General features: G+C 68.6%; 46 protein-coding genes and 2 pseudogenes (2 of these 48 cut by a window edge). 17 read left to right on the top strand and 31 right to left on the bottom strand.

What is annotated here, in order from left to right; genetic code table 11:
• On the top strand, positions 1-131 hold the 3' portion of the coding sequence (locus ACYVBS_RS04900) for an AmpG family muropeptide MFS transporter (RefSeq protein ID WP_460822155.1). Its footprint begins 1,192 nt before the window's first position; only the last 131 of its 1,323 coding nucleotides appear in the window; the start codon falls outside the window, past its left edge; its stop codon occupies positions 129-131.
• 69 nt (positions 132-200) lie between these two features.
• Here ACYVBS_RS04900 and ACYVBS_RS04895 read toward each other — a convergent pair whose 3' ends face one another.
• Positions 201-1,001, bottom strand: coding sequence for an exodeoxyribonuclease III (locus ACYVBS_RS04895; RefSeq protein WP_460822187.1), 801 nt, complete (start codon positions 999-1,001; stop codon positions 201-203).
• 85 nt (positions 1,002-1,086) lie between these two features.
• On the opposite strand from ACYVBS_RS04895, the gene pyrE reads away from it, so the two are divergent.
• Both pyrE and ACYVBS_RS04885 read left to right on the top strand, forming a co-directional pair.
• Complete coding sequence (gene pyrE, locus ACYVBS_RS04890) at positions 1,087-1,758, top strand: orotate phosphoribosyltransferase (protein WP_460822153.1); 672 nt, start codon at positions 1,087-1,089, stop codon at positions 1,756-1,758.
• Between the two features lie 105 nt (positions 1,759-1,863).
• Positions 1,864-2,517, top strand: coding sequence for a hypothetical protein (locus ACYVBS_RS04885; protein ID WP_460822152.1), 654 nt, complete (start codon positions 1,864-1,866; stop codon positions 2,515-2,517).
• A gap of 110 nt (positions 2,518-2,627) precedes the next feature.
• On the opposite strand, the gene ACYVBS_RS04880 is transcribed toward ACYVBS_RS04885, so the two are convergent.
• The 3 genes and pseudogenes from ACYVBS_RS04880 to coaBC form a co-directional block, all read right to left on the bottom strand.
• On the bottom strand, positions 2,628-4,961 hold the full coding sequence (locus tag ACYVBS_RS04880; RefSeq protein ID WP_460822151.1) for a phosphomannomutase/phosphoglucomutase: 2,334 nt from the start codon (positions 4,959-4,961) through the stop codon (positions 2,628-2,630).
• 12 nt (positions 4,962-4,973) lie between these two features.
• Entirely contained in the window at positions 4,974-5,432 is a 459-nt protein-coding gene (gene dut, locus ACYVBS_RS04875; protein WP_460822149.1) for a dUTP diphosphatase, read from the bottom strand.
• 39 nt (positions 5,433-5,471) lie between these two features.
• Positions 5,472-6,721, bottom strand: a pseudogene (gene coaBC, locus ACYVBS_RS04870) (bifunctional phosphopantothenoylcysteine decarboxylase/phosphopantothenate--cysteine ligase CoaBC).
• 99 nt (positions 6,722-6,820) lie between these two features.
• Between coaBC and radC the strand changes: the two are divergent.
• The 3 genes from radC to ACYVBS_RS04855 all read left to right on the top strand — a co-directional run bounded on the left by radC (position 6,821) and on the right by ACYVBS_RS04855 (position 10,198).
• Complete coding sequence (gene radC / locus ACYVBS_RS04865; protein WP_460822147.1) at positions 6,821-7,495, top strand: RadC family protein; 675 nt, start codon at positions 6,821-6,823, stop codon at positions 7,493-7,495.
• Positions 7,496-7,657: 162 nt separating this feature from the next.
• Positions 7,658-9,346, top strand: coding sequence for an arginine--tRNA ligase (gene argS, locus ACYVBS_RS04860; RefSeq protein WP_460822146.1), 1,689 nt, complete (start codon positions 7,658-7,660; stop codon positions 9,344-9,346).
• Positions 9,347-10,198, top strand: coding sequence for an SPOR domain-containing protein (locus ACYVBS_RS04855; protein ID WP_460822145.1), 852 nt, complete (start codon positions 9,347-9,349; stop codon positions 10,196-10,198).
• 118 nt (positions 10,199-10,316) lie between these two features.
• Here ACYVBS_RS04855 and ACYVBS_RS04850 read toward each other — a convergent pair whose 3' ends face one another.
• Positions 10,317-11,183 carry an NAD(P)-dependent oxidoreductase gene (locus tag ACYVBS_RS04850; protein WP_460822143.1) on the bottom strand — a complete coding sequence of 289 codons (867 nt, stop codon included), beginning with the start codon at positions 11,181-11,183 and terminating at the stop codon, positions 10,317-10,319.
• Positions 11,184-11,343: 160 nt separating this feature from the next.
• Entirely contained in the window at positions 11,344-13,257 is a 1,914-nt protein-coding gene (gene speA / locus ACYVBS_RS04845) for an arginine decarboxylase (protein ID WP_460822142.1), read from the bottom strand.
• 328 nt (positions 13,258-13,585) lie between these two features.
• On the opposite strand from speA, the gene speE reads away from it, so the two are divergent.
• Positions 13,586-14,437, top strand: a complete 852-nt coding sequence (gene speE, locus ACYVBS_RS04840) for a polyamine aminopropyltransferase (RefSeq protein ID WP_460822140.1) — start codon at positions 13,586-13,588, stop codon at positions 14,435-14,437.
• 205 nt (positions 14,438-14,642) lie between these two features.
• Here speE and ACYVBS_RS04835 read toward each other — a convergent pair whose 3' ends face one another.
• Positions 14,643-14,981 carry a P-II family nitrogen regulator gene (locus ACYVBS_RS04835; protein WP_036138106.1) on the bottom strand — a complete coding sequence of 113 codons (339 nt, stop codon included), beginning with the start codon at positions 14,979-14,981 and terminating at the stop codon, positions 14,643-14,645.
• 212 nt (positions 14,982-15,193) lie between these two features.
• On the opposite strand from ACYVBS_RS04835, the gene ubiK reads away from it, so the two are divergent.
• Together ubiK and ACYVBS_RS04825 are read left to right on the top strand one after the other, a co-directional pair.
• Positions 15,194-15,463: a ubiquinone biosynthesis accessory factor UbiK gene (gene ubiK / locus ACYVBS_RS04830; RefSeq protein ID WP_460822138.1), complete on the top strand. Its 270-nt coding sequence runs from the start codon at positions 15,194-15,196 to the stop codon at positions 15,461-15,463.
• Between the two features lie 10 nt (positions 15,464-15,473).
• A pseudogene (locus ACYVBS_RS04825) lies at positions 15,474-16,992 on the top strand (YifB family Mg chelatase-like AAA ATPase).
• A 22-nt stretch (positions 16,993-17,014) separates the two neighbouring features.
• Here ACYVBS_RS04825 and ACYVBS_RS04820 read toward each other — a convergent pair.
• The 6 genes from ACYVBS_RS04820 to aceB form a co-directional block, all read right to left on the bottom strand.
• Positions 17,015-17,470, bottom strand: coding sequence for a hypothetical protein (locus ACYVBS_RS04820; RefSeq protein WP_460822137.1), 456 nt, complete (start codon positions 17,468-17,470; stop codon positions 17,015-17,017).
• 138 nt (positions 17,471-17,608) lie between these two features.
• A complete protein-coding gene (locus tag ACYVBS_RS04815) occupies positions 17,609-17,935 on the bottom strand; it encodes a hypothetical protein (RefSeq protein ID WP_460822136.1) in 327 nt (108 codons plus the stop codon).
• A 197-nt stretch (positions 17,936-18,132) separates the two neighbouring features.
• Positions 18,133-20,574 carry a putative peptide modification system cyclase gene (locus ACYVBS_RS04810; protein WP_460822134.1) on the bottom strand — a complete coding sequence of 814 codons (2,442 nt, stop codon included), beginning with the start codon at positions 20,572-20,574 and terminating at the stop codon, positions 18,133-18,135.
• Between the two features lie 59 nt (positions 20,575-20,633).
• The gene (locus ACYVBS_RS04805) at positions 20,634-21,674 is read right to left on the bottom strand and encodes a GGDEF domain-containing protein (protein WP_460822133.1); all 1,041 of its coding nucleotides are present in this window, start codon (positions 21,672-21,674) and stop codon (positions 20,634-20,636) included.
• Between the two features lie 202 nt (positions 21,675-21,876).
• Positions 21,877-23,175 (bottom strand): isocitrate lyase, encoded by a 1,299-nt coding sequence (gene aceA, locus ACYVBS_RS04800; RefSeq protein WP_460822132.1) that lies wholly within the window; start codon positions 23,173-23,175, stop codon positions 21,877-21,879.
• Between the two features lie 234 nt (positions 23,176-23,409).
• Positions 23,410-25,071 (bottom strand): malate synthase A, encoded by a 1,662-nt coding sequence (gene aceB, locus ACYVBS_RS04795; RefSeq protein WP_460822131.1) that lies wholly within the window; start codon positions 25,069-25,071, stop codon positions 23,410-23,412.
• A 140-nt stretch (positions 25,072-25,211) separates the two neighbouring features.
• Here aceB and ACYVBS_RS04790 point away from each other — a divergent pair, with 140 nt between their 5' ends.
• Complete coding sequence (locus ACYVBS_RS04790; protein WP_460822186.1) at positions 25,212-26,168, top strand: LysR family transcriptional regulator; 957 nt, start codon at positions 25,212-25,214, stop codon at positions 26,166-26,168.
• Here the strand turns inward: ACYVBS_RS04790 and ACYVBS_RS04785 are convergent.
• Genes ACYVBS_RS04785 through ACYVBS_RS04765 form a run of 5 tightly spaced genes read right to left on the bottom strand, consistent with a single transcriptional unit; the run spans position 26,165 to position 33,421 of the window.
• Positions 26,165-27,124, bottom strand: coding sequence for a hypothetical protein (locus ACYVBS_RS04785; protein ID WP_460822130.1), 960 nt, complete (start codon positions 27,122-27,124; stop codon positions 26,165-26,167). The two genes, ACYVBS_RS04790 and ACYVBS_RS04785, sit on opposite strands and share 4 nt — an antisense overlap.
• A 7-nt stretch (positions 27,125-27,131) precedes the next feature.
• Positions 27,132-29,513, bottom strand: coding sequence for an LTA synthase family protein (locus tag ACYVBS_RS04780; RefSeq protein WP_460822128.1), 2,382 nt, complete (start codon positions 29,511-29,513; stop codon positions 27,132-27,134).
• A 13-nt stretch (positions 29,514-29,526) separates the two neighbouring features.
• A complete protein-coding gene (locus tag ACYVBS_RS04775) occupies positions 29,527-30,810 on the bottom strand; it encodes a YaiO family outer membrane beta-barrel protein (protein WP_460822127.1) in 1,284 nt (427 codons plus the stop codon).
• The gene (locus tag ACYVBS_RS04770; RefSeq protein WP_460822126.1) at positions 30,807-32,321 is read right to left on the bottom strand and encodes a glycosyltransferase family 2 protein; all 1,515 of its coding nucleotides are present in this window, start codon (positions 32,319-32,321) and stop codon (positions 30,807-30,809) included. The genes ACYVBS_RS04775 and ACYVBS_RS04770 overlap by 4 nt, the downstream gene beginning before the upstream one ends.
• Positions 32,318-33,421, bottom strand: coding sequence for a HEAT repeat domain-containing protein (locus tag ACYVBS_RS04765; protein WP_460822125.1), 1,104 nt, complete (start codon positions 33,419-33,421; stop codon positions 32,318-32,320). Before ACYVBS_RS04765 ends, ACYVBS_RS04770 begins: the two co-directional genes overlap by 4 nt.
• A gap of 404 nt (positions 33,422-33,825) precedes the next feature.
• On the opposite strand from ACYVBS_RS04765, the gene ACYVBS_RS04760 reads away from it, so the two are divergent.
• A complete protein-coding gene (locus tag ACYVBS_RS04760) occupies positions 33,826-34,848 on the top strand; it encodes a tetratricopeptide repeat protein (RefSeq protein ID WP_460822123.1) in 1,023 nt (340 codons plus the stop codon).
• A 138-nt stretch (positions 34,849-34,986) separates the two neighbouring features.
• Positions 34,987-35,154, top strand: coding sequence for a hypothetical protein (locus tag ACYVBS_RS04755; protein WP_460822122.1), 168 nt, complete (start codon positions 34,987-34,989; stop codon positions 35,152-35,154).
• A 27-nt stretch (positions 35,155-35,181) separates the two neighbouring features.
• Here ACYVBS_RS04755 and ACYVBS_RS04750 read toward each other — a convergent pair whose 3' ends face one another.
• From ACYVBS_RS04750 to ACYVBS_RS04725, 6 genes are all read right to left on the bottom strand, one after another.
• Positions 35,182-36,654 carry a tetratricopeptide repeat protein gene (locus ACYVBS_RS04750; protein ID WP_460822121.1) on the bottom strand — a complete coding sequence of 491 codons (1,473 nt, stop codon included), beginning with the start codon at positions 36,652-36,654 and terminating at the stop codon, positions 35,182-35,184.
• On the bottom strand, positions 36,642-38,033 hold the full coding sequence (locus ACYVBS_RS04745) for a glycosyltransferase (protein ID WP_460822120.1): 1,392 nt from the start codon (positions 38,031-38,033) through the stop codon (positions 36,642-36,644). Before ACYVBS_RS04745 ends, ACYVBS_RS04750 begins: the two co-directional genes overlap by 13 nt.
• Positions 37,987-39,015: an NAD-dependent epimerase/dehydratase family protein gene (locus ACYVBS_RS04740; RefSeq protein WP_460822119.1), complete on the bottom strand. Its 1,029-nt coding sequence runs from the start codon at positions 39,013-39,015 to the stop codon at positions 37,987-37,989. The genes ACYVBS_RS04745 and ACYVBS_RS04740 overlap by 47 nt, the downstream gene beginning before the upstream one ends.
• Before the next feature lie 125 nt (positions 39,016-39,140).
• Entirely contained in the window at positions 39,141-39,752 is a 612-nt protein-coding gene (locus ACYVBS_RS04735; protein WP_460822118.1) for a lysophospholipid acyltransferase family protein, read from the bottom strand.
• 19 nt (positions 39,753-39,771) lie between these two features.
• Positions 39,772-40,191 (bottom strand): alternative ribosome rescue aminoacyl-tRNA hydrolase ArfB, encoded by a 420-nt coding sequence (gene arfB / locus ACYVBS_RS04730; RefSeq protein ID WP_460822117.1) that lies wholly within the window; start codon positions 40,189-40,191, stop codon positions 39,772-39,774.
• 85 nt (positions 40,192-40,276) lie between these two features.
• Positions 40,277-40,981, bottom strand: coding sequence for a pseudouridine synthase (locus tag ACYVBS_RS04725; RefSeq protein ID WP_460822115.1), 705 nt, complete (start codon positions 40,979-40,981; stop codon positions 40,277-40,279).
• Between the two features lie 67 nt (positions 40,982-41,048).
• Here ACYVBS_RS04725 and ACYVBS_RS04720 point away from each other — a divergent pair, with 67 nt between their 5' ends.
• Positions 41,049-43,862, top strand: coding sequence for a M16 family metallopeptidase (locus ACYVBS_RS04720; RefSeq protein ID WP_460822114.1), 2,814 nt, complete (start codon positions 41,049-41,051; stop codon positions 43,860-43,862).
• 121 nt (positions 43,863-43,983) lie between these two features.
• Here the strand turns inward: ACYVBS_RS04720 and ubiB are convergent, their stop codons facing one another.
• The 4 genes from ubiB to oleC all read right to left on the bottom strand — a co-directional run bounded on the left by ubiB (position 43,984) and on the right by oleC (position 49,154).
• The gene (gene ubiB, locus ACYVBS_RS04715) at positions 43,984-45,660 is read right to left on the bottom strand and encodes a ubiquinone biosynthesis regulatory protein kinase UbiB (protein WP_460822113.1); all 1,677 of its coding nucleotides are present in this window, start codon (positions 45,658-45,660) and stop codon (positions 43,984-43,986) included.
• Positions 45,657-46,325, bottom strand: a complete 669-nt coding sequence (locus tag ACYVBS_RS04710; protein ID WP_460822112.1) for a ubiquinone biosynthesis accessory factor UbiJ — start codon at positions 46,323-46,325, stop codon at positions 45,657-45,659. The genes ubiB and ACYVBS_RS04710 overlap by 4 nt, the downstream gene beginning before the upstream one ends.
• 127 nt (positions 46,326-46,452) lie before the next feature.
• On the bottom strand, positions 46,453-47,454 hold the full coding sequence (gene oleD / locus ACYVBS_RS04705; protein WP_460822111.1) for a 2-alkyl-3-oxoalkanoate reductase: 1,002 nt from the start codon (positions 47,452-47,454) through the stop codon (positions 46,453-46,455).
• The gene (gene oleC, locus ACYVBS_RS04700; RefSeq protein ID WP_460822110.1) at positions 47,451-49,154 is read right to left on the bottom strand and encodes an olefin beta-lactone synthetase; all 1,704 of its coding nucleotides are present in this window, start codon (positions 49,152-49,154) and stop codon (positions 47,451-47,453) included. The genes oleD and oleC overlap by 4 nt, the downstream gene beginning before the upstream one ends.
• Positions 49,155-49,458: 304 nt before the next feature.
• Here oleC and ACYVBS_RS04695 point away from each other — a divergent pair, with 304 nt between their 5' ends.
• Complete coding sequence (locus ACYVBS_RS04695) at positions 49,459-49,827, top strand: YkgJ family cysteine cluster protein (protein WP_460822108.1); 369 nt, start codon at positions 49,459-49,461, stop codon at positions 49,825-49,827.
• A 20-nt stretch (positions 49,828-49,847) separates the two neighbouring features.
• Here ACYVBS_RS04695 and ACYVBS_RS04690 read toward each other — a convergent pair whose 3' ends face one another.
• The 3 genes from ACYVBS_RS04690 to ACYVBS_RS04680 form a co-directional block, all read right to left on the bottom strand.
• Positions 49,848-50,759, bottom strand: coding sequence for an alpha/beta fold hydrolase (locus ACYVBS_RS04690; protein WP_460822184.1), 912 nt, complete (start codon positions 50,757-50,759; stop codon positions 49,848-49,850).
• Between the two features lie 422 nt (positions 50,760-51,181).
• The gene (locus ACYVBS_RS04685; protein ID WP_460822106.1) at positions 51,182-52,105 is read right to left on the bottom strand and encodes a hypothetical protein; all 924 of its coding nucleotides are present in this window, start codon (positions 52,103-52,105) and stop codon (positions 51,182-51,184) included.
• Positions 52,106-52,176: 71 nt separating this feature from the next.
• Positions 52,177-52,914, bottom strand: a complete 738-nt coding sequence (locus tag ACYVBS_RS04680; RefSeq protein WP_460822104.1) for a glutamine amidotransferase — start codon at positions 52,912-52,914, stop codon at positions 52,177-52,179.
• Between the two features lie 101 nt (positions 52,915-53,015).
• On the opposite strand from ACYVBS_RS04680, the gene glyQ reads away from it, so the two are divergent.
• From glyQ to ACYVBS_RS04665, 3 genes are all read left to right on the top strand, one after another.
• Positions 53,016-53,930 carry a glycine--tRNA ligase subunit alpha gene (gene glyQ, locus ACYVBS_RS04675; RefSeq protein WP_460822103.1) on the top strand — a complete coding sequence of 305 codons (915 nt, stop codon included), beginning with the start codon at positions 53,016-53,018 and terminating at the stop codon, positions 53,928-53,930.
• 62 nt (positions 53,931-53,992) lie between these two features.
• Positions 53,993-56,059, top strand: coding sequence for a glycine--tRNA ligase subunit beta (gene glyS / locus ACYVBS_RS04670; protein ID WP_460822183.1), 2,067 nt, complete (start codon positions 53,993-53,995; stop codon positions 56,057-56,059).
• A gap of 101 nt (positions 56,060-56,160) precedes the next feature.
• On the top strand, positions 56,161-57,671 hold the 5' portion of the coding sequence (locus ACYVBS_RS04665; RefSeq protein WP_460822101.1) for an autotransporter assembly complex protein TamA. 280 nt of this gene lie beyond the right edge of the window; 1,511 of the gene's 1,791 nt are visible here — the first part of the coding sequence; it begins with the start codon at positions 56,161-56,163; its stop codon lies off the right edge, out of view.

The raw sequence follows: 57,671 nt of genomic DNA, 5'->3' as shown, positions 1-57,671 counted from the left end.
TGGGCTACGTGGACTTCTACGTGATGACCACCGTGGTGGCGCTGCCGGGCGTGGCGCTATTCGCGTGGATGTCGCGACGCGGGTTGGTGGAAAGCGCGATTGCCGAGGCGGACGTGCGCGCGGCCGCCTGATCGCGGCCGCCAGCGGCAGAAAGGTGATGCGGGCCGTTCGCGCGGCAATCGGCTGATGCAGCGGGCCCGTCAGAGGTCGTAGTCGACCGTGAAGGGCGCGTGGTCGGAGAACCGGGGCTCGCGCAGGATCGAGCAGGCGCGCAGCCTGTCGCGCAGGCCGGGAGTCACGAACTGGTAGTCGATGCGCCAGCCGACGTCGTTGGCGCGCGCGGCGCCGCGGTTGCTCCACCAGGTGTAGTCCTGGCCCTCCGGGTGCAGCGCGCGGTAGGCATCGACCCAGCCGCGGCCCGCGGCCGGATCGGCCTGCTCGGCCGCATCCGCGCACAGGCCGTTGAGCCAGTCCCGTTCGGGCGGCAGGCAGCCGGAGTTCTTCTGGTTGCTGGACCAGTTCTTGATGTCGAGCCTGCTGCGCACGATGTTCCAGTCGCCGCACAGCACGTACTCGCGGCCGCTACGCAGCCAGCCATCGAGCACGGGCCTGAGCCACTCCATGACCTCGAACTTGAACCCCTGGCGCTCCTCGCCCGAGGAGCCGGACGGAATATAGAAGCTGACCACGCTGAGATTGCCGAAGCGCGCTTCGATGTAGCGTCCCTCGTCATCGAACGACGGGCGGCCCAGCGACGTGATCACTTCATCGGGTTCGCGCCGGGCGTAGATCGCGACGCCGCTGTAGCCCTTCTTGGTGATCGCGTCCTTGTAGAAGCAGTGGTGGCCGTCGGGGCGGAACTGCGGATCGGTCAATTGGGACTCCTGTGCCTTGGTTTCCTGCAGGCACAGCACGTCGGCCTCCTGCGCACGAAACCAGTCGAAGAATCCCTTGTTGGCCGCCGAGCGGATGCCGTTGGCATTGAAGCTGATGATCCGCACGCGCGAGACCCTGCCGATGAACGAGGTCGCAGGGTACCGGATGTCCCGGGTGGCGAAAACGGCCCGCGCGTCCGACACTATGCGCATGAGCGACCACCGTACCCGTTTCCTCGAACTGGCCCTGCGCGCCGATGCGCTGCGCTTTGGCGAATTCACCCTCAAGTCGGGCCGCCTGAGTCCCTACTTCTTCAACGCCGGCCTGTTCAACACCGGCGCCACCCTGGCCGAACTGGCCGGCTGCTACGCGGATGCCGTCGACGCCGCAGGGGTGGACTTCGACCTGTTGTTCGGCCCGGCCTACAAGGGCATTCCGCTGGCCACGGCGTTGGCCTGCGAGTACGCGCGACGCGGCCGCGACCTGCCGGTGGCGTTCAACCGGAAGGAAGCCAAGTCCCACGGCGAGGGCGGGACGCTGATCGGTGCACCGCTGGCCGGACGCCGGGTGCTGATCGTGGACGACGTGATCACGGCCGGCACGGCCATCCGTGAGGCGTTGGGCATCATTGCGTCGGCCGGCGGGCAGGTGGCCGGCATCGTGATTGCGCTGGACCGCCAGGAAGTGGCCGGCGGCGTGGAACTGGACCCGGCCCAGACCCGACGGTCCGCGGCACAGACCGTGGCCGCCGAACACGGCTTGCCGGTCGTGGCCGTGGCCACCTTGGGCGATCTGCTGGCGTTCACGGGCAGCACGGCGGCACTGGCTGACCAGCGCGAGCGGCTGTTGGCGTACCGCGAGGCGTACGGCAGCGTCGCGTAAGCGCGCAGCCTGCCGCATGGCCCCTGCATGTCGCGATTCTTGCTGGCAAGATGGCATGATCAAGGCCACCACGCTGGACAGTGGCGAAACGGCAGGGGGGCCGGAATGAAAACGATGAATACGGCGCTGGCCGCGGGTCTGTTGGTGATGTTCGCCAGCGCACCCGTGGTCGCGCAGCAGCAGGGCGGCAAGAAGCTCTACTGCTGGAACGAGAATGGTCGCAAGGTCTGCGGAGACGCGCTGCCCGCTAGCGCGGCCGATGCGGCCCGCACTGAAATCAGCGCCAAGAGCGGCCTGAAGACCGGCCAGGTGGCGCGTGCGCTGACCGAGACCGAGCGGGCCACGGCGGCGCAAGAGGCCGAAGCCGCCCGTGCCACGGCGCTGGCCGCGGAGGATCAGGAGCGTCGCGAACGCGCCATGGTGGAGTCCTATGCCACGGAGGAAGAGTTGCTGCGCGCCTTCGAACACCGGATTACCCTGCTGGACGAGACCGTGAAAGCCTCCACTCTGGGGGTGACCGGCCTTCGGCAGAGTCTGGTCAGCCTGTTGCAGCGCGCGGGCGAAGCGGAGCTGGCCGGCAAGCCGGTGCCGGCAACCCTGGCTACCTCGATCCAGACCCAGCACCAGCAGCTGGTGCGCCAGCAGGCCCTGCTGGTGCGTCAGCGCGAAGATCGTACGGCCATCGATGCCGAACTGGCGGCCGCGTTGAAGCGATACCGGGAACTGAAGGTGCCGGCCACGCCACCCACGGGCGGCTGAGGCGGACCCGGCCTACAGGCCACGCGGCGCCCGCGCGACGTCAGATGTAACAAGGGGCGCCCAGGCGCCCCTTGTTACGTCCAGATGGGCTGATCTACCAGCCGCGGGCGTCAGAACGGCAGCCCCAGGTCCGGCTGCAATGCGAGCAACTGCTCGCGGAACGCGTTCTGGATGCGCGCCATGGCGGCCTCGCTGTCCGCGTCGAATCGCATCACCAGCACGGGCGTGGTGTTGGACGCGCGCACCAGGCCCCAGCCGTCGGGCCAATCCACGCGCAGGCCGTCGATGGTCGACAGGCGGGCGCCTTCGAACTTCGCGCCGCTGACAAAGCGATCGACGAACGCATGCGGGTCGCCGCCCGGGGCTTCGACCTTGATCTCCGGCGTGGAAATGCCGTTGGGCAACGCGGACAGGGTCTCGCTGGGGCTCTGCGGCCTGGCGGCCAGGATCTCCAGCAGACGCGCCGCCGAATAAATGCCGTCATCGAAGCCGAACCAGCGCTCCTTGAAGAAGAAGTGCCCGCTCATCTCGCCCGCCAGTTCCGCCTCCGTCTCGCGCATCTTGGCTTTGATCAGCGAGTGGCCGGTCTTCCACATCAGCGGGCTGCCACCGTGGCGCAGCACGTGGCCCGGCAGGCGACCCGTGCACTTCACGTCGAAGATGATCTGTGCGCCCGGGTTGCGCTCCAGCACGTCGGCGGCAAACAGCATCAACAGGCGATCCGGGAAGATGTTTTCACCCTCACGCGTGACCACGCCCAAACGATCGCCATCGCCGTCGAACGCGATGCCCAGGTCGGCGCCCATTCGCGCCACGGTGGTGACGAGATCGGCGAGATTGTGTGGCTCGCTGGGGTCCGGGTGGTGGTTGGGGAAGGTGCCGTCCACCTCGCAGTACAGCGGGGTGACGTCCGCGCCAATCGCCTTCAGCACGCGCGGACCGAGGTCCCCGGCCACGCCGTTGCCGGCATCGACCACGACGTGCAGGGGACGCTCCAATTGCACGTCGGCGGCGACGCGCTGGACGTAGTCCTCGCTGATGTCGCGCACCTGCAGCATGCCGGGCGCGGGCGCCTCATTCAGGCGCCCCTCCGCGATTCGACGGTAAAGGTCGGTGATTCGCTCGCCCCACAGCGTCTCGCCACCGATCACGATCTTGAAACCGTTGTAGTCCGGCGGGTTGTGGCTACCCGTGACGGAGACACAGGAGCCGACGCGCAGTTCGTAGGCGCCGAAGTAGACCAGCGGCGTCGGGGCCATGCCGATGTCGGTGACATTGCAGCCCGCCTTGCGGAGCCCGGCAATGAGGCCCTCGGTCAACATCGGCCCCGACAGCCGGCCGTCGCGACCAACCACGATGTCGGTCAGCCCCTGCTCGTGCATGGCCGTGCCGATGGCCTGGCCGACCAAGGCTGCAACGTCGGCGTCCAGCGTCGACCCCACGATGCCGCGGATGTCATAGGCACGGAAGATGCCCGCGTCCACGCCGGGCGACGCGACGCCGGACGGCGCCTTCGCGTTGGCGACCGGCGCGGGCTCCGGCTTGGCCGCCGCAGCGTGCTGGGTGACATCGGCGAGGGTCAACTCCGCGGACTCCACGGGTTCCTCGCCCGCCGCCACGCGCCGCTTGAGCGTGGGCGCACGCCAGGCAAGGAGCGCCAGCAGCAGGAAACCACCGGCCACACCGAAACAGGCCAGCGCGCCCAAGCCAAGCGGTCCACCGGCCACGTCGGGGACGGCAGCGGCCACGCGCAGGTCGCTACCGGGCACCTTGGCAGCCAAGGCCTCGGCGCCCTGGTTCAACGCCACGTCGCCGCGCTCGATCACGCTGTGCCCGCCCTGGCGCAGGGCCAGGTAGCTGCCGTCATCGACCGCGGCCTGTTCCACCGCCCCCGCGACCCGGGCGGCGGGCAGCAACACGCTGGCCACGCCCACGGGCTTGCCGCCCAACGGCACGGGTGCGGCCACGGCAATCTGGTTCGACCCGCCTTCGCGCACGATGGCCACCACCGGCTTGCCCGCCGACAGTGCGGACTCCAGCGCGGCCAATCGGCCATAACCGCCGTTGCCCGGGGTCGCCAGCGCCGCGTACGCGGCACCCAAGTCGGTGGGCTGCACGCTGGCACCATTGGCCTCCGGCCACCCCTTGGCAAGTTCCGCCGATGCGGTGGCAAGGTCGCCAGCCGTGAGGGCGGCCAGGAAGGCCGGTTGGCCCACCTGCTCGGTCAGACGCTTGGTGTCTGTGGCAATCGCGGCGCGTACCTGCTGCACTGCCATGTCGCGTGCCTGTTGCAGCGCGTCGCGGCGCTGTCCCCCGCGGTGCTGTTCCCAGCCGCTCCAGCCGAACCACGCGGCCAGCAGCAACGAGCCCACGATCACCACGGGCAGCAGCGGCTTGAGTTGCGCCAGCGACAGCTGCGGGCGCTCGATCTTCATGTCCACCATGCGTTTCCCCTGTCAGCGCACGCCGGTGTGGCCGAAGCCACCTGCGCCGCGTGCGCTGGTTTCGAATTCCTCGACCACCTGCAGCGTCGCCCGTACGATCGGCAGTACGACGAGCTGGGCGATGCGATCCCCCGGTTGCATCGTAAAAGCCTCACGCCCGCGATTCCACACGCTGATCATCAGCGGTCCCTGGTAGTCGGCGTCGATCAGGCCGGTGCCATTGCCCAGCACGATGCCGTGTTTGTGGCCCAGCCCCGAGCGCGGCAGGATCACCGCGCACAGCGTCGGGTCGCCCACGTGGACGGCCAACCCCGACGGGACCAGCGCGGCGTCGCCCGGCTGCAATACCAGCGGGGCATCCAGCGCCGCGCGCAGGTCGAGCCCGGCGCTGGCGGGCGTGGCGTACTCGGGCAGGGCCCACTCGGTGCCAAAGCGCGCATCGAGAATCTTCAGTTCGAGGGTGTGGTGCATGCGGTCCTTAGCAGAGGGCCAGAAAGTGGTGGACGCGGCTCATGCGGTCGCCATCCGGGCGGCGACGAGATTCAGCAGTTCATCGGCCAGTTGTGCCTTGGGTGCGGGACCGAGCGCGGCCTCGTCGTCGGCGGAATAGACCATCAGTGCGTTGTCGTCGGCTTCGAACCCGCTGCCTTCCACGCCGACACGGTTCGCGGCGATCAGGTCGACTTTCTTGTTGACCAGCTTGCCGCGCGCGTAGTGCGCCACGTCATGGGTCTCGGCGGCGAAGCCTACCACCAGCCGCGGACGCTGCGGGTGCACCGCCACATCCGCCAGCACGTCGGCGGTGCGCACCAGCTCCAGCACCAGGGTGTCCTGGCCGGGCTGCTTCTTGATCTTGCCGGTGGCCATCTGGCGCGGGGTGTAGTCGGCGACGGCGGCGGCGCCGATGTAGACATCGGCTGGCAGCGCGCCCAGCACGGTGGCGTGCATCTGCGCCGCCGAGCGCACGTTGATCCGGGCCACGCCCGGGGGCGTTGGCAGGCTCACCGGGCCGGCCACCAGCACGACCTCGGCACCTCGGCGCGCGGCGGCCTCGGCGATGGCAAAGCCCATCTTGCCGCTGCTGCGGTTGCCGATGAAGCGCACCGGGTCGATGTCCTCGAAGGTGGGGCCGGCGCTCACCACGATGCGCAGGCCGGCCAGCGACGACGCCGCGCTCATGCGCGGCCCCGCAGTGGCGCGGCGGCGAGACTGGCGACGATGTCCAGGGGCTCCATCAACCGGCCTTCACCGGTCTCGCCGCAGGCCTGGCCGCCCGTGCCGGGACCCAGCAGCGTGGCGCCACGACTTTGCAGCGTCGCCATATTGGCCCGGGTGGCGGGGTGCGCCCACATGAGCCGGTTCATCGCCGGCGCCACGAAAAGCGCCGCGTCGCTGGCCAGGCACAGGGTGCTCACCAGGTCATCGGCAAAGCCGTGGGCCAGCTTGGCCAGCGTGTTGGCGGTCGCCGGTGCGACCACAATGCGGTCGGCCCAGCGCGCCAGTTCGATGTGGCCCATGGCGGCTTCGGCGGCCTCGTCCCACAAGGAGGTGCGCACCGGCTGCCCGGAGAGCGCCTGGAACGTCGCCGCGCCGACGAAACGCTGCGCGTTGTCGGTCATGGCCACCCGCACCTCGGCGCCGGCGTCGCGCAAACGGCGCACCAGCTCGGCGGCCTTGTACGCGGCGATGCCGCCGCAGACGCACAGCAGCACGCGCTGGCCCTGCAGGGCCCCGGACGGAGCGGGTGTGTCATCGGCCATGGAGGGGGCATTTTCCTACCGCGAAAGCAGCATTTAGCTTACCTGATGCCGCGCTGGCGCCCGACGGCGCCCGCAGCTCGTGGGCGGAATGCTGTGGGCATGCACATCCGAGACTGGCCGGCGACCGAGCGTCCCCGTGAAAAACTGCTGTCCCGTGGCGCCGGCGCTCTGTCGGACGCCGAGCTGCTGGCGATCTTCCTGGGTTCCGGCCTGCCGGGGCGCGATGCAGTGGGCACCGCACGCGACCTGCTGGCCACGCACGGGCCGCTGCGAGTGCTGCTGGAGCGCTCGCCCAATGCGTTGGCCAAGCTGCCCGGACTCGGGCCCGCGCGCGCCTGCGCGCTGGCCGCGGCGCTGGAACTGGGCCATCGCCAACTGTCAGCGGAGCTCGAACGCGGCGAGGCCATGACCGACCCGCAGGCCGCGGGGCGCTACTTCGCCCAACGCCTGCGGGGCCAGCCACACGAGGTGTTCGCGGCATTGTTCCTCGACACCCGCCACCGCGCGCTGGGCTTCGAGGAACTGTTCCACGGCACGCTGGACGGCGCGGAAGTGCACCCGCGGGTGGTGGTGCAGCGCGCGCTGGCACTCAACGCGGCAGCGGTGATCGTGGGCCACAACCACCCCAGCGGCAATCGCGAGCCCTCGGCTGCGGACCGAGCGGTTACCGCGCGGCTGAAACAGGCGTTGGCGCTGGTCGACCTGCGTCTGCTGGACCACTTTGTCATCGCCGACGGGCCCCCCGTGTCGCTGGCCGCGCGGGGTTGGGTCTGAACGAAACCGGGATGCGAACGAGAGGCATGGCCGGACCCAACTTACACGCGGCGCTGCCATGCGGGCCAACGGATGGGCTGAACATCGACGCCGGGGCCGGTAACGATGGGCCACAACCCGGTTAAAATGCCCGGTTCCCGCTGCAACTCCCCGGATTACGACGTGAAAGCCACCCTCCGCGACCAGGTGGCGCAGGCCATCGATGCGCTGCGCGCCGCCGGCACCCTGCCGGCCGACCTCGACACGCCCGACTTCGTGATCGAGCGCCCCAAGTCGCGCGCGCAGGGTGACTTCTCCACCAATGCCGCGATGCTGCTGGCGAAGCCCGCCAAGTCCAACCCGCGCGCCATCGCGCAGGCGCTGGTGGACGCGCTGCCGGCCAGCGATGACATCGCCAAGGTGGAGATCGCCGGCCCGGGTTTCATCAACTTCCACGTGGCCGAAAGCGCCTGGCGCCGGCAGATCGGCCAGGTGCTGGCGCAGGGCGAAGGCTACGGCCGCAACACCAGCGGCGAAGGCCGCGTCGCGGGCGTGGAATACGTGTCGGCCAACCCGACTGGTCCGCTGCACGTGGGCCACGGCCGCGCCGCGGTGATCGGTGACTGCATCGGCCGCGTGCTGGCCGCCAACGGCTGGAACCTGAAGCGCGAGTTCTACTACAACGACGCCGGCGCGCAGATCAACAACCTGGCCATCTCGGTGCAGGCGCGCGCGCAGGGCCGCGGCCCCGACGACGCGGGCTGGCCGGAGGACGGCTACCGCGGCGACTACATCGTCGACGTGGCCAACGCCTACCTGCGCGGCGACAGCGTCGAGATCGAGGGCCACGTGGTCACCGGCGCCAAGGATCCCGACGACCTGGACGCCATCCGCGCCTTCGCCGTGGCGTACCTGCGGCGCGAGCAGAACGCGGACCTGGCGGCCTACGGCGTGGGCTTCGACGTGTATTTCCTCGAGTCGTCGCTGTACACCGACGGCAAGGTCGAGGAGACCGTGCGCGAGCTCATTGCCCACGGCCATACCTACGAGGAAGGCGGCGCGCTATGGCTGCGCAGCACCGACTTCGGTGACGACAAGGACCGCGTGATGCGCAAGTCCGACGGCACCTACACCTACTTCGTGCCCGACGTGGCCTACCACCTGAGCAAGTGGCAGCGCGGCTACGTGCGCGCGATCACCGAACTGGGCGCCGACCACCACGGCTCGCTGGCGCGCGTGCGCGCGGGCCTGCAGGCGCTGGACTGCGGCATTCCGCAGGGCTGGCCGGAATACGTGCTGCATCAGATGGTCACGGTGATGCGCGGCGGCGAGGAAGTGAAGCTGTCCAAGCGCGCCGGCAGCTACGTGACGTTGCGCGACCTGATCGACGAGGTCGGCCGCGACGCCACGCGCTGGTTCCTGATCGCGCGCAAGCCCGACTCGCAGCTGACCTTCGACATCGACCTGGCGCGCAGCCAGTCGTTGGACAATCCCGTGTACTACGTGCAGGTCTCGCACGCGCGCATGTGCGGGCTGGAGCGCAAGCTGCGCGAGCAAGGCCTCGCCTTCGACGCGTCCAACGGCCTGGCGCAGCCGCTGGACGTGGAGGATGCCGCCGCGCACGAGCTGGTGCAGACCCTGCTGCGCTACCCCGACGTGGTCGCCACCGCCGGCCGCGACCTGGAGCCGCACCAGATCGCCGCCTACCTGCTGGAACTCGCACAGACGTTCCAGACGTATTACAACGATCACCAGTTCCTGGTCGACGACGCCAACGTGCGCGATGCGCGCCTGGTGTTGGCGATGGCCACGCGCCAGGTGTTGGCCAACGGGTTGGGATTGCTGGGCGTGAACGCCCCCGAGGTGATGTGAATGGCGGCACGACGCGGCAAGACCCAGGCGCGACGCAACGGCGGCAACAGCGGTGGCCTGCCCGGCTGGGCCTGGCTCGTGCTGGGCGTGGTGATCACCATCATCGTGGTGATGGTGGCGCCGAAGCTGCTCAAGGGCGAGGGTGACGGGTTCCTGCGTCCGCATGCCAACCCGGACGCGCAGCCGACCCCGGTGGCAACGGACAACGACGAGCTGCTGCCGGCCGATGAGGCCGCCGCACCGGCGAAGCCCGCCACGGCCGATGCCAAGCCGGCGGGTGGCGAAGCCAAGGACCCGGAATACGACTTCTACACCCTGCTGCCGGGCAAGGAAGTGCCGATGACCGACGCCGAGCTGGCGGCCACCGAGCGCGCCGAGGCGGAGCGTCAGGCGCGGCAGCGTCCACAGGAAGCAACGGCCGTGGAGCAGGCGGCGACCGGTTCCAGCGCGGCAGGCGCGACGGGATCGGCGACAGCGGCGGCGACGCCGGCCACCACCAACCGCACCGAACCGCTGCCCAAGCCGGTCAGCGAGGACGGTGCGGCCGCACGTGCGCCCACCGCGGCCAAGCCCGCCGACACCGCAACGACCGCCGCGAGCCAGCCCGCCCCCAGCGACGACACCCGCTACCTGTTGCAGGCCGGCGCGTTCCAGGCGTCGGGCCAAGCGGAAGAGCTGAAGGCGAAGATCGCGATGCTCGGCTTGGGCGCGCGGGTAGAGTCGGCCCAGATCAAGGGCCAGACCGTCTACCGCGTGCGTATGGGGCCGTATGGCACCGCCGGTGACCTGGCCGAGGCCAAGCGCAAGCTGTCGGCCGGTGGCCTGACCGCGATGGCGATCAAGGTGGAATAAGCGTTGCGGGGGCGGAGCGGAATATCCCGTTCACCTCGCTCCCCGATCCTCGCTCGGTGGAACGCGATATTCCGCTCGACCTGAGATCAGAAAGCCCCCTGCCCCGCCCTCCGCCCGCTCAGTCTTGAGCGGGCTTCTCGCGCTTAAGCGTGATTAGCGCCGAGGTATCCGCCTCGCCCTGCCCGCGCTCCACCAGCTCGGCGTAATCCGCGGCTGCCTGATCGATCGCGGTGGTGCGGATGCCGGCGCTCGCCGCGATGCCCTGCACGATGCGCAGATCCTTGAGCATGTGCACGCACTTGAAGCCAGGCGTGAACTCGTCGCGCATCATGGTGGCGCCGCGCTTTTCCAGGAACCAGCTGTTGGCCGCGCCGGCCATCAGCGTCGGCAGCAGCTTGTCCGGATCCAAGCCCAGCTTCTCGCCGAGGGCCAAGCCTTCGCACACGGCCTCGTTGATACCGGCCACCAGCACCTGGTTGATCGCCTTGGTGGCCTGGCCCGCGCCAATCCCGCCCATGTGGGTGATGCGTGCGGCGTACGCCTCGATCGCGGGGCGCGCCTTCTCCAGCGCCGACTCATCCGCGCCGAGCATCACCGACAGCTTGCCGTTGCGCGCGCCTTCCACGCCACCGGACACCGGCGCGTCGATGAAGGCGATGTCGTGCGCGGCGAGCATGGCGGCGGCACGGCGCGCGGTCTCCACCGACACGGTGGAGTGGTCGACGACCACGGTACCGGCGCGAAGCACGTTGGCCAGGCCTTCCACGTTGGTGAGCACGTCATGGTCCAGCGACACGCACAAAGCGACCACGTCGCAATCGGCGAAGTTGTCGGTGGAACGCGCCGCGCGCACGCCCAGCTCGGCGGCCAGTTCGTCGGCCTTGGACTGGGTGCGGTTGCCGACCGCAGTCAGCAGGCCCTTCGCGTGCAGGTGGCGGGCCATCGGCGCGCCCATCGCGCCCAGGCCAATGAATCCAACTCTCATGGTGTTGCCTCCGGTGGGAAACGAAGCGGTCGCCTGCAGTGGCGCCCTCCTCGGTGCACCGCCTGCGCTGGGCGTGGCGGTGCTTCAAGCGGTCGACGCCCAAGGGGCGCCTGGTGGGGTGGCGCCCGGCGGCGCCAAGGGTGAACTTCGGACGGCGCGCTCAGGCCAGCGGCGCGTCGTCCAGGTAGGTGTAGCCGGTCAGCCCGGTTTCCAGCGCGGCGTTGAGGCGCTCGGCCTCGTCGCTCGGCAGGTGCGCGGCGGCCACCCGGGCGCGGTAGGCCGCGCGCAGGTCGTCCAGCTTGTAGCCCACGTAGTCGAGCATCACGTCGGTGGCGTCGCCGCGGCGCTGCTGCACCAGCTTCACCGCATCGCCATCGACGCGCACTTCCACCGCGTCGGTGTCGCCGAACAGGTTGTGGATGTCGCCCAGGATCTCCTGGTACGCACCCACCATGAAGAAGCCGAGGCGGTAACTCTCGCCATGCCGGAGTGCATGCACCGGCATTGAGGTGTTGAGCGTCTCGTTCTCCACGTAGGTGTCGATTCGGCCGTCGGAGTCGCAGGTCAGGTCGGCAATGACACCGCGGCGGGTCGGCGCCTCGTCCAGGCGCTCGATCGGCGCGATCGGGAACACCTGCTGGATCGCCCAGACGTCGGGCATCGACTCGAACACGCTGAAGTTGACGAACAACTTGTCGACCAGGCGCTGGTTGAGCTCATCGAGCACCGCCTGGTGGCTCTTCTCGCCCGGGTGCAGGCGCTCGCGCACACCGTTGGCGATGGCGTAGAACAGGTCGTCGATGCGCGCGCGGTGCACGAGGTCGATCTGACCCAGCGCGTAGAGCGACAGGCCCTCGCCGTGGTGGTGCACGGCCTCGTGGAACAACTCCACCGCCGGGCGCGCACCCAGTTCGGCATGGATCTCGCGCAGGTGGCGGATCACGGCCGGCTCGTCGTCATGCGCCTCGGGCACGCGGCCTTCGGGCGCCTTCTCCACTTCCGAGACATTGGCGACCAGCACGGCGTGGTGCGCGGTCATCGCGCGGCCGCACTCGGTGACGAGGCGCGGCGGGGTCAGGCCGTACTCCTCGCAGGCCTCGGCCAGCGGCTGCACGATGGTGCTGGCGTACTGGGCGACGCCGTAGTTGATCGAGCAGTAGCTGCGCGAGCGGGTGCCTTCGTAGTCCACGCCCAGGCCGCCGCCGACGTCCATGAACTGCACTTTGGCGCCCAGCACCGAGAGCTCGACGAAGTAGCGCACGGCCTCGCGCATGCCGTTGGCGATGTCGCGCACGTTGGAGATCTGGCTGCCCATGTGGAAGTGCAGCAGGCCGAGGCAATCGCCCATGCCGGCGTCGCGCAGCTGCTTCCACAGGTCGAGCACCTGGCGCGGGGACAGGCCGAACTTGGCCTTGTCGCCGCCGCTGTTCTGCCACTTGCCGGCACCCAGGCTGGCCAGGCGCATGCGCACGCCCAGGCCGGGCTTCACACCCAGCGCCGCGGCCTCTTCCAGCACGAGCGCCAGCTCGGACGGCTTCTCCACCACGATCCAGGTGTTGAGGCCGAGCTTGCGCCCGATCAGCGCCAGGCGGATGTACTCGCGGTCCTTGTAGCCATTGCACACGATCAGCCCGCCCGGCTGGCTCAGCGCCAGCACCGCCATCAGCTCGGGCTTGCTACCGGCTTCCAGGCCGAAGCCGGTGTTGGCCGGGGCGTCGGCGGCATTGGCCCCGATCTGCGCCAGCGTGCCGGCCACGCCCTGGTGCTGGTTCACCTTGATCGGGTACACGGCGGTGTAGCCGCCCGGGTAATTCCACTCGGCCATGGCTCCGGCGAAGGCGCCCTGCAGCTTGCGCAGGCGCGCGCCCAGGATGTCCGGGAAACGCACCAGCAGCGGCAGCTTGGCACCGTTGGCGCGCGCCTGGTCGACGATCTCGGGCAGCGCGACGGCGGGGCCGGCCTCGCCACGCGGGCGCACCGTGATCCGACCGGCCGCGTCCACGTCATAAAAGCCCTCGCTCCAGTACGGAATCGAGTAGGTCTGGCGGGCCTGATCAATCGACCAGTCGGACATCGGCGTGGCACCAAGGGGTGTGGGGACGCGCATTCTACCCCCCGGGGGCCCGGGGGGTCTGTGAGGCCATGGTCGTGCCGGTTGGGGCGATGCCGTCGACCTCCCCGCGCGGCGTATCGCCGCGTCCATCGGCCGGAGTCTGGCAGACAGCTCCCAGTCGGACGTTGCCGGGGCTTCATCGCGGCGCCGGCATGCGTCCGCTACAATCCGCGGCCTCGCACGGCCCGTCCGCAAGGCGCCCCGTGACCCCTGCGTCTTTGACGCCCCACCCGGCCCGGCCGCAAGCTGCCCTGTGCAGCCCGCCCCACACCCACAAGGACCGACTGGCATGAGCGACAACACCACTTGGCACTACGAGAACTTCGAGCCCTCCGGCTCGGCCATCGGCTACCGGATCACGAAGAAGCTGGACGAGGTGCAGTCGCCGTTCCAGAAGATCGAGATCTACGAGAGCACCGACTGGGGCAACCTGATGCTCATCGACGGCGCGATGATGCTGACCACCCGCGACAACTTCCTCTACCACGAGATGATGTCGCACCCGGCGCTGTTCACCCATGCCAACCCGAAGAACGTGGTGATCATCGGCGGCGGTGACTGCGGCACGCTGCGCGAGGTGCTCAAGCACCCGGGCGTGGAGAAGGCCGTGCAGTGCGACATCGACGAGCAGGTCACGCGCATGGCCGAGAAGTGGTTCCCGGAGCTGTGCGACAGCAACAACGACCCGCGCGCCGAGCTGCTGTTCGACGACGGCATCGCGTACATGGCCAACTGCGCGCCGAATTTGCTGGACATCGTGATCGTCGATTCGACCGACCCGGTCGGCCCGGCGGAAGGCCTGTTCAACAAGGCGTTCTTCGAGTCGTGCTTCCGCGCGCTCAAGGACGACGGCATCCTGGTGCAGCAGAGCGAGTCGCCGCTGGTGCTGCTGGAGCTGATCAAGGCGATGCGCGCCGAGATGGGCAAGGCCGGTTTCAGCACGTTCCAGACCCTGCCGTTCCCGCAGCCGTGCTACCCGACCGGCTGGTGGAGCTGCACGATGGCGCGCAAGGGCCAGGGCTTCGACTTCCGCGAGGCCGATGCGCGCGCGAAGGCGTTCGCGACCAAGTACTACACCGCCGACATCCACAAGGGCGCGGCCAGCCTGCCGCCGTTCGTGGCGGAGGCGCTGGGGGAATAACCCCGCGTCGCCGAGGCAGGGTCTGAACGGGACCCGCGCTGCAGGAAAAAGCCCCGCTCCGGCGGGGCTTTGCCTTTGGTGGGCGCGAGTCGGGCTTCGCCCGGGGTAGGTCTGACCGATGCCAGCACGGGAGGGGTCGACCCCTCTGCCGCGTTTGAACGATCGCGGTGGTGAAAGGCTGACGGAAGCAGGCCGTCAACCGGGGTCAGAGCGCGTCGCCGTCCAGCTCGCCGGTGCGGATGCGCACAACCTGGTTGAGGTCCCAGACGAAGATCTTGCCGTCGCCAATCTTGCCGGTGCCGGCGGCTTTCATGATCGCTTCGACCACGCCGTCGACCTGGTCGTCGGTGACGGCGACTTCCAGCTTGATCTTGGGCAGGAAGTCGACCACGTACTCGGCGCCCCGATATAGCTCGGTGTGGCCCTTCTGGCGGCCGAAGCCCTTGACCTCGGTGGCGGTGATGCCGGCCACGCCGGCATCGGCCAGCGCCTCGCGCACGTCATCGAGCTTGAACGGCTTGATCACCGCCATGACCATTTTCATCGAGCTGTCTCCTTCGGGCCTTGCCCCGCGATTCCGGGGCCGGCGCCCCATGCATCAGGATATCGCGAAGGCCCGCCACGCCGTCGTCCGTGGCCGGTGGGATAAAATCCCGGCGCAAGGGTAGGAATTTTCCTACGCCACGCCGAGGCATCCGCCGACGGCGCCCAACCGGCCGGTCCGCCACGCTGGACGTATCGCCGGAGGAACCCCACATGATCGACCTCAGCCAGATTGATGACCTCGCCCGCCGCCTCAGCAGCCTGGTGCCGCCCGGCCTGCGCGAAGGACGTGAAGAGCTGCAGCAGAACTTCAAGGCCGTGCTGCAGACCGGGCTGACCAAGCTCGACCTGGTGACGCGTGAGGAATTCGAGGTCCAGCGGGCGGTGCTCCTGCGCACCCGCGAGAAGCTGGAGGCGCTGCAGCGCACCGTCGAGGACCTTGAGGCCCGCCTGGGGTCTGACGCCACGACGCCGCGCCACTGAGGCCCGCGCCATGAACCTGGCCATCGTGCACAGCCGTGCGCGATCGGGCGTTCGTGCGCCCGAAGTACGGGTCGAAGTGCACCTGGGCGGCGGACTGCCGTCGATGTCCATTGTCGGCCTGCCTGCCGCCGCGGTGCGCGAGGCCAAGGACCGGGTCCGCGCGGCACTGCAATCCTCGCAATTGGAGTTTCCCGCGCGGCGGATCACGGTCAACCTGGCGCCGGCGGACCTGCCCAAGGATGGCCGCTTCGACTTGCCGATCGCGCTGGGCATCCTCGCGGCGAGCGGACAGATCCCCCAACAGGCGCTTGCCGATACGGAGTTCCTGGGCGAACTGGGCCTGACCGGTGAGTTGCGGGCGGTGGATGGCGCCTTGCCCGCGACCTTGGCCAGCACGCTCTCGGGACGCGCCTTGGTCCTACCGCAGCCCAACGGTGCCGAGGCGGCGCTGGCCACGCATGCGCGGGTGCAGACCGCCCGAACGCTGCTTGAGGTCTGCGCGGCGCTGAAGGGGCACAAGACCCTGCCCTCGGCCTTGGCCGCCGCCGCGCCCAGGGCGGACTGCATGCCCGACATGGCCGACGTGCGCGGCCAGACGCATGCCCGTCGCGCCCTCGAAATCGCGGCTGCCGGCGCACACCACTTGTTGTTTGTCGGCCCGCCGGGGTGCGGGAAGTCGATGCTGGCGGCGCGCCTGCCCGGTGCTGCCCGCGCCCACCCACGACGAGGCGCTCGAAAGCGCGGCCATTGCGTCGGCGGCCGGACGGGGCGACGGTTCCGCACTGGAGGCCTCCCGCACCTGGGGCATCAGGCCGTTCCGCGCGCCCCATCATTCGGCCAGCGCGATCGCCCTGGTGGGCGGCGGCGGCGTGCCCCGGCCGGGTGAGGTGTCCCTGGCGCACAACGGGGTGCTCTTTCTGGACGAACTTCCGGAATGGAGCCGCGTCGCGCTGGAGGTGCTGCGCGAGCCCCTCGAAAGTGGAACGGTGACGGTTTCCCGCGCGGCCAGGAGCGTCGAGTTTCCTGCGCGATTCCAGCTGGTCGCCGCCATGAACCCGTGCCCCTGCGGCTGGGCCGGCGACGCCAGCGGCCGTTGCCGATGCAGTGAGGAATCGATCGAGCGTTACCGATCCCGGGTGTCAGGCCCCTTGATGGATCGGATCGACATGCACGTAGAGGTCCCGCGCCTGCCGTCGAGCGAACTGCGCACCTCCGCCGCTCCGGGCGAGTCCAGTGCCACCGTGGCGGCCCGCGTGGCGCAGGCACGGCACGTCCAGCTGGGGCGCGCAGGGCAGCCCAATGCGCGGCTGACGCAGGCCGAATTGCGGCAGGCGTGCGTCTTGTCGGCGAGTGACCAGAGCTTGCTGGATGCCGCGGCGGACCGGCTCCAGCTCAGTGCCCGCTCCGTGCATCGGGTGCTTCGGGTGGCCCGCACGATTGCCAACCTGGATGCGAGCGACGCCATCCAGACGCACCACCTGACCGAGGCGATCGGGTACCGGCGCGTCGACCGCGGTGCGGCCCGCTAGGCGCGCCGCACCGAGCCCCTACTCAGCCGCCGCAACCCGGGGGGACGCAGATCTTGGGCTTTTCCATCCAGGCGCGCGCGCCGCGACGGGCCTCGTCACGCTCTTCCTGGGTTCCGCACCGCGTGACCTTCATCTTGGAGCCGGTTTTGGCCTCGCTCCAGCAGGTGTCCTGGGTTTCCTGGGCCACGCGCGTGCCCACGACGTTGGCGTTGATGCGCTCGAGGGCGTTCTCCAGGCGGATCTGTTCCTGGATGTTGAGCTGGTCGATGCTCGCGCTTTTGCCGGCAATCGCGAAGACCTCCCCTTGCTCCTTGCGAATGACGCGGACCTGACGCGGGGACAGCCCGGACGTGCCGGCGTCGATGCTGGCCTTCAAGGCGTGCTGCTGCTCAAGTATGAGGGCCAGCCTGTCGCCCTGCTCCACCGCCCAGGCAGGCATTGCGACCACCGCCAGGACGAACGCCAACCCGACTGCCATACCGTTCCTTACCACGGCACACCTCCTTGAAAAAAGCCGAGCCACAATGGCTTGGATGAGGCTACCGCGGCAGGCCTTCAAGGGTAAATGCTTCGGCCTGCCGCCGGTCAGAAAGACGCTCGGTCCCCACGCGGGGGATCAACCGTCCCCACCACACGTGCTGCATACCCCACGCTTCTCCATGGCTTCGCGCGCGGCCTCACGCTCACGGCGGATCTGCTCGGACGAGCGACAAACGCGCTGCGTGCGGTTGCTGCCAATGGTGCGTTCGACTTTGCAGACCGTTCGCTCGTCTTGGGCGACTTCGCGCTTGGCCGGCTCGGCGGCTGGGGCGGGTGCCGGCGCGTCCTGAACGGACGCAGGCGCCCAAGCGGGAGACGACCCGCTGGCCGACGGTTCGGCCCACGCCAGGGAAGACGCGACACTGGCCGCAAGGACTGCAATGAGCAACACGGAAGAACGCATGAAGGCCACCGGCGCGACGAGGGAGATGAACGTCTGACGATACGCAGGTTCCGAGTCGCCTGTCGAATGCCAAAAGTCTCGGTAGGGCCCTGCGCCTCCATGCGCATCCCGCCCGTCCGATATGGCTGCCGTAGCGGGATGCATTCCCGCTGTGAACACGGCACCAGCACGCCCGCGCACGCGCGCCGCGCGGGGGCTCATTTCCCGTTCGACGTCAGCAACAGGACCTCCAGGACCGGCGGGCGCTCAGCGGCCCATTCACCATAGGCGCGCATGCGCACAGGAGTCGATGCCGAGTCCGATCGCGGCGACGCAGCAGGGCCACCCTGGGCCTGCACCCGCCAGTGGTGGGTCAACACGAGCGCGTCGTCACCTTGATGGGGGCGGAGCAACCCGCGCGCCCGTTCAGATTTTCCCTGCGCCAGCGCCAGTCGCGCTTGCGCCAAGGCGTCAAGGTTGGCCAGAACGCGGAACGGCGAGTGGCTCACCACCGGGGCGGCCAGCGCACGGGCACGCGCCACGCGCGGGGCATCGCCCCATCCGGCGGCCACGTAACCGGCATACAGCACGGCCGCGGCCACGGATTCACGTGTGCGGCCCACCGTTTGCGGCAACGCGACTTCCGCTTCGCGGAGGAGTGCGTCGACCTCGCCACGCAACCGGGTGGTCGGCGCCTCACGCTGCCGCACGGCCAGGATGGCCGCGCGCGCCGCCCATTCGAATGCCTGGCGCGGCGATTGCGTGTTCGCCGCCAACGCGTCCGCCAGCCGCCGGGCCTCGGGCCAGCGCCCGGCATCGGCTGCGACCGTCATCCGCGCGATGCGCTGCTCCAGGGCCAACGGGGGCGGCAGCGGCGAGGTGGGCTGCAGCAGGGCCAAGGCCTTGTCGTGGCGATGCTGCGCCGCTTCCAGCAAGGCAGGCTCGACAAACACGGGCGGGAACCCGGACTGGCGCGCGGCGTTGAAGTCTCGGTGCGCCGCTGCGGCATCCCCCAGCGCCGCATCGGCGACGCCCAGGAAATGCCAGGCCGCCGGGCGGGTCACGGCCTGGCGCGCCGTCGCCTTGCGGGCGAACTCACGCATCTCCGCGTAGTCATTCGCCCATCGCAACAGGTTGGCGGCATTGAATGCGGCCACGTGGAAATCGGGGTAGAGCCTCGCCAAGGCACGCCATTGGCCGAGCGCATCCCGATCCATCCGCAGTTGCGCAAGTTGCGCCTGGGCGTACAGGCGCTCGCGGTCAGTCAGCCGGGAGGTGTCGTGCAGGGCCAGGGTGAGTTCGGACAGCGCCACCGGAACATCGGTGCGCGCATACGCAATGCGCGCCAGCCCGATGCGCGCCATCGCAAAACCGGGATCCAGTTTCAGGGCCTGGCGGAAATGCTCCTCGGCAGCGGGCAGATCCTGTCGGGCGTATGCGGCCTGACCGAGACTGAAGGCACGCAGTGCATCCAGGCTGGCGGTAGTGGCCCGGTCCAGCGGCACCGAACTGGCCTCTACCGAGGCCAGCGCCTCGCCCAAGCGCTGGCGCAGCGCGTCGCTGGCCTCGCCCACCGCCTCGACCGCGGCACGGGCTCCGCGACCGCTGGCAGTTTCGGTGAACACGGTGGTCTGGGTGGCCGGGTCCACCACCTCCAACGTCAGCTTGAATTGGCCGCCCACGTTGGCCACGGTCGGCAACAGGACCGCCCGCGCGCCATCGCGCAGCGCAATTTCGGACGCGACTCCCCGGTCCATCTGGGCCGAGGCCGGATCACGCCCCATGCCGCGCAAGGCGTCGTCTACCGCCGCGTCGGCCACCACGTTCACGTGGCGCGACTGCTCCAGTGCGACGCGCAGCGCCGCCTCCACCGCATCATCGTAGGCATGGTTACCGGTGAGGTTGCGCAGGTCGGCGACCACCACCCAGTCGCGGTTGCCGAAGGCGATGGCAGGCTGCGGCCGGGTGACCCACCAGGTGCCCAGGCCCAACACCGCCAGCAGCGCCGCTTGCGCCCCGAGGGCGGCCGGCCGTCGCCACAGCGGGATGTCGCGCCAGGCCTTGGGCGTGGCCGCCGGCGCGCGCAAAGGCGCGATCCCCGGCTCGCCCATCTCGAAAACTTCCTGCGCCTCGGGCAGGCCTTTGAAGCGCCAGCGTCCGTGGGATTTCCATAGCAGGCCCGCACCGCGCTCGCCCAGCTCCCGCGCGGCGCGGTAGGCCAGTGACTGCGCCACCGCGGAGAGCAGGATCTGGCCAGGCCGCGCGAGCGCCATCAACCGTCCGGCCATCGGCTTGGCCAGGCCTTCGACCTCCAGCGGCTTCGCGCCCACCCGCACGGCTTCGTCGCTGTTGCGCCAGGTCAGGACCTCGCCGACGTGCAACCCAGCACGCGCCTTCAGGTCGACCTGGTGCGCGGCGCCGAGGTCACGCAGGCCACGGAGGTAGTCGAGCGCGAAACCGAGGCCGTCGATGGGACGTTCGAACAGCAGCAGCATGCCGTCCGAGCGATCGATCAGTAGTCCGCGCCATTGCTGCTGCAACGACAGCACGACGGCGTCGTGGTCGCGGAACAGCCTCGCGGCGGCTGCGTCGCCCAAGCGCTGCACGAGCGCGGTGGAATCGCACAAGTCCGTCAACAGCAACGTGCGAAGTTGCGGCACGGCCCCGCCCCCCGACGGGGAGGGCGACGAAGCAGGATCGACCTCCATACCGCCTGGACTCACCGCGCCGGGTCCTGCCATTCCACGCAATTGCCTCCGTTTCGCTTGGCCCGATAGAGCGCGGCATCGGCACCGGCATACCAGCCGTTGACGTCGGTGTCCGCAGCCACGAGGCCTGCGCCAATGCTGAACCGGCAGATGAGGGGCGATTCGTCTTCCATGCGTTGCAGGCCGTGCGCGGTGGCCAGTGCGATCTCGGCGACGCGCATGACCTCATCGCGGGTGGAGGCTTTCACCAGCAAGGCAAAATCGTCGCCGCCAATCCGGCAGGCGACGTCACCCGGCCCGGAGACCGCACGCAGCAGATTGGCCACGCCTTGCAGCACGCGGTCGCCCGCGCTGCGGCCGTGGCGGTCGTTGATCTGCTGGAAGCCGTCGCAGTTCAGCAATAACAGGCCGAGCGGGGTTGTGGCGCCGCTCTGACGGCGGTCCACCAAGTGACGGACCAGCCCCCGGCGATTGGCAAGCCCGGTGAGCTCGTCGGTGCGGATGAGTACTTCGGCCTGTTGCAGGCGGTTCGCGGTAGTGCGCAGGCGATCGAGCGCCGCCTCCAACACCCGCCGGGACGGGTGGCGTCGATGAATCTGCGCAGGTTCGCCGAGCATCACGCGCATGACCGCGCGACGCAGGAACTGGCACAGCATGCCGGGTTCGCGTTCAACCAGGCGTTCAAATGCCTCGCGATGGATTTCCAGCAGCGTTCCGTCGGCGGGCGCCAACGCACTGGCCGTGCGTGCGTGATCCTCCAGCAACAGGCCCAACTCGCCGAAGTAGCCTGCGGGACCCAGCCGCTTCATCGCGCGGCCATCCCCGAAGTCCAGATCGACGGCGCCCTGCACGACCACGTACATCGTGGCGCCGCGCTCGCCGTGGCCGAACAGCACTTCGCCCGCACGGATGGCGCGCACGCGACCCACCTCGGCGAACAGGGCCATCTCGTCGGGCGAGAGCGATTCCAGGCGCCGCACCTCGCGCCCGGATTCGGGCGACCGGATCGGTCGGTGGTGCCACGCGGCTGCCGCCGCGCCTTCCGCTCCCATGTACCTGGCCCCCGCCCTTGCCCATGACGGCTTCGAAGCCGCCACCTTACCGCAATCCGCGCACGCCGCGACTCCGGCGCGGGCAGGTCTCGATGCGCCCTGAATTCACGCAGGCCGGAACGATCGTCCGGCCTGCGTGCCCTCGGTCATTGCGCGGCGGGGGCAACCCCCCGCCGCACTCGCGACATTCGCCGCCCCAGCTTCACGCCGCGGCGCGCGCCTCGTCAAACTGCTCTTCCTCGGTCGAACCCTTCAGTGCGACGGTGGACGACTTGCCGCCCTGGATGGTCTGCGTCACCGCATCGAAATAGCCCGTGCCCACCTCGCGCTGGTGCTTGACCGCGGTGAAGCCCTTCTCGGCCGCGGCGAACTCCGCTTCCTGCAGCTCGACGAAGGCGCTCATCTGGCGGCGCGCATAGCCGTGCGCCAGGTTGAACATGCCGTAGTTGAGGCTGTGGAAACCGGCCAGGGTGATGAACTGGAACTTGTAGCCGTAGCTGGCGATTTCCTTCTGGAACTTGGCGATCGTCGCGTCGTCGAGGTTCTTCTTCCAGTTGAACGACGGCGAGCAGTTGTAGGCGAGCAGCTTGCCCGGGAACTTGGCGTGGATCGCCTCGGCGAACTTGCGCGCGAATTCCAGGTCCGGCTTGCCGGTCTCGCACCACACCAGGTCGGCATACGGGGCGTAGGCCAGGCCGCGGCTGATGGCCTGATCGAGGCCGTTGTTGGTCTTGTAAAAGCCCTCGACGGTGCGCTCGCCGGTAGTGAACGGCACATCGTTGGGGTCGATGTCACTGGTCAGCAAGTCGGCGGCCTCGGCGTCGGTGCGCGCGACGATGAGGGTCGGCACGCCCATCACGTCGGCGGCCAGGCGCGCGGCGACCAGCTTCTCGACCGCTTCGCGGGTCGGCACGAGCACCTTGCCGCCCATGTGGCCGCACTTCTTCACCGAGGCGAGCTGGTCTTCGAAATGCACGCCCGACGCGCCGGCCTCGATCATGCCCTTCATCAGTTCGAAGGCGTTGAGCACGCCACCGAAACCGGCCTCGGCATCGGCCACGATCGGCTGCAGGAAGTCGATGTCACCGCTGCCTTCGGCGCACTGGATCTGGTCGGCGCGCAGCAGGGTGTTGTTGATGCGGCGCACGACCTGCGGCACCGAGTTGGCCGGGTACAGCGACTGGTCGGGGTACATCTCGCCGGCGATGTTGGCGTCGGCCGCGACCTGCCAGCCCGAGAGGTAGATGGCCTTCAGCCCGGCCTTGACCTGCTGCATGGCCTGGTTGCCGGTCAGCGCGCCGAGGGCGTTGATGAAGTCCTCGGTGTGCAGCGACTTCCACAGCTTCTCCGCGCCGAGCTTGGCGATGGAGTGCTCCACCGGCACGGTGCCGCGAAGCCGCACCACGTCCTCGGCCGAATACGGGCGGTTGATGCCGGCCCAGCGGGGGTTGGTGGCCCAGTCTTGGCGCAGTTGGTCGGCGGTGGGGAGCTTGGTGGTCATGGCGGCGTTCCTCGGTTCAGGGTGTTGGCTGGGGTCGTGGCGGGAAAGACATGGCGTCTTCCTGGGTGGGTGAAGCGAAAGCGGTGCGTGTGGCGGGTCGGCCAGGCCCCGGCGGGATAGCGGGGAGGCGGTGTCGCCGGGGTGCGGCGGCTACCGGGACCCGGCGATCAGGCAAGCCGGGGCCGTGGGCGCGGAAACGGGTCCGCACCTGCCGGTCGCCGCGCGCCGGTGGGATCAGGGAAGTCGCTTGTAGGCCGGGAGGGTCAGGAAGTCCTCCAAGGTGTCGGCGTGGGTGAGTCGGTCGAGCAGGCCGATGGCCTCGGCCACGCGACTGCCGCCGGGCATCTGCAAGCGGTCGGTGAGCTTGCCGGGCAGGTTGAGCAGCGCGCGCTCCAGCAGCGCGAAGTCCACTTCGCTGCCGTCGTCCAGGCACAGCGGCTGGCCGCGCGATCCGTCATCCCGCGGATCGGCGTGGTGCAGCCATTGCCACAGCTGGGCGCGGGCGATCTCGGCGGTGGCCGCATCCTCCATCAGCCAGTGGATGGGCACGCAGCCGTTGCCGTCGAGCCATGCCGCGAGGTAGCGCACGCACACCTCGACGTTGTTCTCGAAGCCCTGACGGGTGATCGTGCCCCGCGAGGGCTTGATCAGGTCATCGCGGGTGACGATGATCTCCTCGCGCCTGACGTGCTGCTGGTGCGGGGTCGGCATGCGCTCATCGAACACCTCGCGCGCCAGCGGGATCAGCGCCGGGTGTGCGACCCAGGTGCCGTCGTGGCCGGCGGTGACCTCGCGCAGCTTGTCGGCGCGGACCTTGGCGAGCGCGGCGTCATTGGCCGCCTCGTTGCCGCTGATCGGGATCTGCGCGGCCATGCCGCCCATCGCATGCGCGCCACGCTTGTGGCAGGTCTGGATCAGCAGCTCGGAATAGGCGCGCAGGAACGGCTGGGTCATGGTGACCTGCCCGCGCTCGGGCAGCACCTTGTCGCGGTGGCGACGGAACGTCTTGATGTAGGAGAACACGTAGTCCCAGCGCCCGCAGTTGAGGCCGACAATGCGGCCGCGCAGCGCGTGCAGGATCTCGTCCATCTCGAACACTGCCGGCAATGTCTCGATCAGCACGGTCGCCTTGAACTGGCCGGCGGGCAGGCCGAGGGCGCGCTCGACGTGGTCGAGCACGTCGTTCCACAGCACCGCCTCTTCCATCGACTGCAGCTTGGGCAGGTAGAAGTACGGGCCACGGTCCTTGGCGGCCAGCGCCGTGGCGTTATGGAAGGCGAACAGGCCCAGGTCGAACAGGCTGCCGGACATTGGGGCGCCGTCGATGCGCACGTGCTTCTCGTCCAGATGCCAGCCGCGCGGGCGGACCAACAGGACGGCCTGCTGTGCGAAGGGCTTGAGGGCGTAGTGCTTGCCGGTGTCCGGGGCGGTGTACTCCAGCGTGCCGGCCACCGCGGCGCGCAGGGCCTGCTGGCCGGCGACCAGGTTGGCCCAGGTCGGCGCGGTGCTGTCCTCGAAGTCGGCCATGTAGCAGTTGGCGCCGGAGTTGAGCGCGTTGATCACCATCTTCGGGTCGACCGGGCCGGTGATCTCCACGCGGCGGTCCTGCAGGGCGGCCGGGATGGGAGCCACGCGCCAGTCGCCGGCGCGGAGGGCAGCGGTATCGGGGCGAAAGTCCGGCAGGCCGCCGGCGTCGTAGAAGGCCTGGCGCTCGCGGCGGGCGGCCAGGCGGGCCTGGCGGGCGGCCTCGAAGCGGCGGTGCAGCCCGGCCAGGAAGTCGAGGGCTACCGGCGTCAGCAGCGTCTCCTGCCCCGGAAGGGTGGCGGTCACCTCGATACCGGTGACCGACTCAGCCCCGTTCCGGGGCTCCAGTTGTTCCGCCAAGACTGCCGACATCTGACTCTCTCCTCGCATGGGGTGGTGCGTTGTTGCGATGCAAAACCAACATGCGCCGGCGTCTTGTATTTGACAATCAAGTTTTCTCAATGCTTATCATTAGTGGAACTAATACATAGTTGAAACTAATGGCCGACCGCCTGCCCAAGGCTCCGCGTTTTGCCTACAAGGGCGACCGGCTCAAGCCGTTGCGGGCGTTCTGCCAGACCGCGCGGCTGGGTTCGGTGTCGCGGGCGGCCGACGCGCTGTACCTGACCCAGCCGGCGGTGACCCTGCAGTTGCAGGCGCTGGAGCGGGAGCTGGGAGCGCGGCTGCTGGAGCGCAGCGGGCGCCGGCTGGCGCTGACCGCCGAGGGCGAGGCGCTGTACGAACTGGCCCGGCCGCTGGTGGAAGGCATGGACGGGCTCGACGCCGCCTTCCGCGAACGGGTGCGCGGCCTGGACGCCGGCGAGCTCAACGTGGCCGCCGGGACTTCGACCATCCTCTACCTGCTGCCGAAGATCGTGGAGGCCTTCCGCGCTGCCCACCCGGAGGTGCGGCTGACCCTGCACAACGTGACGGGCGCCAGCGGGCTGGACCTGCTGCGCTCGGACGGGGTGGATCTGGCGGTGGGCTCGATGATCGACGTGCCCGGCGACCTCAGCTACGCGCCGGTGTACCGCTTCGAGCCGATGCTGATCACCCCACGCGACCACCCGCTGGCACAGAAGGACGACCTCACGCTGCACGACCTGTCGCCCTACGGGCTGATCCTGCCGCCCCAACGGCTGACCACCTACCGACTGGTAGACCTGGTCTTCCACCAGAACCGCGTGCCCTACACGGTGGCGCTGGAGGTGGGCGGCTGGGAGGTGATCAAGCAGTACGTTGCGATGGGGCTGGGGATCAGCATCGTCACGGCGATCTGCCTGACCGAGGCCGACCGCGAACGGCTGGCGGCGCGCTCGCTGGCACGCTACTTCCCGTCGCGCAGCTACGGCGTGGTGGTGCGCAAGGGCAAGTACCTGTCTCCGCAGGCGCGGGCGTTTACCGAGCTGATCCAACCGGCGTTGTTTGAGCGCGCGGATTATTACGCGACGGGTCAATCCGAACGTTAGCGTGAGGGTGGCTCGACCGGATCGGCTGGCGCCGGCTCGTGAACGAAGCGCCGGTAACCCAGGTAGTGATGGAACACGAAGCCGCCAAATGCCGGCCGGGTACCGAATGCCCTCTCGACCTTGGCCGCTTCCTGCTCGAACTCAGCCTCATCTTTGCCGTGGAAACTCAACTTGGCCGGCTCGCCAGGATTGAACTCGAGCCCGATGACGACCCGCTTGCCGACCCGATCGGCGTAGTCCATCTCGTCCTGGGCGTGCGAGAGGATCGAGTCGCGGCCCTCGGCCCGGTTGCGGTAATCCATCAGCGCGACGTAATCGGTGGCATCGATCACGTGCTCGGCCACCGACTTGCGCGCACCGCTCCAGTCCAGCGTGATGCCGTCCCACCAGAACGGCATTGCCGGGCCGATGGGCAAGGACTGACCCGACTTGCGCTTTTCCGCCATTAGGTCAGCCGTCATGTCCAGGAAGCCACGCAGCAGTTGCGGGCGCGACGCGTCACTCCATTCGTCCAGCAAGTGTGGCTCGATGTCGTAGTTCACACCGTCAAAACGCTCTTCGGGCGCGGAACCGGCGTTGTAGTCCAGCACCCTGCGGACCATGGACCTGGCCTCACGACGGTATCGGGGCTGAACGTAGCGCTCGGTATGCAGGTACCAGGAACCCAGCAGCGCGTAGACCTGGATGCCGCGCGCATGGGCGCGGCGAATGAACGCGCGATACAGCTGGGGCCGATCCCTGACCGGCGTTCTTCCCTCGAACGAATCCGCGTAAAGATAGACGATCGTAACCCCCTTGCGGCGCAGGAAGGCCAGCGCCTCCTCCGCAACTTCGGGCGATTCCAGCATCGCAAACGACGGCTTCTCCCACGTCCACACGGCACGCGGCGCATCTTTTGCACGGGCCACAGGCCAAGCGAGGCAGCACAGCAGGAGACTCAGCCACACGGGCTTCATGGGTCGCTCACTCTTGAAGGGACAAGGCAATTCGGTACTTGCCCGCGCCCACCGGCTTACCGGTGTCGGGATGCGATGGGATGACCGCCATGGAATACGTGCCGGAGGCGACGCCTTTGGACTTGAGCGGGATGCGAACGCCGACCTGCCCGCCGGATGCCACCGTCATCAGCCGTCCGTAGCTTTCACTCACCTCACGGCCCCCGGCATCGGCCAGCACCACTAGGGGCACAAACGGAGGCGACGACGTGGCGGAATGGTTGGCAAACGTAACGGTCACTTCCAACTGTCCGACCCGGGGCAGCGGCGGGACCACCACCCGATCAACGGACAGCCCGATCGGCATTGCCGGCTGCAGCGACACGCGATCCTGCTCTCGGAACGGCACCAGTATCTTGGGGGTCTCCTGCGGCACCAGCGCCAGGCTCCGCGCGAGGCGGTCGTTGGCCATGCGGAAGCCGTCAAACTCGGCGCTGACCCGCTGCAGGGCAGCGGCATCGTCATCCGGCTCGATCTCCATGCCATCTCGAAGCACGTACAACACCCCCTGGTTGAGGAAGTGCGCTCCGGAAATGAAGTCGACCAGGTTGGTCTTCGTCTGTTTCAGCGGAAACGCATGCACGTTGCGGAATCCGGGCTCGACATCCAATCCGGTTCCCAGCCATGTCACGCGCGCCGGCGAACGGATGCGATGGTGCTTGCCCAGCCATGCCAGCACCGAGGGTGCGATGTCGAATTGCGAGGACACCGAACGAATCCGCCGCGGCGACTTCAGGCGTGGCGAATGGATCAACAGTGGTACGTGGTAGCGCTCGATCCGCGTATCCATCGGGATCTCGGGCAGGCGATGGTCGCCGGTGACCACGTACACGGTGTTGGCATGTTCGGGACGCTCACGCATGCGTTCGAAGTAACGACGCAGCGCATCATCGGTGTAGAGAATTGACTCGTAGATGGCCCGTTGTTCGTGGTAGCGCCCGCGCTGTGCCGGTCCGATGCCGAGCGCATCCAGATGACGATCCAGCCGCTGCGCGTATTTGTCCTGCCCCGGGAACGTGTAGGGCGTGTGCATCGTGATGGTCTGAATCACCGTTACCGAGGGCGTCGCCCCTACCGGATCCTCCAGCACACGCTCGAACAGATCACCGTCCGCAAACCCCCACTCGTTGGCCGTGCGGTAGTGACCACCAAAATTCGCCGGGCCGATGATCCGGCCCACCCCCTGACGCAGCAGGAATTGCCGCTCGTTGTCGAAGTTCGGGTCGAAGCCGGCGTAGAACGCATGCGAGTAGCCGTTTTGCTTGAGCACGCTGAGCAACGTCGCGTGCGCCGGCATGCGCTGCTGCAGCGCGGCGAAACCGCTCTCGGCGAACGGCAACGAGCCGAAGATCGACGGGAGCGCCCCGAAGGTCCGCCCCTGTACGGCAAGGAAGTTGTCCCAGTACAGGCTTTGGGAGGCCAGCTCGTCCAGGAATGGCGTGAAGCTGCCCAGCCGGGCATCCGGGCCGGAGAAAGTCCTGCCCAGCCCCTCCACCACGATGAACACCAGGTTTGGCGGCGGGTCGCCGGGACTCGCCGCGAACAGTGGGCCCAGCGTGTCGGGCGTCTGTTCGGGGTGCAAGAACGGATGCTCTGGATCCGCCCCGGGCCGCACCTGGGCCGCGACGACCGCAGGCGCTCCGGCCGGAGGCGACATGGCGTGATCGGCCTGCCTACTGCGCAGGTACGCCCGACTTTCGCCCAGCAGAAACCCGGTCTTGTTAAGCGCCAGGTTGTAGCCGTCTTCGCTCTGGAAATAGCGCGCGTCCACATGCGAAGGCAAGATCCATGCGCCCAACGTGCCCAGCAGCAACAGCACGACACCCGGCGCGGCGCGCGGCTTGGCGGGCCGCCGACGCCCGAACCAGACCAGGCCAGCCCACAGTGCGGCCAGCGGCAGCACGAGCATGGTGACGGCACGCGGACCGACGTCGGCTCCCGCGCGTACCGAGGTGCGCAGCTCGCTCCATGTGTAGCCGAAGACGTCGGCCCCCAGCGGCACGCGAGTGGTCAGGAAATACTCACCCAGCATCGCCTGCGCCAGCACTGGCAGGGACCACAGCAGGCCTAGGCCCACCAGTTGCCACCGCCCCCGGGCCAGCGCGAGCACCGGCAGCGAGAGCAGGAACAGGGCCGGGAGGCATTTGACCGTCGTCAGCAGGTCCGACCACAACGCCGGCGCCACCAACTTGAGGGCGTAAAGGCGGGTGCCCGCCTGAGTGGCTGCGACCAGCTCAACGGCGTGGGCGACAACAATCGCCAGCACCACGGCCGGCAACAGCCACACGAAGATGCCCAAGGCCCGACGCGTTCGGTGCGCGCCCGCGGACGTACCGGTATCGCGATCCATCAGGACAACCTGGTCACCAGCGTGTGTAAATCGAAGCCGACACACCTCGTTCGGAATAACCGTCTACATTGTCGGCATAGTTCACGCCGACCTTGAAGCCCAGCCGCGGCACGAGGTACTTGACGAAGGCCACGCTGGCCGAGGAACTGCTGTCGTCCAGGATGACGCCGCCCGCGCCACTGCGCTGTTCGGTACTGCGTCCGGAGCCTGCCGCAGCCTCCACGTATTCATCGCCGTTCCCGGCGAAGTAGTACCGCAACAATCCCCTGAAGCTGAGGCTATGCGAATCAACGTCAGGCACGTACAAGGCGCGCCCACGCAGGTAGAAGTCCCCGACATAGCGGCCGACACCAAGGCCATACAACTCAGTGGGCGAATCGCCAAATTCAAGGCGGTCATAACTGGCCGACAGCTCCCAGCCCTGGCCCACCCCTTGGAACACTTCCACGCGCCAGGATCGGTCAGGAAACAGGTCCGGCGTAGGGGCATGCTGGTAGCGCAGGTTCGCATACGCACGCGACCATACGTCGACGTAACCATCCAGCGCCCACGCGACATCACGCTGCTCGAACCGGGTCGCCCCCAGCCACTCAAGACCCAGTGAACCGCGCTGGAAGTATCGGCGCAGCGAGGCCGACTGCTCGGTCCAGCCGTCACGTTCCGGGCGGAACGTGGTTCGGCCCACGTTGAACCGCGCCGCCCAAAGATACCCGTCGGCTGCGATGGCCTCCGGGTTGGCGGCTTTCGGTTCCAACGCACGCAGCGACGACTCGACCATCGTCGGGTCCGCACCGACGGCGCCGGCCGCCTCGAAATCCGCCCGAGCCGCCGCCACGTCACCGGCCGAACGGTAGGCGCGCGCACGCGCGAGCAGGGGGGCGGACTCTTGCGGTTCCAGCGCCTGCCATTGGGCATAGGCCTGCACGGCCTGGCCGGGACGATCACTCCACAGATACATGTCGCCCAGTGCCGACCAGGCATCGGCATACGTGGGCGACTTTTCCACGACCGCCAGCAGGTCGACCTCGGCCGCCTGCCATTGCTCCATCCACGCCAGCGTGCGTCCGCGAGCCAAAAGCACGTCGGAGTTGCCAGGTGAGCGCTCAAGCATGCTCGCGTACAGGGCCAGCGCCGCTTCACGCTGTCCGTTGGTGGCCAGATTGCGCGCGCGGCGCAACTGCGCCTCGTAACCCTCTTCGGCCTCGCCAGTCGGAGTCGGCACCGCGGGTAGCACGGGGGTCGGCTCGGGGTTCGCCGCGGCCAGCAGAATCGCAAGTGTGAGGGTGGATGACGTCATGGGGTTGTTTCCATTTCCCGGACAGGTCGCACCGGGTGGGGCTCATGGGGATGCGCCGGCGCGTGCGACGCGTTGTCGGCCTCGTGCTGCCAGTTGGCGTGGCGCTTGATCTTGCCCCAGCGAGCCCGGCCGCGCAGATGGGTCAGCCAGCGCACCAGTCCGATCAATCGCCAGACTGCCGTCAACTGGCGATAGCCGAAGTTCTCGACAATCGCGACGAAGAACAGCTTGAGCTGTTGCGTCGGTCGCGGATACAGGTGGAACGAAAGCTCTTCCAACAGCAGCGCGTTCACCGACAGCAGAATGCCCAGCCCCACCGACGCGAACAGAAAGACGAAGAACGCCTCCGGGGAGAGCAGTCCGACGGCCCACAACACCAGCACCGCGACGTAACCCAGCACCTCGACCACCGGCCCCAGCCCTTCAAACAGCAGTATGAAGGGGTAGGCCAGCCGACCCACCAGGCCGCTATTGCGCTGGAACATCATCCGCCAATTGGGCACCAGGCTTTCCATCAGGCCCCGCTGCCAGCGCACGCGCTGGTTGCGCAGCGACTTGAAATCCTCCGGCGCTTCGGTCCAGCAGATGGGGTCAGGCACGTAGGTGATCTTGTACGGCCGCTTTTCCTCGCGCAGTTGGCGGTGCATGCGCACCACGAGTTCCATGTCTTCGCCGACGGTATCCCGGTGGTAGCCACCCACGGCAATCACGCGCTCCTTGTAGAACACGCCGAACGCACCGGAAATGATCAGCAGTGCGTTCATTGGCGACCACCCCATACGCCCGAACAGGAAGGCACGCAGGTATTCCACCAACTGGAACAAAGGCAGCGCCTTGCGCGGAAGCGCCACTTCCGTGAGGAAGCCATCCTTGACCGTGCAGCCGTTGACGATCCGGATCACGCCACCGGCCGCGACCGTGGTCGCATCTTCCAGGAACGGCTGGACCACGCGCGACAGGCTGTCGTGTTGCAGGATGCAGTCGGCATCGACCACGCAAAACAGCGGATAGCGCGCGCAATTGATGCCTGCGTTTACCGCGTCGGCCTTACCGCCATTCTGCTTGTCGACCAGTCGTACCCGCGGGAAGGCGGTCGATGCATACACCCGGTTGACCGGCTCGGTGTCGATGCGCTTGCGGTAGGCCTCGGGGAACTCGACTAGGGCGAAGGCCTTGACCAGGACATCGAGGGTTGCATCGGTGGAGCCGTCATTGACGACGACGATCTCGAAGTCGGGGTAGTTCAGCCTCAACAGCGAACGCACTGAGGAGACGATGGTGCGCTCCTCGTTATGGGCCGGCACGATAATGCTGACCGGCGGCTGGTAAGCGCTGAAATTGTTGGGCAGGTACTTCGCCCCCTGCTCGCGCATGTGCCGGATGATGCCGAACATCGACACGTAGTTGAGCAGCAGGTACCCGACGTTGAGGCAGACGAAATAGATGAGGAAGACCCACTGGATCGCCTCAAGGAACCAGACCAGTGCCGGAGGAAGGACGCCACCGTTCATCGCTCCACCCCCATGCGCTGTTCGGCCATCACCTGATCAAGAATGTCGCTGGCGAACCGGTCGGTCTGGCGATTGCGGATGCGCTGCACGGCCGTACCATCCATGAACGGCAACTTGACCAGCGCCTGCGCGGCGCGATAGCGAACCCACCATTGTTCGTCGGTCAGCAACGGCAGAAGCTGCTGCTCGTCGCCCAGCGTGCCCAACCGGCCCAGCGCGGTGGCGGCGTGCATGCGCACGTGCCAACGGGGGTGCGAAAGCAGTGACCGCACCAGGTCCAGGTCTTTTGGCTCGGCCAATACCTGCAGGCAGGTAGAAACCAGATGGTCATCGTTGGACGTGGCCACGATCTGGCGAATCACCGGCGCCGCCTCCTGGGGACTTACGCCCGCCAGGAAACGCACCAAGCGCGGCGCCACGTCGGCATTGGCGCGCAGGACGGCTTCGCCCAGCTCATGCGAGACACGGTCAGGTCCCGCCTCGCGAAGGATGTCGGCCACGCTGCCCTGCGACCAGTCGCTGCGCGTGACGATGTGCGGCACGAACAGCGAGACCGCACGGCTCGGATCAATTTGCATCAGGGCACGGGCGGCGCACAGGGACACAATGGAGCTGCGGTCATCCAGATAGCGCGCGAGACGATCGAAGTGCTCGCGGCTCTTGAGGTAACCCAAGGCAATGATGGTGACCACGCGATCGTGGAAGCTGCCGTGCTCAAGCTCTGCGTGAAGGCGCTTTTCCAGCCCGATCGTGCGCGCGATGGCCTGAAGTGCCGAGTTGTCCGCACCGCGCAGGCTGGCGTGCACGTCATTCCATGCCTCAATGAACCCGGAGACGTCGCGGGCCGGCAGCGAGGCGGCACCCGCGGTGCCGCCATGGGCCACGTCGACCAGGATCCGGCCCCAATGTTTGGCCGCTCGCTGGTGCTCGCGCTCCCTGCGCAGCACCGACTGCCGCATTGCCAGGATCACCACCATCGTGGCCAAGGACATCGCCAGCACCACGACGCCCAGCCAGAACGCAAACACGACCTTCGCATCCGCGCCACTCAGGAAACCCAATCCCACCATCGTCACCATCTCCCCAAGGCTGCCGGACATCGCCCGCACGCGCCTGCCACCCGCGTGCGCACGCGCACGCATGCATTACCAGTGAATGCGCGGAAAGGCCGGGCGTCCAAACCCGCCTTTTGCGCACCCACAATCTTGTGCATCGGACAGGGACCACCGCGACAGACGCGGCGCCGCACCAGCATGCTGAGCGGCCGCGCTGAAGATCGGTTGAGAAGTGGCAGCACACGCCGACCGGCGACCCATGGCCCGGAATACGGCGAAGCAACCTAACGCCCCCTTTCGATGGGAATTATTGCGGCTTTTGTCACATTTTGCAAAACTGCCCGTTGCAATTTTTTCGACGTGGTGTTTTGCCACACTCCCTGCTTTTCGACGCTGCCTGCCGGACTTGTCCTTCGGCGCCGCACACACTTCCCAGAGACGAACCGGCCATGCTTCGAATCACCCGATCCAGGCTGCTGCTCGCTGCCGTTGTCGCATGCCTGTTGCTTGGTGCGTTTGGCACCTGGGTGCTGCTGCACCCGGCCAGCATATGGGTGCAGCCATGGCGCGCCGAGCGCTCCGACTCCGCCGAGCGCATCATCTTCGGCCCGTACCCGGTCGAGGCCGATTTCGAGTTCCTGAAAAAGCGCGGCGTCACCACCATTGTCAGCCTGCTCAACCCCGACCTGCCCTATGAGCGGTTGCTTCTGGAGGAGGAACGCGAGCGCGCCGCACGCCATGGCATGACGGTGAAGAACTTCCCCATGGGCAGCATCCTGGGCCAAACCTTCGGAAAGGACTACGCAGCCAACTCGCGTGCGGCGGCCGAGGCGGCGCTGCGCGCGGAGGGCCCTGCCTACATCCATTGCTACCTGGGCCTGCATCGCGCCAAGAACGTGCAGCGTCACTTGGCGGACTTTGCCAGCAGCGAGACCTACGCCGGCTCGGTAAAGCGCGAACGCTCGCCGGACCGAATGGCGCTGGACGAGGCCAGTCGCGCCCACCGGGAGGGACGCTACCAGGATAGTCTTGGCGAGTTGGCGAAGATCCAGACCAAGGACGCCAACGCCCTGCTGCTCGAAGGATCCAACCACGTGCGCCTGAACGATCTGGAGGCCGCGGACGCGGCGTTTGCGCACGCACTGTCCGTCGCGCCGGGCCATCCGGGCGCAACCACCGCACTGGGCTTCGTCGCCCTTCGTCGGCACAACGCCTCGCAGGACGATCGAACGCTGCTTCAGGCCAAACATCACTTCGAGGAAGTGTTAGCCGCTCACCCCGATGACCTGGAAGCCACGGAGGGTCTCGCCTATGTGCGCTATCGCCAAGGCCAGGGTGGCAAAGCACGTTCTTTGCTGCAGCGGGTGATCAAGGCCAACCCCGAGCATGCGGAGGCGCGTGCGCTGCTCGAGAGGCTGGATGCGGGTAACCGGACCGAGCCTGGCGCGCCACCCGCGACGAACGCGCCCTGAGCGACGACTCGCGGCGATGAGCGGCCGCCGAGTCGGGGCCGCGCAGGGCCGGCATTCATCAGGAAGGCATCGGCGCAAGCATTGCACTTGCCGCACGCGCGGCGCAGTCTACGCCATGGGACGAACAGGGGACCTGCCATGAAGAACAGCAACCCATCCGGCAAACAGTTGCGCTTTGCCAACACCCGGCAGCGGCTGCTGTCGTTGTTCATGCTCGCGGTGTTCGCGGGGCTGATCTGGCTGGCGGTGAGCGGGCGCTCCGACGAGATCTTCTATGGCATCGCGGCCTGGCTGGGCTCGCTGTAAAACGCCCTCACGCGTTGACCGGGCGCTTCACGGGCGCCCGGACCACGGGCAGCGATCCTGCAGGAACTCGCAGAAACGGTAGCGCAGGGCGAGACCGACGCTCGCGCCATCGTATTGCCCGAACTCGTTGAAGCGCTCGCTGTAGGCGGCCCGCGCCACCAATTGCCAGTGGGTGAAGATGCCGAGCGTCAACTCACCCGACACGTCCAAGGCGCGCTTCCAACTGGTGAACTCGTCATCGCGCTGCACGCCGGCCACGGCCTGCAACTGCAGCCCCTGCTCCTCGCCCAGCTTGAAGTACGCCGAGACCAGCGGCGCCACGCGCACATACCGGTCCGGGCTGTAGTAGCCCTGCCCCGGGTCACGGCTGTAGCCGAACCACTCCGCCTGCCCGCCCACGTCCACATTCACCTTGTCCAGGCGCGCGATGGCGTGGCGGTAATCCACATCGACACCGAGGCGCCGATTGTCGGCCGTCAGATCGCCCCAGCCTGCCCGCGCCTGCACGGCATCGCGCAAGGTGGGACGCCACTGGACATCCAGGCTGACACCCGTCTGCATCACGCCGAGGGAAACCGACCGCGGGGAGGCCGCGATCCGGTCACGGTCGACGCGCAGGCCGATGTCGAGGTCGTCGCCCAGCCGTTGCCCGTAGCTGATCCGGCCAATGGTCTCCTCCTCATCCGGCGCGTCGATCGAGGAGCGCCCCACCCAGGCCTGCAGCGTGGCGTCAGGCGAGAAGGCGTGAATCACGCCCAGCCCCGCACGCCGTTCGTCGAGCCTCGCCCCCCCGCCGACCGGCGCGAACGGACCGGCCGCCGGCGCCGAGTGCTCGCGCGCCACCGCGTCGGCCAGCAAGGTCCACCGGTCGGCCAGACGCAAGGCCATTTCGACACCAAGGGACTCGATGCGGATGTCATCGGAATCCTCGTACACCGACCAAGGCACGCCGACGCTGGAAAACAGCGCCTGCCGCACGGATCGCGCCAAGCCGCGAGTGTCAGGCGCCTCCGGGCGCGCCGACTCGACCGTGGTCAACGGCGCCAGCGCCTCGTGCGGCCACGCGCCACGGCGCAGGGCCACGGCCTGGGTGTAGGCAAGATCAGGATTGGCCGGTTCCGCGCCCAACAACGGACCGTTGAGCGCAAGCGCAGCATCGCGACGCCCCGCCCAGGCGTGGATCCGTGCACGCAAGGCACGCGCGTCGTGGTCATCCTCGCCCAGCGCGTCGAGCGCCTCGATCGCGCCCGCCGTATCCCCGCGCCAAGCCAGGAACCGGACGCGATCCAACTGCGCCGCACGGTCGCCGGGGTGCTCCGACAAATGACGGCCCATCAAGGCCAGGCCATCGCCGATTCTTCCGGACCAGGCCGCTTCGCGTGCCTGCTGGTCCAAGGCCGGGACCTGCGCCAGCGCGGCCGCGGGCAGGACGGCGGCCAGCGTGGCCACGAGCATCGCTCCTGACCGCCGCCCGCGCGGCGACGTGTTCACTTGCGCCATTTGCGGTTCCCCGTGATCCACAGGTCGATGGCGAATCGCCCGATCGTGATGAAGTCGTACGCAATGAGCAGGTAGCGCAGCGGCGTGATCGCGATGCCCTTGAAGAACGTCGCGATGCGGTCACCTGGCGACACCGCCAGCAGCACCGCCAGGGCCAGGAGCATTTCCGCCACCAGCGTGACCACGAGCGGCTCCCACATGCGCATGATCACCATGATCAGTAACGCGGTGGGGAACGCCACCTTCTCGAACGCGGACAGGAACATCGCCCAACCGATGGGACGACCATAGCGGTGGGTGAAGTTCTCGCCAAAGGGCTGGCGGTACTGCTCCTTGATCTTGCGCATCTCCTCGATGCGCTGCGTTTCGCCGCTGGCCTTGGCCCGGCGGCGCTCGCGGTGGCGGCGCCACAACCGGAACGGCGAACGCAACAACTGGTCGAAGTAGTAGCAGCTTTGCAGGAACGAGGAAGACCACAGGTAGACCTGCCGGGGCAGACGCTGCACCTCCGGCTCTTCCGATCGCGCCAGCACATCCTGCAACTGCACGTTGCGATAGCCTTCGTTGTTGAGCGCGAACCCGATGAAGATGTCCTCGGAGTTGGTCAGGTCGTCGCCGAAGATGGGTTCGTACCGGTCGAACAGATCCTTGACGTAGCGCCGCCGGTACGCGACCGCGCAGCCCACGGGGTTGGTGATGCCGCCGAAGAACACCATTTGCCCGCGGTACACGAAGCGCTGCAGGAACCGGTACAGGCAATCACGGTAGGCATTGGTCATCCACCACCACACACCACGCAGCCAACCACGCTTGGCGTGCGGGTCGTCGTAGGTCGCCGCGCCGTGCCAGAGCTTGAACGCATCGGTCTGCGCCAGCGCATGCCGGTTCTTGGGGCGCATGGGCAGGATGGTGCCGCACGCACTGGCGATGCCGACGCCCTGGTACAGCTCCTGGACACAGCGCTCGAGGTAATCCGGCGACTCCAGGAACGTGTCGCCATCGAGGATGAACTCGACGTCGGAGTCGAACTCGCGGGACTGGCGTTTGATCGTCGGCGTCTTGCCGATCGATGCCGCCCGCTCGAACACGGTCAGGTTCAGGCCCGCCGCCGCCGCGTACTCACGGGCACGCTCGACGGTCCGATCCTTGCCGCCGTCGTCCACGAGGATGACATGGCGCGGCTGCAGGGTCTGCAGCCGTACCGACGCCAGGCAGTGGATGATGTTGTCCTCCTCCTTGTAGGCAGGAATGACGACGTCGACCACGGCTGTTCGCCAATCTTCGGCCGGGGTTGGAACCGTCTTGTCGGGCCCGCGCAGCAGCCCGATGGCACTAAGCAATACGTTCGGACTGAGAATGAACCAGGGGGCTGTTGCCATCGGACTCTTCCTGAATGCGCGCGCGCTCCACGGCGACCAGGTCGTCGATGGTGCGTTCCAAGGTGTAACGGTGTTCGAAGCCGGTCAGCGTGCGCAGCCGGGAGAGGTCGGGCTTGCGGCGCAGGATGTCCTCGAAGTCTTCGCCGTAGGCTTCCCGCAACGTCAGGTGCTGGATCGGGGAATGACTGCCCGCGCGCTCGACCACCAGTTGCGCCAACTCGAGGATGGTGATTTCGCGGTCGTTGCCGACGTTGACGACGACGGTGTCCCGGCCAGCCACCGACGCCAGCGCGTCCAGGGCCACCACGGTGTCGCGGACGTCGCAGAACGAACGCGTCTGCTGGCCACCGCCGAACACGGTGATCGGCTCATTGCGTACGGCCTGGGCCACGAACCGCGGCACCACCATGCCATAGCGTCCTACCTGGCGAGGGCCGACCGTGTTGAAGAAGCGTGCCACCACCGCCGGGATGCCATAGCGCTGGGCGTAGGCCAGCCCAAGGGCCTCGTCGGCGATCTTGCTCACCGAGTAGCCCCAGCGCGTGCCGGCGCGCGAACTGACGACCAGATCCTGGTCCTCGTGCAGCACGCCCCGGTCGTTGTGGCCGTAGACCTCGGAACTGGAGGCAAGGACAACCTGGGGCCGCCATCCGCCTTCGCGGGCGGCGCGCAGCAGGCGCTCACACGCGGCGATGTTGACCGCCAGGGTCTTGGTGGGTTCGGCGATCACGCGATAGACGCCTACCACGGCCGCCAGGTTGTAGATGCGGTCCGCCCAGGCCACCGCCCGGTCCAGACGAGGCCAGGTCAGGATGTCGGCCTCATCGAACCGCAGGCGCGGGTTGTCGGCGTGGCGGGACAGGTTCCCCAGGGAGCCCGTCGACAGGTCGTCGACCACGTGGACATGGTCACCCCGCATCAGGTGCAGGTCGACAAGGTGCGACCCGATGAAACCGGCACCGCCGGTGACGAGCACGTGCATGGCCTTCCCCCTGTGTGCGGCCTGCCGTCACGGCGGGCCGCCACCACATGCGTGGTGTTCAATCCAGTATCTGGCAAGTCTCATGCCAGCGTCGATCCCCGTCGACTAAAGGCGTAGCGCCCCGCTCAATCCGTACCGTGGTGCTTGCCCTGCCAAGGGCGGTACCAGGTCCGCAGGCGGGCCAGGTCGGCGTCCAGGTCGTCGCCCGGCGTGAACAGCGGGCCGAAGCCGATGAGGCGATCCGGGTAGTGGAAGTAGGCGGGCAGCACCGGGACCCCGGCGGCCTTGGCGATGCGCCAGAAACCGGGTTTCCAGCGCTCGACGGGCTTGCGGGTGCCCTCGGGCGCCAAACCGAACCACATTTTGTCACTTTCAGCCAACAATGCGGCAGCCTGGTCCACCACCCCGTGCGCGGCGCTTCGGTTCACCGGGATGACGCCCAGCCGGGTCAGCACCCCGCCCAGGACCGGCACCCGGAACAGCGAATCCTTGCCCAGCAGGCGGATTTCCAGGCCCATCGCCAGCTTGGCGGCCAAGCCCCAGACCCCGTCCCAATTGGAGGAGTGCGGCGCGGCGATCACCACGACCTTGGCCACATCGGGCAACTCCCCGACCACCCGCCACCCGCCCAACCGGAGAATGGTGCGCCCCAACCAGCGCGTGAAACGGTTCGGCGGCACCTGAGGGACACGGGGCGGCAACACGGGGACGATCGGGGCACGGGCGGGTTCGGGCATGGGGCCTCAATAAGCGGTGTCAGTCCCAGTCGCGACGACCGCGACCGCGCTTGATCGTACTGCGTTCGCGCTTGGTCTCCAGCCGGCGCTCCTTTGACGCGCGCGTGGGGCGGGTGGCGATGCGGGGCACGGGCGCGTGCAGCCCCCCCTCGATGAAGGCCGCGAGCCGGGCGCGGGCATCCTCGCGGTTGCGCTCCTGCGTGCGGAAGCGCTGGGCATTGATCACCAGCACACCTTCACCCGTCATGCGCCGGTCGCGCTTGGCCAGCAGGCGGGCACGCACCGGCTCGGGCAGCGATGGCGACTGCGCGACATCGAAACGCAGCTCCACGGCGGTGGCCACCTTGTTGACGTTCTGCCCACCGGGCCCAGCCGAACGCACGAAACGCTCGACCAGCTCGTCGTCGGCGATTTCCACGTTGGCGCTCACTCGCAGCATGGACTGGCTCCCGTTTGCCTGCGCATTGTAGGGCGACGGGCGTTGGCGCCTGTCGTGGCCTGCCTTCGCGCAGGCAAGCGGTGCACTAGGGCTGGAAACCCTCGAACAACGCCAGCACCCGGCTGAACTCCGCATCCAGCGGTGCGGTCGCGACCACGCGCGCGCCCGTCACCGGATGCAGGAAGGCCAGGCGCCGGGCATGCAGCAGCATGCGGTGGATGCCGAGCATGCGGAAATTGCGGTTGTGCCGGCCGTCGCCATGGCTGGTGTCGCCGATCAGGTGGTGCGAGACGTGCTTGAGGTGGCGACGGATCTGGCGGAAACGCCCGGTCTCCGGCTGCGCGCACAGCAACGCATAGCGCGAGGTCTCGAAGCCGGTCGATGGCACCGACAACTCGGTGGTGGCCAGGCACGTAAAGCGGGTGATGGCCAGCTTCTTCTGCGGTTTGCCGGGCCCGCCATCCAGCGGATGATCAACCGTGAACTGCGGCTCGGGCCACCCACGGCAGACGGCCCAGTAATCCTTTTCCACTTCGCGCGACATCATCACCTGCCCCAGCGCCGAGGCGGTGTCGCGATCGAAGGCCAACAACAGCGCGCCGCTGGTGGCGCGATCGAGGCGGTGGACGAGGAAGATCGGTCGGCCGAACTGCTCGCGCAGCCGATCGGCCGCGAAGTCGGTCTCGCCCCGGGCCAGCGCGCTGTCGTGGACCATCAAGCCGGCGGGCTTGTTGATGACGGCGAGCCAGTCATCGACGAACAACACCTCAAGGGGGGAACTTTCGGACATCGGGACCAAGGGGAATTCTGGGACAATGCGCCCATTGTCAACCATCGTTCCACCACAAGGAGGTTTCGTGTCGAAGTCTGGTCGTTGGAATCACCCGCTCGCCCTCGCCTGCGCCCTCGCGCTGGGCACGTCCTGCGCATTCGCAACCCCGGTCGCGACCGGCCAGGTGGCGCCGCCCAAAGGCGTGAACGCCGGACAGTGCGTCGAGGGCATCTGCGAATACAACTTGGCCAATGGCCTGCGCGTGCTGCTGTTCCCCGACGCCAGCAAGCCGACCGTCACGGTCAACATTGCCTATGGCGTGGGCTCGGTGCACGAGAACTACGGCGAAACCGGCATGGCGCACCTGCTGGAGCACCTGCTGTTCAAGGGCACGCCCAAGCACGCTGACATCCCCGGTGAGATGAAGAAGCGCGGTATCGAGAAAAACGCCACCACGTCGCTCGACCGCACCAACTACTTCGGTTCGTTCCCCGCCAATGATGACACCCTGGACTGGCTGCTCGGCATGGAAGCCGATCGCATGGTCAACGCCTTCGTCGCCAAGAAGGACCTCGACAGCGAAATGACCGTGGTCCGCAACGAGATGGAGCGCAACGAGACGGAACCCGCGCGCGTCCTGTTCCAGCGCCTGCGCTCCACGGCCTACCTCTGGCACAACTACGGCAACACCACCATCGGCGCGCGCTCGGACGTGGAGAACGTGCCGATCGAGCGGCTGCAGGCCTTCTACAAGGCCTGGTATCGCCCGGACAATGCGACCCTGATCGTGGCCGGCCGCATTGATCCGGCGGCGACGCTGGCGAAGGTCCACCGCCATTTCGGAAAGCTCGCGCGCCCGGCCAAGCCACTGCCGACCTTCCATACGGTCGAGCCGACCCAGGACGGCGAACGCGAGGTGACCGTGCGTCGCAGCGGCGACCTGCGCATCGTCGGCGTCGGTTACCGCGTGCCCGGCACCACCCACGCCGACACCGCCGCATTGGCCGTGCTGATGAACGTGCTGGGCGACACCCCGAGCGGCCGCCTGCACAAGGCGCTGGTCGACCGCAAGCTGGCCGCGGGCACCGGCACCAACACCGATGGCTTGCGCGAAGGCGGCATCGCCACCCTGTTGCTGGTCGCCCCCAAGGACAGCGACATCGCCAAGGCCGAGGCCGAGCTGCTGCGCCAGGTCGAAGCCCTGGGCGACACGCCGGTCAGCGCCGATGAAGTGGCGCAGGCCCAGCAACGCATCGCCAACGCGTATGAGCGCAACTTCACCAACGTCAACGCGGTGGCGATGGCGTTGACCGAAGCGGTGGCCTCCGGTGACTGGCGCCTGTATTTCCTGCAACGCGACAGCATCGCCAAGGTCACCGCGGAGGACGTCAACCGCGTCGCGCGCACCTACCTGCAGGCGAGCAACCGCACGCTGGCCCGCTTCGTGCCGACCGACAACGCGCAGCGCGCGGAAATCGCCGCTGCCCCCAGTGCGGCGGAGGTGTTGAAGGGTTACACCGGCCGCGCCGCCGTGGCCGCGGGCGAGACCTTCGACCCGACGCCGGCGAACATCGATGCGCGCACCCAGACCTTCGTGCTCGGCGACAAGCTGAAGGTTTCGCTGCTGCCCAAGGACACGCGCGGCGACGTGGTCACCGTGAACGCCAACTTCCGCTTCGGCAGCGAAGCCAGCCTGCGCGGCCGAGAGGATGCCAGCCTGGTGGGTGCGTTGCTGATGCGCGGCAGCAAGACCCTGAGCCGCGAGCAGATCGCGCAGAAGCTCACCGCGCTCAAGACCGAGGGCGGCGTCAGCGGTTCGGCACAGGGCGCCAGCATCTCGCTGCAATCCAAGCGGGACACCGTTGCGGACGCTTTGGCACTCGCCGCGGAGATCCTGCGCCACCCGGCGCTCCCCGAGTCGGAATTTGAACAGTTCCGGCTCCAGCTCGTGACCGGGCTGGAAGCGGCGCGCAAGGAACCTGCTGCCGTGGCGGGCGAGGCGCTGGCCACCCACTTCGAACCGTGGCCGGAGGGACACCCGCTGCGCGGCAAGACGCTGGAGCAGAGCCTGGCCGCCGTGAAGGCGCTCAAACTGGACGACCTGCGTGCGTTTCACCGCGACTTCTACGGCACCAGCGAAGGCGAGATCGCCATCGTCGGCGACTTCGACCCGGTGGCGATGAAGGCGCAGCTGGAGAAGCTGTTCGCGAGCTGGGTGTCTCCCCGGCCGTATGCCGCGATCGGAACCCGCCATGCCGACGTCGCCGCCCAGGCACGCCGCTTGGAGACCCCGGACAAGGCCAACGCCGTCGTGCTCGCGCGCAGCAACCTCTCGCTCAACGAGGCAGACGGCGACTATCCGGCGCTGGTGGTGGCCAATACGATCCTCGGCGGTGACCCGCTGAAGGCACGGCTGGGTGCGCGCCTACGCCACCGCGAAGGACTGACGTACAACGTGCGCAGCAGTCTCAGCGCGGACAGCAGCCGCCAGGGCCGCGACGATGCTGGCAACCTGAGCATCCAGGCAATCGCCGCACCGCAGAACGTGGCGCGGCTGGAAGCTGGGCTTCGCGAGGAAGTGGCGCGTCTGGTCAAGGACGGCATTACCGAGACCGAGCTCAAGGATGCGGTCAACGCCCTGCTGACCGAGCGTCAGCAGGCGCGGGCCGGCGACGGCACCGTCGCCGCGATCCTGGCGCGCAACCTGCACATGGGACGCACCATGGCGTGGTCGGCGGAGATGGATGCTCGCCTCAAGGCACTGACCGTGGCGGACGTGAATGCAGCCCTGCGCAAGCACCTCCGTCCGGACATGCTCAGCGTCTTTGCCGCGGGCGACTTCGCGAAGGCGGCCAGCACGTCGGCAGCCACCGCGCCGGCGGCGGCGAGCAGCCCCTGACCTGACGTGGCGATGACCTGGTAAAAAAAGCGGCGCGCGCCCCCAAGGCGCGCGCCGCGGTGTTCCGGTCATTTCAATTCAGCGCTCGGCGCAACCCAGCCCGCACAACGTGCGGTGCGTGCTACCGTCGCCGCGGCCACGCCGCCAGCAGTGCCCACAGGCCGCCCAGCCCGGCTATCCACGACGAGGCCGGCACCGACCACACGCGCGGCCCACCCGCTTCCAGCCCATACAGCACTGCCGCCACGATCAGCAGGCCGGTGCCCAGGATCGCGGCCACCGTGCGACGCTGTGCGTCCTTCACGGTACGCGTCAGTTCGGCCAGGTCGTGCGAACGCATCGACAGGTGGTGCTGTCCGGTGACCTGCTGGTCCAGCCAGGCATGGAGCAGGCGCGGCATCTCCGGCGCGTGGGTCACCAGCTCCGGCAGGCGCTTGCGGAACTCGCTGGCCAGCCGCTGCGGGCTGTAACGATCAAGCAGGATCTTCTCCAGCACCGGCCGCGCCACCGCCCAGAGGTCCAGCTTCGGATCGAGCAGACGGCCGACGCCTTCGATGTTGAGCAGGGTCTTCTGCAGCAGGATCAGCTGCGGCTGCAATGTCAGCTCGTAGCGCTGCGCGGTGCGGAACAGCTTGAGCAGCACCTCGGCCAGCGAGATTTCGCTCAACGGGCGGGTGAAGTACGGCTCGCACACTGCGCGCGCGGCCGCTTCCAGCTCGTCGATGCGGATGTGCGACGGCATCCAGCCGGCACGCACGTGCAGCTCGGCGATGCGGCGGTAGTCGCGGTTGAAGATCGCCATGAAGTTCTCGGCGAGGTAGTACTGGTCCTCGCTGGAGAGCTGGCCGACGATGCCGAAGTCCAGTGCGATGAAGCGCGGGTTCGCCTTGCGCGCCGGGTCGGTGTCCACCCAGATGTTGCCTGCGTGCGCATCGGCATGGAAGAAGTTGTCGCGGAACACGCTGGTGTAGAACACGCGCACGCCCTTGGCGGCCAGGGCGTGCCGGTTGATGCCCGCGGCATCGAGCGCGGCAATGTCATCGGAAGGAATGCCGTACACGCGCTCCATGGTCAGCACACGCTCGGCGGTGTGCGACCAGATCACCTCCGGCACGTACAGGTCGTCGCTGCCCTGCCAGAAGCGGCGCAGCACGCTGGCATTGCCGCCCTCGCGTTGCAGGTCGAGCTCGGCGGTGAGCGTGTTCTCGATCTCGGCCACTATCTCGCGCGGCCGGATCTTGTCGGCGCTGGGGTGGGTGCGCTCGACGATGCCGGCGATGGTGGTGAGCAGGGCGATGTCGCTGGCGATCTCCTGCTCGATGCCGGGACGCAGCACCTTGACCACCACTTCGCGCGCGGCGCTGTCGGCGGTGGCCGGCAGCGTGGCGGCGTGCACCTGCGCGATCGACGCCGACGCCAGCGGGGTGGTGTCGAAATCGATGAAGGCCTCGGCCACCGGGCGACCGAGCGCGGCTTCGACAATCCGGCGCGCGTGTTCGCCGTCGAACGGGGCGACGCGGTCCTGCAGCAACGCCAGTTCCTCGGCCACGTCCGGCGGCACCAGGTCACGACGGGTGGACAGGATCTGGCCAAACTTGACGAAGATCGGGCCGAGCTCCTGCAACGCCAAGCGCAGGCGCGCGCCACGGGACATCGCGGCGACTTCGGCCGAGGCACGCGGCACGAACGGGCGCGCAAGCTTCAGCCAACTCTCGACCAGTGTGTCGTCGAGCAGATCGTCGAGGCGGTAGCGCAACAGAACCCGACCGATGCGCCAGGCGCGCAACGCCGACTTCATGGCGTATCTCCACGGGCGGGCGCGGCGACACCCACGCGTTGCGCGAGGCGACCCACGCGCACGGTCATGCGCTCGACGTCGTCGCGCAGCGCATCGACATCGTCGTGGAAGGCGTTCAGTTCATCGCGCGGAACCACATCACGCGACTCCTCGGTGACAAACTCCGCGGCATTGGTGGCGAATGCGCCGGCCGCATCCTTGGCGTGGCGCAGCGCGCCGGCGATGGCATTGGCGACCTGCACGCCCAGGATGTCGCCGAACACGCGGGTGAACGGCTGCTGCCAGTCCGGGTCGAAGCGCTCGGCCAGGCGTTGCAGGCGGCGTGCGAGGTCGGCATCGCCCTCGATGCGCAACTTGCCCACCGGCGGCGCATTGTCGTTGCGCAGGAAGGGCAGTTGCGAGAGCAGCCCCCCAAGCGTGCTGCGCACCGACAGGTCGGGGGTGGCCGGGTCAAGCACCGGGCCGACATCAAGGCGGTCGCCATTGACCCGCACCTGAAGCGACAGCGGCGGCGCGGCGACGTGCAGCGCCACGCTGCGGCCATCGAGCGCGCGCAGGCCCTCGCGGGTCTCCGGGTCCAGGGCCAGCGCGCGGTTGAGCGCGGCCTCCAGGGTGCGGCCGGCGAGCGGCTTGAGCGAATCCAGCGGCGAGGGGCGGTCGGTCATGGCGGCATTCTACCGGTCCGACACAGTCCCGCCGTGAGGCCCCGTGGTCGTGGCCATGCCGTGGCGGACAATTCCGCCCCTGCCTTCGCCCAGCGCGGATCACTGCATGACGCCGCGCCCGCGCGATTCACTGGGCGGTGGACGCCCCTGCCTGCGCCAGCCGACGCAAGCCTTCTTCGAACGACACCGGTGGCACGTAACCAAAGTCGCGACGTGCCGGCGCCATGTCGTACCAGTGGGTGGTGGCCAGCTGCTCGGCCAGGAAGCGGGTCATCGGCGGCTCACCGTGCAGCGGCAGCGCATGCCACAGGCCTTCGCACACTGCGCCCAGGGCGTAGGCCACGCGGAACGGCACCGTGCCCGTGACCTCCGGCGCACCCGCGGCACGCAGCAGGCCATTGAGGGTCTCGCGCATGGTGCGTGGGTCGCCGTTGCTGATGAAGTACGCGCGCCCGGCGCAGGCGCTGCCAGGCGCCAGGTGCGCGAATGCATCGAAGTGCGCTTGGGCGGCGTTGTCGATGTAGGTGGTGTCCACGCGGTTGTTGCCATCGCCGACGAACCGCAGCCGGCCAGCCTTGGCACGCTCGACCAGGCGCGGCAGCAGCTGGTTGTCACCGACGCCCCAGATCAGGCGCGGACGCAGCGCCACGGTGCCCAATGTGGTGTCATTGGCGGCCAGCACCGCTTTCTCGGCGATGAGTTTGGTGGCGGCATACGGCGCCTTCAGGTGCTCACCGTAGGGCACGGTGTCGGCAGTGCCGCCTTCCACCGGATGAGTGGCGCGGTGGGTGACGCTGGGCGTGGAGGTGTAGACCAGTTTCGCGATGCGGTGCGCGCGGCAGGCTGCCAGCACGTTGTCGGTGCCGACGACGTTGGCGTCGTGGTAGCTCTGGTAGCTGCCCCATGCGCCGGCTTTGGCCGCGTTGTGGAAGATGGCCTCGCAGCCCTGCGCCGCGGCGATGACTGCGTCGCGCTGGGCGAGGTCACCGCGCACCTGCTGCACGCCGATGGCTTCGAGCGCGGGGTAGTGCCCGCGGTTGAAGCTGACCACTTCGTGCCCGCGTTCGCGCAGGCCGCGGCACAGCGCCTGGCCAAGGAAGCCGCCGCCGCCGGTGACGAGGATCTTCATGCAGGGGTTCCTTGCTGGGCGGCCCAGACGGCGAGCTTCTCGCGGCCGATCTTGGCGTTGTGGCGGATGTCCACCGGAAAGCGCTTGTGGCGCAGGAAACGACTGATGCGCGCGGTGTGCGGATGGCGCGCACCCAGTTCGCGCAGTTCGCGCTCGATGCCAGGCCAGTCGCGGGCGGGGACGCCTTCGGCCAGTTCGAAGCAGAGCACGGGATGCCGGTGGTCGCTCCCCACCAGTGCCGTGCGCCGCACCTGCGGGTGCACGTTGAACACCGGCTCGACCTGCTCGGTGTACAGCGGGCCTTCGGCAGTCTCGACCCGGTGCGACTTTCGCCCGCAGAACCACAGCCGGCCTTCGGCGTCGAAATAGCCTACGTCACCCATGCGGTGAACGACCCGCGTGTCGTCGCCGCCCTTGGCTTTGCTCGAAACGTCGTCACTCTCACAGAACGCTGCAGAACCGGTCGCCAGGCGCTCGCGGATCTTGGCCTGAAGCGTCTGCGCCTCACGGTTGAAATAGCTGTCGGTGGCGGTGGGGCCGGCGACAGTGATTTCGCCGACCTCGCCCACACCCAGCACACGCGCTTCATCCCACTCGGGGATGGCGTCGTCGGTGATGGCGATGATGCGCACCTCGTTGGGCGGCACCGGACGGCCAACGCAGGTGCCCGCGCCGGCCTCGGTGGCGGCGCGGGTGGCCTGCAGTTCCGCGCCTTCGATCACCGCCACCGGCAGGCATTCGGTGGCGCCGTACGGGGTCCAGAATTGCGCGCCGGCGGGCAGCAGCGCGCGCAGCGCCGCCACAGTGTCCGGCGGAACCGGCGCGCCGGCCGAGGTCACCCGCCGCAGCGTGGGTAGCGGCTGGCCGTGGCGTGCCAGCACCGCCATCAGCGCCGGCGAGCCGAACAGCTGGTCGACGCCAAAGCGGGCGATGGCGTCGTGCAGGCGGCGAGGATCGGCCTTCGCCGGGCGCGTCGGGTCCATGTCCGGGATCACCGAGGTCAGGCCGAGCGCCGGGTCGAACAGGGCGAACGGCGGGAACGTCGGCAGGTCCACGCCGCCCGGCTGCAGCCCGAAGGCGCGGCCGAGCAGCTCGATCTGCCCCACGAAGTGGCGGTGGCGGTAGACCACGCCCTTGGGCACACCGGTGGAGCCGCTGGTGAACAAAATCGCGGCCACGTCATCGGGAGCGGTATCGGCCAGTTGCGGGCCCGCGCCGGCGCCGGCCTGCTCCACCGCGGCCAGGGTCACGTCGGCCAGCCACGGGCGGCGTCCGGTGGTCACGCGGACCGTCGCCGCCTTGGCCCACCCCAGCAGGCGCCGCGCCAGGTGCGCCAGTGGGATGCCGATGAAGGCCTGCGGCTGCGCCTCGTCCAGGCACTGGCGCAGCGCGCGCTTGTCGATGCCCGGGTCGACAAGCACCGGCACCGCGCCGGCCTTGAACAGGGCGAACATCAGCAGGAAGAACTCGGGCGAGGGCCGCACCATCACCACGGTGCGGGTGCCGCGCGTGATGCCGTGGCGGGCGAGTCCCGCGGCGATGGCGTCGCTGCGTTGGTCCAGCGCGGCGTAGGTCAGGGCGACGTCGTAGCGCGCCAGGCCGTCCGGGCCGCGCGTGCCGGGGCAGCGCAGGGCCACCTGGTCGGGGCGCTCGGCGGCCAACCGCGGCAGGGCGGCGGCGATGTTGCAGGGCGGATTCATCCGTTCATTGTCGCCTGTCGGCCCCTACTTGCGCGGCACCCGGGACATGCCGAAAAATTCACCACCCGCCGGCAGCGCCTGCCCCTGCCTCGGACCGCACCGCCCGAGGCCCCTGGACGACAACCTCAGCTTCCCGTTCCCCACGGAACGGCGACGGGTGGGCGATCCCCGGCGCCGGGGATCCGGCGTGCACCCGGATCCCACACGCGCCGGGGCGGGCACCCCGTTCAGCCATCCCTGCTTGACCGCAACACCGCACACCCAAGCCCCGCTTGCCCCGCCCCCCAACCGCGCGCATCGACCGATGAACCACCCCTGCCTGACCTGCGGTGCCTGCTGTGCCTTCTTCCGCGTCAGCTTCCACTGGTCGGAGGCCGACCCGGCCATGGGCGGCGTCGTGCCCGTCGAATTGACCGAGCCGCTGCGCCAGCACGAGCGGGTGATGCGTGGCACCTCGCAGTCCAACCCGCGCTGCGTCGCGCTGGACGCCGACATCGGCCACTACAGCCGCTGCACGATCCACCCGGTGCGGCCGTCGGTGTGCCGCGCGGTGCCGGCGTCATGGGAGTTTGGCGAAGCCAGCCCGCAGTGCGACAAGTCACGCGCGGCGCATGGCTTGCCCGTGCTGACCGAGGCGGATTGGGAGGGGGTGGAGGAGCGGAATCCGCCGTGAGGTGGCCCGTCCGGCTTCCCTCAGATCGGGTGGCGCTCCAGGAATGCGCGAATGGCAGGCACCAGCGCCTCGTGCTTGTCTTCCAACACGTAATGGTTGGCATCCTCGAAGGCGCGTACCTCGGCGTTGGGCAGCGCGCGACGGAAGCCGTCAAGGAAGTGGCGGTCGAAGACGAAGTCTTTCAGCCCCCAACCGATGAACGCCGGGCGGTCCGCATACTGCGGCAGCGCGCGACCGGCCGCTTCGACCAGCGGCCAGGCACGATCGCCTTCACGTAGCGGAATGTCCTGCATGAAGCGCAGGGTGCTGATCGCGTTGCGCCAGCCGTTGTAGGGGGCGATGTAGCCGCGGCGCACGGAGGCCGGCAGGCTGCGCTCGGTGCCCAGCCATGCGGCGCCGCGCGCGAACAAGTTGAAGGCGCGGATCAGGAAGCCGCCGATCTTCGAGTCCCGACCCAGCGACAGTTGCCACGGCATGGGCTTGGCCGCCGGCAGCGGGAACGCCGCTGTGTTGAGGATCACCAGCCGCTTGACCTGCGGCATGTGCGACAGCGCCCAGCCGAAACCGACCATGCCGCCCCAGTCGTGCACCGCCAGTGTCACCGGCCCGGTGATGCCGAGGTGGTCCAGCAGTGCGGACAGGTCGTCGACGCGGGACTGCAGGGTGTAGTCGTAGCGCGGGTGCGCGCCCGGCGCATCGTCCGGCCGGTCGGACAGGCCCATGCCCACGTGGTCGGGCACGATACAGCGGTAGCTGTCGCGCAGACCCAGCACCAAGTGCCGCCAGTAGAAGCTCCATGAGGGGTTGCCGTGGAGCATGACCACGACCTCGCCATCACGCGGTCCCTCATCGATATAGCTCAGGGCGATGCCGGGGCGAACCTCGAAACTGTGGGGCTGGAACGGGTAATCCGGGAGCGGAGGCAGGGACATCGGGGCGAGGTCAGCGGTGAGGAGGGGCATTATCCCCTACTGTTGGCGAGCTTCAGGACCGCAATCCAACAAGCCCCCCGAAGCCCGTTTATCCGGCCCCACGTCTGAGCACGGCGGGCGCCGTCGACGGATTCGACGCCATCCAGCGTCTCGGCGACCAGCACGTCGGGCCCCAGCGGCGTGTGCAGCCGGAGCAGGCGATCGTGCTGACGGGGGCCAGCCGCGAACGCGGCCAGCACAGTTGCAGATAGCTCCATGGCGTTCCACCTCCGTGTGTCCGTCGCGATGCGCCTTGCGGCACCCTCGCGACCCTTACCCATCCCGCACTCCCTGTGCGGGGAAACGTGTCGGCCCGGGGCGCTGCCCGGGTGACCGTCACGTGTCGATCATAGGCGGTTCGACCCGAACCGGCGTGACCGGGTTTACAGCTCGATGTGCGTGTCCGTCGGCGCCACCGGCGGCGGCACGTTGCCGGCCACGTCGCCGGCCACGTCGCGCCAGATCTGGTACATCACGCCGAACATCACCACGTAGATGCCCAGCAGCAGCGCCAGGTACACCGGCAAAGCCAGCAGCATGCCCAGCACGGGGTGGACCAGGCTGCCGACCACCGCCAGCAGCGTCACCACGAGCCCGATCACCAGCGCCACCACGATCAGCGCGAGCACCGACAGCACCGCCAGCAACAGCAGCGGCAACAGGTTTTTCAGCGTGCCACCCAAGCCGTCCTTCAGCGCGCCGCCGAGGCTGCGGCCGGTGAGCGCCACCTGGCCAAAGCCGATCGAGTACACGCCACCCAGGAACACCGCGACCAGGAAACCCAGGCCCATCACCGAACCGAATCCCTCGGGCAACGCGGGCATGGCGTTGGGGTTGGGCGTGCCGCCGCGTTGTGACAGGGCCATCACCTGCATGTACCACTCGACGAACCCTTGGCCGACCAGCAGGATCACCACCGACGCCAGCACCAGGTACACCAGCACGAGCAGCACGCCGAACTGGACCAGGCGCTTGCCGCCTTGGCCGGCGCGGAACGGCGCCAGCACGTCGGTGGGGCTGGCCGGACGACCCTGCTCGGCGGCATGGATCACGCGGATGTAGCCCCCGACCAGCAGCGACATCAGCACGATCGAGGCCACGGTGGACGCACCCATCACCACCAGTTGCCCAGTCGTGCTGTCGCCCACGATGCCCAGCAGCATCAGCTGCAGCAGCCCGGGCAGCAAGGCGCCGATGGCCACCAGCACCGCGCCGCCGAAAATCGCCTTCGGGTTGTGTCGGCCAAGGTTGATGCCGCGCTTGAGCCACTCAAGGCCCGTCATCGGACCCATCGCACGTGTCGTCATGGAACTCGTTCCCCGGGGGAGCTGGACCGGCGCGCCCGCGCGCGCCAACAGCCACCATGCTACCCGAGCCGTCAGTGCCCCGACAGGGTGAGCACGTGGCGGACAAAGCGGCGCAGCACCCGGCGCGCGTGCGGGGTGGCGCTGACCTCTCGGGCCACGGTCTTGGGGCAGCGGCCTTCGCGCAAAAGGGCCTCGCTGCGCGCCTGCACGTAGCCGCGCATGTGGGTCGCGCTGAATTCGGGGTGGAACTGCAGGCCCCAGGCGCGCTCGCCCCAACGGAAGGCGTGGCAGGCGTCATGGTCGGAGCGCGCCAGCACGGTGGCGCCGGCCGGCGGGCGCAGCACGGTCTGCAGGTGCGTGGCCTGCGCCGGGAAGGTGGCCGGGAGGCCCGCGAACAACGGGTCATGGGCAGCACTGTCGTGCAGCGCCAAGCCAATGGTGCCCATCTCGCGGCCGGCGGGGTGGTCGGCCACCTCGCCCCCCAGGGCATGGGCCAGCAACTGGTGGCCGTAGCAGATGCCCAGCAGCGGCATGCCGGCGTGGGCGGCCTCGCGCAGCCAGTCGGCACTGCGTTCGCTCCAGTCGGCGCGGTCGGTGACCATCGCGCCGGAGCCGGTGACGAGCGCGCCGGCGAAGCCTTCACGGCGGGGCAGCGGCTCGCCGGCCTGCACGTTGACCACCACCGTGTCGTCGGCTTCGAGCCCGGCGGCGACGCGGATCCAATGCGGGAAGCCGCGGTGGCGGCGCATCGATGGCACCGGCTGGCCGGTTTCGAGGATCAGGAACGGGGTGCGGGAAGGCTTGGACACGACGACAGGCGACGATCAGGAAGGAATGCGGCGACACGGCGAAGGGGCCGCGTCGCCCTCGCCGCTATACTAGCCCGCCTTGTCGCGCGCATACCGAGACCATGGCCGCACCTACCTTCCAGGAACTCATCCAGCGCCTGAACGCCTTCTGGGCCGAGCAGGGCTGTGTGCTGATCCAGCCGCTCGACCTGGAGGTCGGCGCCGGCACCTTCCACCCGGCAACCTTCCTGCGCGCGCTGGGTCCGGAACCGTGGAACGCGGCCTACGTGCAACCGTGCCGCCGGCCGACCGATGGTCGCTACGGCGAGAACCCCAACCGCCTGCAGCGCTACTACCAGTACCAGGTGGCGATGAAGCCCTCGCCGCCGAACATTGTCGAGCTGTACTTCGACTCGCTGAAGGCACTGGGCGTGGACCCGCTGGTGCACGACCTGCGCCTGGTCGAGGACAACTGGGAGTCGCCGACCCTGGGCGCCTGGGGCCTGGGCTGGGAGGTGTGGCTCAACGGCATGGAGGTGACCCAGTTCACCTACTTCCAGCAGGCCGGCGGCATCGAGTGCAAGCCGGTGCTGGGCGAGATCACCTACGGCCTCGAACGGCTGTGCATGTACCTGCAGAACGTCGACAACGTGTTCGACCTGGTGTGGACCTACGGGCCGGACGGCACGCCGGTGACCTACCGCGACGTGTACCACCAGAACGAGGTCGAGCAGTCCGCCTACAACTTCGAGCATGCCGACGTGGCGGAGCTGTTCCACCGCTTTGACGCGTGCGAGAAGGAAGCGCTGAAGCTGATCGAGCTGGGCCTGCCGCTGCCGGCGTATGACCAGGTGTGCAAGGCCAGCCACAGCTTCAACCTGCTGGACGCGCGCCGTGCCATCAGCGTGACCGAGCGCCAGCGCTACATCCTGCGCGTGCGCCGCATCGCGCAGGGCGTGGCCGAGGCGTACTTCGCGCAGCGCGAGAAGCTGGGCTTCCCGGTGTTGAAGAAGGCCGCTGGCCAGGAGGCCGCGTGATGGCCTCGACGATGAAGGACGACGCAGGCGTGACGATGGCGGACAAGGAGCAACCCGTGGCGATGCAGCCGCTGCTGATCGAGCTGGGCACCGAGGAGTTGCCGGTCAAGGCGCTGGCCGGATTGGCGCAGGCATTCTTCGACGGCGTGATCGACGGGCTGCACAAGCGCGGCATCGCCTTCGACCGCGACGGTGCCAAGCCGCTGTACACTCCGCGCCGCCTGGCGGTGGTGCTGCCGGGCGTCGCGAGCGAGCAGCCCGAGCAGGCGTCGGAAGTGCTGGGGCCCTACCTCAACATCGCGCTGGACGCCGATGGCCAGCCGACCAAGGCGCTGCAGGGCTTTGCCGCCAAGGCCGGAATTGACTGGACCGCGCTGCAGAAGACCAGCGATGCCAAGGGCGAGCGCTTCGTGCACCGCGCGGTGAAGCCGGGTGCGCGTACCGCCGACCTGCTGGGCGAGATCGTACGCGAGGCCCTCGCCGGCATGCCCATTCCCAAGCCGATGCGTTGGGGCGCGAACGAGTATGGCTTCGCCCGCCCGGTTCACTGGCTGGTCCTGCTACTGGGCGATGACGTGATCGAAGCGGACGTGCTCGGCGTGCGCGGCGACCGCATGAGCCGCGGCCACCGCTTCATGCACGACAAGCCGGTCTGGTTCAGCACCCCCGGTGACTACGTGGAGTCGTTGCGCAGCGCCAAGGTCCTGGTGGACCCGGACGAGCGCCGCGCGCGCATCGTGGCCGAGGTCGAGGCGGCGGCGAAGGCTGCCGGCGGCAGTGCGCGCATCGACGCCGGCATCCTCGAGGAGGTCAATGGCCTCACCGAGTGGCCGAAGGCCGTGGCGTGCAGCTTCGAACGCGAGTTCCTGGCCGTCCCACAGGAAGCGCTGATCGCGACGATGGAAGCCAACCAGAAGTTCTTCCCCGTGCTGGATGCCGACGGCAAGCTCAGCGAGCATTTCGTCGGTATCGCCAATATCGAGTCGCGCGATGAGGCCGAGGTGCGGAAGGGCTACGAGCGCGTGATCCGCCCGCGCTTTGCCGACGCCAAGTTCTTTTTCGTGGAGGACATGAAGCAGGGCCTGGCGTCGATGAACGACGGCCTCGCGAACGTGACCTACCAGGCCAAGCTGGGCACCGTGGCCGACAAGGTCGCGCGCGTGGCCGCGCTGGCCGAGCGCGTGGCGCAGGCGGTGGGCGTGGACCCGGCGCTGGCCAAGCGCGCAGCCGGCCTGTCGAAGGCCGACCTGCAATCGCGCCTGGTCAATGAGTTCCCGGAACTGCAGGGCATCGCCGGGCGCTACTACGCGGCGGTCGCGGGCGAACCGCTTGAACTCGCCAACGCGCTGGACGAGGCCTACATGCCGCGCTTTGCCGGCGACGCCATCGCCCCGTCGCCGCTGGGCCAGGTGCTGGCCATTGCCGAACGCCTGGACACGCTGGCCGGCGGCTTCGTCGCGGGCCTGCGTCCGACCGGCAACAAGGACCCGTTCGCCCTGCGCCGCAATGCGCTGGGCCTGGCGCGTACGCTGCTGGAAGGCGGCCACGACGTGCTGCTGCACGAGCTGGTCGAAGCGGCGGTGGCGCTGCAGCCGGTCACCCATCCGGAGCTCGGCGCGCTGGACATCACCCAGTTCGTTTATGACCGCCTGCGTGGCTACTACACCGAGCAGGGCGTGCCGGCGGCGCAGTTCGACGCCGTGCTGAACGTGGTGCACGAGTCGCTGCCGGACTTTGACGCGCGCCTGCGTGCCATCGGCGAGTTCACCAAGCTGCCGGAAGCCGCTGCGCTGGCCGCGGCCAACAAGCGCAGCCGCAACATCCTGCGCAAGGTGGAAGGCACGGTGCCGACCGCGGTGAGCACCGCGCTGCTGACCGAGCCGGCCGAACGCGAACTGGCCGAGGCGGTGGATGCCGCAGTGGCTGACACCGACGCGCTCTTGGACGCCCGCGACTACGTCGCCGTGCTCGGCCGCCTGGCCCGGCTGCGCCCGCAGGTCGACGCGTTCTTCGACGGGGTGATGGTCAATGCCGACGACCTCGCGGTGCGCAACAACCGCCTCGCACTGCTGCAGCGGTTGAGCGACCGGCTCGGCAGCGTGGCGGCCATCGAGCAGCTGGCGATCTGACCTGCGACGACGCCGGCATGGGGCCCACCGCGAAAGGACTCGCGCCCGCCCGCCGTGCCGACGTTAATCACGCTTTGACGCGCCGTGGGTATGCTGCGCCGATGCCCCCCTCCGCCCGGACCGTTGCCTGCGCATTCCTGAGCCTGTGCCTGGCGGGCACGGCCCAGGCGGCCAAGGTCACCCGCGTCGACATCCGCGGCCTCGACGAGGCGATGACCACCAACGTGCGCACCTCGCTGTCGCTGGTCGATGCGATCGGCCGCGAGGTGTCCGGCCGCCGCCTGGGCTACCTGGTGCGCGAGGCTGAGACCGAGACGCGCGAGGCGCTGGAGCCGTTTGGCTACTACTCGCCCACCATCAGCGTCGAGCGCACGCGGGACGAGGAGGAGGGCAGTACCGAGGTGGTGATCAGCGTGCAGCCCGGCGAGCCGGTGCGCGTGCGTGACGCCACCGTGGCGATTGATGGCCCGGGCGCGGACGACCGCTATCTGGATCGCGAGATCGCCGCATTCACCCCGGCGAAGGGCGATGTCTTCGACCACGGCATCTACGAGCTCAGCAAAGCACGCATCACCCGCCGCCTGGCCGAACGCGGCTATTTCGATGCCGATTTCACCACGCGCCGGGTGGAGGTCACGCGCGCCGAGCACGCCGCCGACATCGACCTGCGCTGGGACAGCGGCGACCGCTACGACATGGGGCCGACCACCTTCGTGCAGTCGCCCAATCGCATCCTACGCGACGGCATCGTCGAACATTTCGTCTATTGGGACGAAGGCAGCTACTACCACCAGGGCAAGCTCGACCGCCTGCGCGAATCGCTGGCCAAACTGGATTACTTTTCCAGCATCGACATCGAGCCGCGGCCGCAGGATGCGGTGGATGGGCGCGTGCCGACCACAGTAACGCTGACGCCGGCCAAGCGTTCGATCTACATCGCCGGCCTGAGCTACGGCACTGACAGTGGCGCCGGCGTGCGTCTGGGCGTGGAGCGGCGCTACGTCAACGACCGCGGGCACAAGGCGCTGGCGCAACTGGACTGGGCGGTGCGGCGCAAAACGTTGACGGCGCAGTACCGCATTCCCGCCTTCGGCTGGATCGACGGCTGGTACACGTTCACCGCGCAGGCGGCCGACGAGCAGACTGACTACATCGACAACCGCCGCATCGAACTCATCGGCGCGCGCAGCGGCGAAATCAACGCCCAGTGGAATGCCGTGGCCTCGGTGCATGCGCTGCGCGAACGCTGGCTGTATGCGGCCGAACGACAGCCGCGCATCGTGGGGGGCGGCGGGTATCGGTACGGCACTTTCACCTACCCGTCGCTGCGCGGCGAATACCTGGACACCGACGACCGCCTGTACCCGCGCCGCGGCGTGGCAGGATCGGTGATGCTGCGCGGCGGGCTGGAAGGCGCGGGTTCGGACGCCAACTTCCTGCAGGCGCATGTGACCGCGCGCTTGTACCGCGGTCTGGGTGAGCGCAGTCGCCTGATCACCCGGGGCGAACTGGGGCACACCCTGACGGATTCGCTGGTCGACCTGCCGCCCAGCCTGCGTTTCCATGCGGGCGGCGACCGCAGCATCCGCGGCTACGGATGGCGCGAGGTCGG

The sequence above is a fragment of the Lysobacter olei genome (assembly GCF_054777355.1).
Note: the sequence above shows the minus strand (reverse complement) of the source record. Positions and strands in the feature narration are given on the sequence as shown.

Bases quoted from the DNA above. Each gene is read 5' to 3' on its own strand.
- ACYVBS_RS04775 (WP_460822127.1), bottom strand. From the start codon at position 30,810: ATGACGTCATCCACCCTCACACTTGCGATTCTGCTGGCCGCGGCGAAC.
- glyQ (WP_460822103.1), top strand. From the start codon at position 53,016: ATGGCCGCACCTACCTTCCAGGAACTCATCCAGCGCCTGAACGCCTTC.
- speA (WP_460822142.1), bottom strand. From the start codon at position 13,257: ATGTCCGACTGGTCGATTGATCAGGCCCGCCAGACCTACTCGATTCCG.
- aceB (WP_460822131.1), bottom strand. From the start codon at position 25,071: ATGTCGGCAGTCTTGGCGGAACAACTGGAGCCCCGGAACGGGGCTGAG.
- dut (WP_460822149.1), bottom strand. From the start codon at position 5,432: ATGCACCACACCCTCGAACTGAAGATTCTCGATGCGCGCTTTGGCACC.
- pyrE (WP_460822153.1), top strand. From the start codon at position 1,087: ATGAGCGACCACCGTACCCGTTTCCTCGAACTGGCCCTGCGCGCCGAT.
- oleC (WP_460822110.1), bottom strand. From the start codon at position 49,154: ATGAATCCGCCCTGCAACATCGCCGCCGCCCTGCCGCGGTTGGCCGCC.
- ACYVBS_RS04805 (WP_460822133.1), bottom strand. From the start codon at position 21,674: ATGGGAGCGGAAGGCGCGGCGGCAGCCGCGTGGCACCACCGACCGATC.
- ubiK (WP_460822138.1), top strand. From the start codon at position 15,194: ATGATCGACCTCAGCCAGATTGATGACCTCGCCCGCCGCCTCAGCAGC.
- ACYVBS_RS04710 (WP_460822112.1), bottom strand. From the start codon at position 46,325: ATGACCGACCGCCCCTCGCCGCTGGATTCGCTCAAGCCGCTCGCCGGC.
- glyS (WP_460822183.1), top strand. From the start codon at position 53,993: ATGCAGCCGCTGCTGATCGAGCTGGGCACCGAGGAGTTGCCGGTCAAG.
- ACYVBS_RS04725 (WP_460822115.1), bottom strand. From the start codon at position 40,981: ATGTCCGAAAGTTCCCCCCTTGAGGTGTTGTTCGTCGATGACTGGCTC.
- ACYVBS_RS04685 (WP_460822106.1), bottom strand. From the start codon at position 52,105: ATGACGACACGTGCGATGGGTCCGATGACGGGCCTTGAGTGGCTCAAG.
- ubiB (WP_460822113.1), bottom strand. From the start codon at position 45,660: ATGAAGTCGGCGTTGCGCGCCTGGCGCATCGGTCGGGTTCTGTTGCGC.
- ACYVBS_RS04750 (WP_460822121.1), bottom strand. From the start codon at position 36,654: ATGGCGCAAGTGAACACGTCGCCGCGCGGGCGGCGGTCAGGAGCGATG.
- ACYVBS_RS04690 (WP_460822184.1), bottom strand. From the start codon at position 50,759: ATGTCCCTGCCTCCGCTCCCGGATTACCCGTTCCAGCCCCACAGTTTC.
- ACYVBS_RS04880 (WP_460822151.1), bottom strand. From the start codon at position 4,961: ATGGTGGACATGAAGATCGAGCGCCCGCAGCTGTCGCTGGCGCAACTC.
- aceA (WP_460822132.1), bottom strand. From the start codon at position 23,175: ATGACCACCAAGCTCCCCACCGCCGACCAACTGCGCCAAGACTGGGCC.
- ACYVBS_RS04695 (WP_460822108.1), top strand. From the start codon at position 49,459: ATGAACCACCCCTGCCTGACCTGCGGTGCCTGCTGTGCCTTCTTCCGC.
- ACYVBS_RS04755 (WP_460822122.1), top strand. From the start codon at position 34,987: ATGAAGAACAGCAACCCATCCGGCAAACAGTTGCGCTTTGCCAACACC.
- ACYVBS_RS04740 (WP_460822119.1), bottom strand. From the start codon at position 39,015: ATGCACGTGCTCGTCACCGGCGGTGCCGGTTTCATCGGGTCGCACCTT.
- ACYVBS_RS04820 (WP_460822137.1), bottom strand. From the start codon at position 17,470: ATGGCAGTCGGGTTGGCGTTCGTCCTGGCGGTGGTCGCAATGCCTGCC.
- ACYVBS_RS04885 (WP_460822152.1), top strand. From the start codon at position 1,864: ATGAAAACGATGAATACGGCGCTGGCCGCGGGTCTGTTGGTGATGTTC.
- ACYVBS_RS04815 (WP_460822136.1), bottom strand. From the start codon at position 17,935: ATGCGTTCTTCCGTGTTGCTCATTGCAGTCCTTGCGGCCAGTGTCGCG.
- ACYVBS_RS04850 (WP_460822143.1), bottom strand. From the start codon at position 11,183: ATGAGAGTTGGATTCATTGGCCTGGGCGCGATGGGCGCGCCGATGGCC.
- oleD (WP_460822111.1), bottom strand. From the start codon at position 47,454: ATGAAGATCCTCGTCACCGGCGGCGGCGGCTTCCTTGGCCAGGCGCTG.
- speE (WP_460822140.1), top strand. From the start codon at position 13,586: ATGAGCGACAACACCACTTGGCACTACGAGAACTTCGAGCCCTCCGGC.
- ACYVBS_RS04765 (WP_460822125.1), bottom strand. From the start codon at position 33,421: ATGTCCGGCAGCCTTGGGGAGATGGTGACGATGGTGGGATTGGGTTTC.
- ACYVBS_RS04780 (WP_460822128.1), bottom strand. From the start codon at position 29,513: ATGGATCGCGATACCGGTACGTCCGCGGGCGCGCACCGAACGCGTCGG.
- ACYVBS_RS04735 (WP_460822118.1), bottom strand. From the start codon at position 39,752: ATGCCCGAACCCGCCCGTGCCCCGATCGTCCCCGTGTTGCCGCCCCGT.
- ACYVBS_RS04855 (WP_460822145.1), top strand. From the start codon at position 9,347: ATGGCGGCACGACGCGGCAAGACCCAGGCGCGACGCAACGGCGGCAAC.
- arfB (WP_460822117.1), bottom strand. From the start codon at position 40,191: ATGCTGCGAGTGAGCGCCAACGTGGAAATCGCCGACGACGAGCTGGTC.
- ACYVBS_RS04770 (WP_460822126.1), bottom strand. From the start codon at position 32,321: ATGAACGGTGGCGTCCTTCCTCCGGCACTGGTCTGGTTCCTTGAGGCG.
- ACYVBS_RS04745 (WP_460822120.1), bottom strand. From the start codon at position 38,033: ATGGCAACAGCCCCCTGGTTCATTCTCAGTCCGAACGTATTGCTTAGT.
- radC (WP_460822147.1), top strand. From the start codon at position 6,821: ATGCACATCCGAGACTGGCCGGCGACCGAGCGTCCCCGTGAAAAACTG.
- ACYVBS_RS04835 (WP_036138106.1), bottom strand. From the start codon at position 14,981: ATGAAAATGGTCATGGCGGTGATCAAGCCGTTCAAGCTCGATGACGTG.
- ACYVBS_RS04760 (WP_460822123.1), top strand. From the start codon at position 33,826: ATGCTTCGAATCACCCGATCCAGGCTGCTGCTCGCTGCCGTTGTCGCA.
- ACYVBS_RS04785 (WP_460822130.1), bottom strand. From the start codon at position 27,124: ATGAAGCCCGTGTGGCTGAGTCTCCTGCTGTGCTGCCTCGCTTGGCCT.